Source organism: Citrobacter sp. Cb004 (assembly GCF_030337065.1).
Lineage (GTDB): Bacteria > Pseudomonadota > Gammaproteobacteria > Enterobacterales > Enterobacteriaceae > Citrobacter > Citrobacter braakii.
In genome coordinates this window covers 1-57,671 of record NZ_JAOWCH010000052.1, presented here as the reverse complement: position 1 = coordinate 57,671, position 57,671 = coordinate 1, and the positions used below count along the sequence as shown (strand labels likewise).

At 49.9% G+C, this 57,671-nt stretch carries 45 protein-coding genes, 1 rRNA gene, 1 other RNA gene and 1 other annotated feature (1 of these 48 running past the window's edge); of the genes, 24 read left to right on the top strand and 23 right to left on the bottom strand.

Annotated elements, in window-relative coordinates; all coding sequences use genetic code 11:
• Positions 1-122: the 5' portion of an alkene reductase gene (locus OGV65_RS09710; RefSeq protein ID WP_003863473.1), read on the bottom strand. 988 nt of this gene lie to the left of the window's left edge; only the first 122 of its 1,110 coding nucleotides appear in the window; its start codon is at positions 120-122; its stop codon lies beyond the left edge, outside the window.
• Between the two features lie 214 nt (positions 123-336).
• On the opposite strand from OGV65_RS09710, the gene OGV65_RS09705 reads away from it, so the two are divergent.
• The 5 genes from OGV65_RS09705 (at position 337) to OGV65_RS09685 (ending at position 3,281) form a co-directional block, all read left to right on the top strand.
• Complete coding sequence (locus OGV65_RS09705; protein WP_163467499.1) at positions 337-678, top strand: thioredoxin family protein; 342 nt, start codon at positions 337-339, stop codon at positions 676-678.
• A 156-nt stretch (positions 679-834) separates the two neighbouring features.
• Positions 835-1,629, top strand: a complete 795-nt coding sequence (locus tag OGV65_RS09700; RefSeq protein ID WP_032445063.1) for an SDR family NAD(P)-dependent oxidoreductase — start codon at positions 835-837, stop codon at positions 1,627-1,629.
• Between the two features lie 26 nt (positions 1,630-1,655).
• Complete coding sequence (locus tag OGV65_RS09695) at positions 1,656-1,991, top strand: carboxymuconolactone decarboxylase family protein (RefSeq protein WP_003863470.1); 336 nt, start codon at positions 1,656-1,658, stop codon at positions 1,989-1,991.
• Between the two features lie 90 nt (positions 1,992-2,081).
• A complete protein-coding gene (locus tag OGV65_RS09690; protein WP_032445064.1) occupies positions 2,082-2,633 on the top strand; it encodes an OsmC family protein in 552 nt (183 codons plus the stop codon).
• Between the two features lie 87 nt (positions 2,634-2,720).
• Positions 2,721-3,281, top strand: a complete 561-nt coding sequence (locus OGV65_RS09685) for a TetR/AcrR family transcriptional regulator (protein WP_003863468.1) — start codon at positions 2,721-2,723, stop codon at positions 3,279-3,281.
• Positions 3,282-4,369: 1,088 nt separating this feature from the next.
• On the opposite strand, the gene OGV65_RS09680 is transcribed toward OGV65_RS09685, so the two are convergent.
• Together OGV65_RS09680 and OGV65_RS09675 are read right to left on the bottom strand one after the other, a co-directional pair.
• Positions 4,370-5,608: an ankyrin repeat domain-containing protein gene (locus OGV65_RS09680; RefSeq protein ID WP_080847613.1), complete on the bottom strand. Its 1,239-nt coding sequence runs from the start codon at positions 5,606-5,608 to the stop codon at positions 4,370-4,372.
• A 1,183-nt stretch (positions 5,609-6,791) separates the two neighbouring features.
• Entirely contained in the window at positions 6,792-7,748 is a 957-nt protein-coding gene (locus tag OGV65_RS09675; RefSeq protein WP_080787234.1) for a hypothetical protein, read from the bottom strand.
• A gap of 334 nt (positions 7,749-8,082) precedes the next feature.
• Between OGV65_RS09675 and hxsD the strand changes: the two genes are divergently transcribed.
• From hxsD to OGV65_RS09650, 5 genes are read left to right on the top strand one after another with little or no spacing between them, the layout of a single operon-like run.
• On the top strand, positions 8,083-8,355 hold the full coding sequence (gene hxsD / locus OGV65_RS09670; RefSeq protein WP_080787232.1) for a His-Xaa-Ser system protein HxsD: 273 nt from the start codon (positions 8,083-8,085) through the stop codon (positions 8,353-8,355).
• Positions 8,355-9,743 (top strand): His-Xaa-Ser system radical SAM maturase HxsB, encoded by a 1,389-nt coding sequence (gene hxsB / locus OGV65_RS09665; protein ID WP_080787230.1) that lies wholly within the window; start codon positions 8,355-8,357, stop codon positions 9,741-9,743. The genes hxsD and hxsB overlap by 1 nt, the downstream gene beginning before the upstream one ends.
• On the top strand, positions 9,736-10,848 hold the full coding sequence (gene hxsC, locus OGV65_RS09660; protein WP_080787228.1) for a His-Xaa-Ser system radical SAM maturase HxsC: 1,113 nt from the start codon (positions 9,736-9,738) through the stop codon (positions 10,846-10,848). The genes hxsB and hxsC overlap by 8 nt, the downstream gene beginning before the upstream one ends.
• Positions 10,845-11,480 (top strand): His-Xaa-Ser repeat protein HxsA, encoded by a 636-nt coding sequence (gene hxsA, locus OGV65_RS09655; RefSeq protein ID WP_080787226.1) that lies wholly within the window; start codon positions 10,845-10,847, stop codon positions 11,478-11,480. The genes hxsC and hxsA overlap by 4 nt, the downstream gene beginning before the upstream one ends.
• Positions 11,481-11,498: 18 nt before the next feature.
• On the top strand, positions 11,499-13,106 hold the full coding sequence (locus OGV65_RS09650; RefSeq protein WP_080787224.1) for a TIGR04141 family sporadically distributed protein: 1,608 nt from the start codon (positions 11,499-11,501) through the stop codon (positions 13,104-13,106).
• A 156-nt stretch (positions 13,107-13,262) separates the two neighbouring features.
• On the opposite strand, the gene OGV65_RS09645 is transcribed toward OGV65_RS09650, so the two are convergent.
• The 7 genes from OGV65_RS09645 to smpB all read right to left on the bottom strand — a co-directional run bounded on the left by OGV65_RS09645 (position 13,263) and on the right by smpB (position 32,285).
• A complete protein-coding gene (locus OGV65_RS09645) occupies positions 13,263-14,492 on the bottom strand; it encodes an integrase domain-containing protein (protein ID WP_101971984.1) in 1,230 nt (409 codons plus the stop codon).
• Positions 14,493-14,656: 164 nt separating this feature from the next.
• Positions 14,657-15,020, bottom strand: a transfer-messenger RNA (tmRNA) gene (gene ssrA / locus OGV65_RS09640).
• A gap of 72 nt (positions 15,021-15,092) precedes the next feature.
• On the bottom strand, positions 15,093-16,256 hold the full coding sequence (locus OGV65_RS09635) for a beta-barrel domain-containing protein (protein ID WP_085951071.1): 1,164 nt from the start codon (positions 16,254-16,256) through the stop codon (positions 15,093-15,095).
• 7 nt (positions 16,257-16,263) lie between these two features.
• Positions 16,264-18,450, bottom strand: coding sequence for a type I secretion system permease/ATPase (locus OGV65_RS09630; RefSeq protein WP_235117316.1), 2,187 nt, complete (start codon positions 18,448-18,450; stop codon positions 16,264-16,266).
• A complete protein-coding gene (locus tag OGV65_RS09625) occupies positions 18,447-19,856 on the bottom strand; it encodes a TolC family outer membrane protein (protein ID WP_046275995.1) in 1,410 nt (469 codons plus the stop codon). Before OGV65_RS09625 ends, OGV65_RS09630 begins: the two co-directional genes overlap by 4 nt.
• Before the next feature lie 100 nt (positions 19,857-19,956).
• Complete coding sequence (locus OGV65_RS09620) at positions 19,957-31,221, bottom strand: BapA/Bap/LapF family large adhesin (protein WP_286454890.1); 11,265 nt, start codon at positions 31,219-31,221, stop codon at positions 19,957-19,959.
• Between the two features lie 581 nt (positions 31,222-31,802).
• The gene (gene smpB, locus OGV65_RS09615; RefSeq protein ID WP_003031211.1) at positions 31,803-32,285 is read right to left on the bottom strand and encodes an SsrA-binding protein SmpB; all 483 of its coding nucleotides are present in this window, start codon (positions 32,283-32,285) and stop codon (positions 31,803-31,805) included.
• Between the two features lie 154 nt (positions 32,286-32,439).
• Between smpB and ratA the strand changes: the two genes are divergently transcribed.
• The gene (gene ratA / locus OGV65_RS09610; RefSeq protein ID WP_003031213.1) at positions 32,440-32,883 is read left to right on the top strand and encodes a type II toxin-antitoxin system toxin RatA; all 444 of its coding nucleotides are present in this window, start codon (positions 32,440-32,442) and stop codon (positions 32,881-32,883) included.
• Complete coding sequence (locus tag OGV65_RS09605; RefSeq protein ID WP_003839823.1) at positions 32,867-33,163, top strand: RnfH family protein; 297 nt, start codon at positions 32,867-32,869, stop codon at positions 33,161-33,163. Before ratA ends, OGV65_RS09605 begins: the two co-directional genes overlap by 17 nt.
• A gap of 50 nt (positions 33,164-33,213) precedes the next feature.
• Here the strand turns inward: OGV65_RS09605 and bamE are convergent, their stop codons facing one another.
• The 3 genes from bamE to nadK form a co-directional block, all read right to left on the bottom strand.
• Positions 33,214-33,558 carry an outer membrane protein assembly factor BamE gene (bamE, locus tag OGV65_RS09600; RefSeq protein ID WP_003826401.1) on the bottom strand — a complete coding sequence of 115 codons (345 nt, stop codon included), beginning with the start codon at positions 33,556-33,558 and terminating at the stop codon, positions 33,214-33,216.
• 149 nt (positions 33,559-33,707) lie between these two features.
• A complete protein-coding gene (recN, locus tag OGV65_RS09595) occupies positions 33,708-35,369 on the bottom strand; it encodes a DNA repair protein RecN (RefSeq protein ID WP_019077416.1) in 1,662 nt (553 codons plus the stop codon).
• 85 nt (positions 35,370-35,454) lie between these two features.
• Positions 35,455-36,333 carry an NAD(+) kinase gene (nadK, locus tag OGV65_RS09590; RefSeq protein WP_016154073.1) on the bottom strand — a complete coding sequence of 293 codons (879 nt, stop codon included), beginning with the start codon at positions 36,331-36,333 and terminating at the stop codon, positions 35,455-35,457.
• Positions 36,334-36,455: 122 nt separating this feature from the next.
• Here nadK and grpE point away from each other — a divergent pair, with 122 nt between their 5' ends.
• Positions 36,456-37,049, top strand: a complete 594-nt coding sequence (gene grpE / locus OGV65_RS09585; protein WP_003031221.1) for a nucleotide exchange factor GrpE — start codon at positions 36,456-36,458, stop codon at positions 37,047-37,049.
• A 50-nt stretch (positions 37,050-37,099) separates the two neighbouring features.
• Here the strand turns inward: grpE and OGV65_RS09580 are convergent, their stop codons facing one another.
• Both OGV65_RS09580 and OGV65_RS09575 read right to left on the bottom strand, forming a co-directional pair.
• Entirely contained in the window at positions 37,100-38,389 is a 1,290-nt protein-coding gene (locus tag OGV65_RS09580) for an HlyC/CorC family transporter (protein ID WP_008324538.1), read from the bottom strand.
• An 18-nt stretch (positions 38,390-38,407) separates the two neighbouring features.
• On the bottom strand, positions 38,408-39,199 hold the full coding sequence (locus OGV65_RS09575) for a cytochrome C assembly family protein (protein ID WP_003031224.1): 792 nt from the start codon (positions 39,197-39,199) through the stop codon (positions 38,408-38,410).
• A gap of 165 nt (positions 39,200-39,364) precedes the next feature.
• Here OGV65_RS09575 and ffh point away from each other — a divergent pair, with 165 nt between their 5' ends.
• From ffh to rplS, 5 genes are all read left to right on the top strand, one after another.
• A complete protein-coding gene (gene ffh / locus OGV65_RS09570; RefSeq protein WP_003031226.1) occupies positions 39,365-40,726 on the top strand; it encodes a signal recognition particle protein in 1,362 nt (453 codons plus the stop codon).
• A gap of 253 nt (positions 40,727-40,979) precedes the next feature.
• Positions 40,980-41,228, top strand: coding sequence for a 30S ribosomal protein S16 (gene rpsP / locus OGV65_RS09565; protein ID WP_003031228.1), 249 nt, complete (start codon positions 40,980-40,982; stop codon positions 41,226-41,228).
• An 18-nt stretch (positions 41,229-41,246) separates the two neighbouring features.
• The gene (gene rimM / locus OGV65_RS09560; protein ID WP_003031230.1) at positions 41,247-41,795 is read left to right on the top strand and encodes a ribosome maturation factor RimM; all 549 of its coding nucleotides are present in this window, start codon (positions 41,247-41,249) and stop codon (positions 41,793-41,795) included.
• Positions 41,796-41,839: 44 nt separating this feature from the next.
• A complete protein-coding gene (gene trmD, locus OGV65_RS09555; protein ID WP_286454889.1) occupies positions 41,840-42,577 on the top strand; it encodes a tRNA (guanosine(37)-N1)-methyltransferase TrmD in 738 nt (245 codons plus the stop codon).
• Between the two features lie 71 nt (positions 42,578-42,648).
• Entirely contained in the window at positions 42,649-42,996 is a 348-nt protein-coding gene (gene rplS / locus OGV65_RS09550; protein ID WP_002914145.1) for a 50S ribosomal protein L19, read from the top strand.
• A 127-nt stretch (positions 42,997-43,123) separates the two neighbouring features.
• On the opposite strand, the gene OGV65_RS09545 is transcribed toward rplS, so the two are convergent.
• The 4 genes from OGV65_RS09545 to OGV65_RS09530 form a co-directional block, all read right to left on the bottom strand.
• A complete protein-coding gene (locus OGV65_RS09545; RefSeq protein ID WP_016154071.1) occupies positions 43,124-43,606 on the bottom strand; it encodes an OmpA family protein in 483 nt (160 codons plus the stop codon).
• 10 nt (positions 43,607-43,616) lie between these two features.
• The gene (dgcN, locus tag OGV65_RS09540; protein ID WP_141875541.1) at positions 43,617-44,843 is read right to left on the bottom strand and encodes a diguanylate cyclase DgcN/YfiN; all 1,227 of its coding nucleotides are present in this window, start codon (positions 44,841-44,843) and stop codon (positions 43,617-43,619) included.
• Positions 44,836-45,354, bottom strand: coding sequence for a regulatory sequestration protein YfiR (yfiR, locus tag OGV65_RS09535; RefSeq protein ID WP_016157185.1), 519 nt, complete (start codon positions 45,352-45,354; stop codon positions 44,836-44,838). Before yfiR ends, dgcN begins: the two co-directional genes overlap by 8 nt.
• A gap of 158 nt (positions 45,355-45,512) precedes the next feature.
• On the bottom strand, positions 45,513-45,887 hold the full coding sequence (locus OGV65_RS09530) for a DUF2799 domain-containing protein (RefSeq protein ID WP_016154068.1): 375 nt from the start codon (positions 45,885-45,887) through the stop codon (positions 45,513-45,515).
• Positions 45,888-46,102: 215 nt separating this feature from the next.
• Between OGV65_RS09530 and aroF the strand changes: the two genes are divergently transcribed.
• Positions 46,103-47,173, top strand: a complete 1,071-nt coding sequence (gene aroF / locus OGV65_RS09525) for a 3-deoxy-7-phosphoheptulonate synthase AroF (RefSeq protein WP_016154067.1) — start codon at positions 46,103-46,105, stop codon at positions 47,171-47,173.
• A gap of 10 nt (positions 47,174-47,183) precedes the next feature.
• Positions 47,184-48,305 (top strand): bifunctional chorismate mutase/prephenate dehydrogenase, encoded by a 1,122-nt coding sequence (tyrA, locus tag OGV65_RS09520; RefSeq protein ID WP_016154066.1) that lies wholly within the window; start codon positions 47,184-47,186, stop codon positions 48,303-48,305.
• A 99-nt stretch (positions 48,306-48,404) separates the two neighbouring features.
• Here tyrA and pheA read toward each other — a convergent pair whose 3' ends face one another.
• The 4 genes from pheA to bamD all read right to left on the bottom strand — a co-directional run bounded on the left by pheA (position 48,405) and on the right by bamD (position 51,160).
• Positions 48,405-49,565 carry a bifunctional chorismate mutase/prephenate dehydratase gene (gene pheA / locus OGV65_RS09515; protein ID WP_016154065.1) on the bottom strand — a complete coding sequence of 387 codons (1,161 nt, stop codon included), beginning with the start codon at positions 49,563-49,565 and terminating at the stop codon, positions 48,405-48,407.
• Between the two features lie 22 nt (positions 49,566-49,587).
• Positions 49,588-49,713, bottom strand: a sequence feature (Phe leader region).
• On the bottom strand, positions 49,665-49,712 hold the full coding sequence (pheL, locus tag OGV65_RS09510; RefSeq protein WP_100250063.1) for a pheA operon leader peptide PheL: 48 nt from the start codon (positions 49,710-49,712) through the stop codon (positions 49,665-49,667). It overlaps the preceding feature by 48 nt.
• Before the next feature lie 102 nt (positions 49,714-49,815).
• Positions 49,816-50,154 carry a ribosome-associated translation inhibitor RaiA gene (gene raiA, locus OGV65_RS09505; RefSeq protein ID WP_003031244.1) on the bottom strand — a complete coding sequence of 113 codons (339 nt, stop codon included), beginning with the start codon at positions 50,152-50,154 and terminating at the stop codon, positions 49,816-49,818.
• Positions 50,155-50,422: 268 nt separating this feature from the next.
• Complete coding sequence (bamD, locus tag OGV65_RS09500; RefSeq protein WP_016154064.1) at positions 50,423-51,160, bottom strand: outer membrane protein assembly factor BamD; 738 nt, start codon at positions 51,158-51,160, stop codon at positions 50,423-50,425.
• A 131-nt stretch (positions 51,161-51,291) separates the two neighbouring features.
• Between bamD and rluD the strand changes: the two genes are divergently transcribed.
• The 4 genes from rluD (at position 51,292) to OGV65_RS09480 (ending at position 57,661) form a co-directional block, all read left to right on the top strand.
• Positions 51,292-52,272 (top strand): 23S rRNA pseudouridine(1911/1915/1917) synthase RluD, encoded by a 981-nt coding sequence (rluD, locus tag OGV65_RS09495; protein ID WP_016154063.1) that lies wholly within the window; start codon positions 51,292-51,294, stop codon positions 52,270-52,272.
• Positions 52,269-53,000: a purine nucleoside phosphorylase YfiH gene (yfiH, locus tag OGV65_RS09490; RefSeq protein ID WP_016154062.1), complete on the top strand. Its 732-nt coding sequence runs from the start codon at positions 52,269-52,271 to the stop codon at positions 52,998-53,000. Before rluD ends, yfiH begins: the two co-directional genes overlap by 4 nt.
• Before the next feature lie 129 nt (positions 53,001-53,129).
• Positions 53,130-55,703, top strand: coding sequence for an ATP-dependent chaperone ClpB (gene clpB / locus OGV65_RS09485; RefSeq protein WP_047499529.1), 2,574 nt, complete (start codon positions 53,130-53,132; stop codon positions 55,701-55,703).
• Positions 55,704-56,119: 416 nt separating this feature from the next.
• Positions 56,120-57,661, top strand: a 16S ribosomal RNA gene (locus OGV65_RS09480).
• Positions 57,662-57,671: the final 10 nt, after the last annotated feature.

Below are 57,671 nucleotides of genomic sequence, written 5' to 3'. Positions count from 1 at the left end.
TACAAGGCAACTACGTCATCAGCGATGTCATTCAACGTGCGAGTACGTGTCATAGGTGCCATAACCACGCGATTTTTCAGCTCAACGCCACCGAGGTTGTAAGGGGTAAATAACGTCTTCATTGCATTCCTCATCTTAAGAGTCACGAAATTTCTGGCCACAACGACCGTTCTGGTCACTCCGTCAAAAATCACCCGCAGCATTAATCATGGATGTCGGGTCAATCTTGTCAGCGAGTGAAAGTGTGCGTACCATATCAACCTACTACTAGGTAGGCAAGTGAAAATCTGTTTTTTCGTGCCGTAATGACTGATACGTACAACGCCGGAGATAACGATGACAAATGTACGCACCTACAATGAAGACAACTTTCATGATATCGCATGGGGTGAGGGACTGGCCGTAATCAGGTTCTTTGCACCGTGGTGTCCACCCTGTCGTGAGAGTGAAGCGGAATATTTGCAATTCGCAAGAAAACTGGGGCCACATGTCAAAGTTGGTGTGGTGAATGTTGATAAATCACCTGTTTTATCAACTCGGTATGAGGTTTTTGGGCTTCCTTCTGTTCTGGTGTTCAGAAATGGTCAGCTGATGAAACGTATTACAGGACAGAAAACTGCAGAGCAATACGCAGCTATTTTTTCATCAATTACCGAACACGAAGCAGATGTTTACTGACGATACCATCCGTTGGGTTTTGACGATGTTTTAGATGTCAGAACCCGACATCGGTCAGTAAAAAAATAAAACGTAAACTTGACAAAGAAAATACTCTCGCCCAGACTACCTACCAGTTGATAGGCAGCTACAGAAACTTACCTCACCGGAGGCATTATGCAAGATACACAGTTTACGAATCATAAAGTCCTGATCATTGGTGGCACCAGTGGGATCGGTCTTGAAACAGCAAAGATGGTTTTAGAGCAGGGCGGAAAGGCTGTCATTGTAGGTAGCCGTGCTGAAAAAGCAGAAGCCGCACGCCAGGAACTCGTGGCTATTTCGGGTGAGGAGAATGCATTCGCTCTGACTGCTGACTTATCCAGTATGGAAAGTGTTGCAAAGCTTATCGCTGCCCTGAAAAAGGATCACAGCGATATTGATATGCTGGTCAATTCCGCCGGCATTTACTATCCAAAAAGTTTCCTTGAGCATTCAGTCGTGGATTACAACAACTTCCTCGATCTGAACCGGGCATTCTTCTTTATTACACAGCATGTTGCTGCATCACTTGTAGATCAGAAGAAAGCTGGATCTATTGTGAATGTTACTGCAGTCGCTGCACGCCAGGCAGTAGAAACCATCACCGCTTCAGCTTACTCCATGGCCAAAACGGGTCTGGATACTCTGACACGCCACGCCGCAGCAGAGCTGGCTGAGCACGGTATCCGTGTCAATGCAGTAAGCCCTGGTATTGTTGAAACCCGAATTTTCGAACGTTTTATTCCGGGTGAACAACTGGATGGTGCGCTGGCCAGTTTCAATAACTTCCATCCGCTGGGGCGGAACGGTACACCGCGTGATGTTGCGGAAACTATTGTTTTCCTGCTTTCAGATAAAGCTTCGTGGGTAACCGGGGCAGTCTGGGATGTGGATGGCGGTGTAATGGCAGCCCGGAAACTCGGCAATTAATTTTTTACTAATCTGAGGAAATCATCATGTCTGCAGAATGGGGCAATCGTCTCTCCGCGCTGATCAAAAGCGTCGGTAATCTGGCCAAAACAAATAAACCTGTTGCTAACGCGTTTCATGGCCTTGAAACCGCTACGCGCGAAAACAGTGTTCTGGATGCCAAAACTCACGAACTGATTGCCATTGCTGTGGCAGTGACTACTCGTTGTGACGGTTGTATTTCCGCACACGTGGCCGCCGCCAAAAAAGCTGGTGCAACGAAAGATGAAATCGGTGCTGCAGTAGGGACTGCGATTGCGCTTAACGCCGGTGCTGCTTTTGTCTATTCAGCACGCGTAATGGACGCCTACGACGAGCTGTAATTCCGGCTCGGTTAGTTACAGACAGACTCAAATCCGGGCGTCTTCTGCAATCCGGCTGCCCGGTAAATCTCAATGAACAGGAATATCAAGATGACAGAGAAAGTGAACGGTATTGATGTTGCTGCATTCCAGCAATTCGCCGAAAAAGTGACCCAAAACACGGAAAAAGCAAAAGCCAGGTTTAACGTAGAGACCCGCTGGGCAGGACAGACCCGTTCAGTTTCTACCATGAAGTCATATGAACTCTTTGGTGACAGCATCGAGCGTACCTTCCATGTCGCCGCTGATGAACCATCAGAAATACTTGGAAGCGATACTGCACCTAACCCACAGGAACTGCTCATGGCTGCGCTGAATGCCTGTCTGACCGTAGCGTATGTGGCGGTAGCTGCCAGCAAGGGCATTAAGGTTAATTCCCTGAAAATCGAAACGTCAGGCGAACTGGATCTGCGTGGTTTCCTTGGGCTGGATGAAAATGTTAACCCCGGATACGATTCAGTCCAGTACACCGCGTTTATTGATGCTGACGCTCAGCCGGCAGAAATTGAAGAAATTCATCAGGCCGTACTGAAGACGTCACCAAACTATGCGAATTTCTCGCGTTCCATTAAGATGGAGCCGAAACTCGTCATTGCACAATAACCTAAGTTGCATGATGGCAGACGCCCTGATTTGAAACAGGAGCAAGCGTCTGCCCTTGCTTCGTCATTTTTCAAACAGGTCGATTTTATGTCTATGGATACCCGACAATCATTAATCAATTCTGCAGAGTTTATGCTGCGTTCCAGAGGTTATGCTGCCTTCAGTTACGCTGATCTGGAAAAAATGGTCGGTATCAGAAAGGCCAGTATTCACCATTATTTCCCAAAAAAAGAAGATCTTGGTGTGGAAATTGTTGAAACCTACATCAATCGTTCGGCTGTGGATTTCGAAAAAATCGATCATGACTTTCCAAATGCTTTTGGTCGGCTCTGTGCTTTCGCTGCATTGTTTCGGGCTGCAATGGCTGATGGTATGTTACCGCTATGCGGGGCACTGGCAGCTGAAATGGCAGCCCTGCCGGAGACCATGCAAAGCCTTACGCGGAAATACTTTACCCTGCAACTGCAGTGGCTTGAGAAAACCATAGAGGAAGGTACTGCGGCTGGTGAATTCGCGGCAACAGGCACACCCCGGCAGAAAGCGTTTCAGATTTTAAGTCTCCTTGAAGGCAGCAGCTTTGTCCGCTGGGCAATGAATGACGGCACAGATCTGGAGCCGGCTGCTATTGGTGCTATTGTTTTCCATTAATCTGAAAGCCTGCGGCCCGATTTACAATACCATTATCATTGTAAAATCGGGCGCCAAAAGAGCCTTCACTTCCTTCGGTAGTAACCTGCATATTATTTTATCCCTTGACCGCTTACCCTGAATGCCTGGTTTAGTTCAGGTCGCCACTATTTGACGTAATGACTTTTATACAGGCCAAAGCTTTTCTTGCCCGAACATTCAAGCGTCATCAACCGACGTCATCCTGATCAATATGTTTAAATCCGCAACCCTTGGACAACTTATATGTTTGCGTGTCTGGTACTGAAAGACTGGGTTAAATGAAGAAGAGTTACGTTAAGGTAACGAACGCCTGCTTTGTGTCAAGAGTGGACGTTACGCACGAACTTTAATGGTTAATGGATGAGGTAGTATCCAAACTTAGAGTATTGTTCCACTCATCCAGAGTCAGAGTGAAAAGCATGCTTGCGGGTTCATTTTTCACATTATGAATATCACGCGCATACCGGAGACCTGCTGTAGTCAGGAGCTTTGGGATGCCAGATGGTTTGGTCTTACTACCGCAGAAATTTCAGCCAGTTTTAAAATACTAATTCCATAGGTGATCGCATATTTAGCTAACTCTGTTGCCAGACCTTTTCCTCATCACTTTATAGAGAAACGATACCCCAAGTTAATTATCTGCGTATCGGTCATAACTGATAACGCTAAGTCCTCCAAAACCGATAATTCTTTCTGGATTTTCCTTCAGTGCAACAGCCCATTTTCCGAAACTATAATTTCCCCAATGGCTAAGCCATCGGGTCAAATCATTACGTGTATGAAAATAAAATTTAGGTTATTTATCCCCCCTCAGTTAATTATCAAAGTAGGATTTAAGTTCATTTAGCGTGTGAGGATGTTTTCCTATACTATGTTGAAAGCGGTATTATTTATTACTGTCAGAGTGCCGGAATCGTCATTCATACAACCTTTACTATGACGTAGTCAATCAGGGAGACGCTGATAGCTATATCACACTATACAGCGCCCATATTTATTGACGTACACATAATTTTTTTACTGTAAGTATCGAGAGTGCATCAAAACTGGATATGAGAATAAAATCCTCACAGCCTTCTTTTACAGGCGGTGCGTTTTATATCCGGTTTAATTACGGTTTTAAGCGTTTTATGTTCCCTTAGTGCAAGGTAGGCAAGAATTTCAGTGAGAATGTCCTGATCTTCAATGTCATTAATATTTACATTTACATTGTTTCTTATGAACCATTTAATGATCTCCTTGTTTTTTACGCTGACCAGCGGGGTGTCATACCATGAGCAAAGGGTGATATTGCTGAGATCAATAACTTTCTGCGCTTCAGTAATAAAATTTTTAATATCTTTGTTGGCGTATCTAACAACGCAACGGTCATTAATTTTGTAATCGATATTCTGGCTTTGCAAAAATTTAATTAGCTCAATGCAGCCATAAGTAAGGCGATTGAAAATTAATGGTCTTGCTTTAATAAGGTTAATGTAAGGTGTAAGCACGCTGAGACACTGGTCAAGTTGATAGTTGCTGAACAACATGGTCTGTATGTATTCAAAGACGGTTTCTCCATTATTATTAACACGGTTTATATCGCAGCCATTGTTGATTAAAATGTCTGTAATTGGTTTTTTATAAGGGTGAAAAATTAAGCTGTTCCCATTTCGATCCTGTATGTCAGGATCAAGGCCCGCAGCGAAATAAACATCCAGTAAGTTAGCATCTATGCCGGTAATGTTAATGGAATTATGACCATATATATCCCTTTGGTTAACATTGATACCTTTCTTAATCAGCAGACGCTTAACGTCAGCCTCACAGACGTAGAAAAGCGCATTTCTTCCATAGCTGTCAGTGTGGTTAATATCAATACCACTGTCGATGAGTTCTCTGGCTGAGCTTTCGTTGATCGCAAAGAAAAGCGCATTTTTATCTTCAAGTTCAGGGTGGTTTATGCTGATACCATTTTTTACCAGTAACTGAACTGATTCAGCGTCACTGGTGTAGAAAAGCGCATTCCTGCCCAGCGTGTCCGTATGGTTGATATCAATCCCGTTTTCAGTCAACACACACAGGGTTTCTGGACAAGTTGCATAGAAAAGCGCATTCCTGCTAAACATGTCAGTATGATTAATATTTATTCCGGCATTAATCATTGCTTCCATAAGCTCAGGGTATCTGCAACCGAACAGCGCATTCTGGTTCGATGAATTTAGCGTGTTTATGTCAATTCCTGTCTTTAATAATTTTATGAGTTCTGCTGGTGATTTTATTTTAAAAAGTTTCAGGTTATTATCGATTAAAGATTGTTGGTTCATATTTTATCTCCTTGGTTATAATGTAAAACAACAATAATCAATGGATTTTTGTTTTTCAAATTTATTTTTAATTATTTTTAATGCGAGTGTGTAATGCCATTTAAATTAATATAAGGATTAGCTGTCTGGTGTAAATAAAAATAGAATAATACCTGCAAGGTAGTATCTCAATTAATCACGAGTTAGTATCCGAACTAATCATGATTTTGCATGTATTCTCTGATAGTGGTTTGATATGCGAAATAATGTCGGGAAGCTTTGGTGGTGAATCCACACCGCCAACTGAATAGCGCGCACAGTAGAAACGTATCAGTAGAATGAACAGCATTACAGGTAGTGCTTTTCTTTTCTGACCGAAGGGAAGAAAAGCAAGGGCAATCCGGAGAAGCAAGCGCAGCGGCTTCGCAGGGTTAGCCCTTGCTTTCTGCTCTGATGTGAGCATCCAAATATTGATATATAAGATATAAATTATATCTATGTATTAAAACGTTAAAGGAAATTCTATGAGTAACAAATTGTGGTTGGTCTTAATTTCAATTTTTTGAATATCTTTGCTATAACAATTTATTTATATTTTTATGATGAAATCTTCCTGCGAAGATTTAAAGAGTTTGTATGGGGTGTAGACATCCTATCCATACCATTCATTGTTGCGTTCTTTATAATTAAGCAGTAGTCTTTGGCTTTCCTTTGATGTCTGTTGCACTCATAAATGCTTTTGTAAATGAGCAAACTATCAAAATGAACCTTAATGCAAATGGGACTATATTGCTTTCAAGGGATGACACGTTTATATCCTCAAGAGGGGATACGATATAAAGCATTTTCATGGAAGCAAAGGCGGCAGCAAGAAAGAGAATTGTATCATTAAGGGTTTTTATTAACTCGCCTTTTTTTCTATATTGTTTTGTGAGTAATATAGTACAAGAAATACATATCAAGTAAAATCCTATATATGCAGGAATTTGAATCCCTTTACAGTCATTAACTATTAATAACAAGTATGTAAAGTATAATGTGTATAGTGATATATTTAGAAACCATAGTGAATTATCATCTAACTTTTTATATATTTTCTTTATTATGAAATATTTTATTTTTTTGCATTTTCTTTAAATCCTTCCAAAGGATATCGTTTAGTCTACCCCAAGAAATTAAAAGGGATAGACTTTTTTTAAAAGAATCAAATCCCAGTAGCCAGGGAATGAAACTCTTTTTTTAACTCATCTTTATCTATAGATGGATTATTGAGTATATATTTGTCATTCATATCATAGCAGCCTATTCTAATAGGTAGGCAGGTTGCATATTCATCCGAATCTAATAGGAAAACGTCTTCATATTGGTAGAATACTCCAAATACTTTCGAATCAAGGTTAAACTGTACATATGTATTTTTAGCTTTATGATAATAATATTCAATTTTTTGATTTACATAGCCTTGTACTATTTTTTTAAAGTTTTTATTGTGAGGTATTTGTGATTGTGCATCTTCAATGCTTACTCCGAGATTTTTATATTGTTCGAGAAATTCAATGAATATCGAATCAATAAAATCTTGTATCTCTTTTTTTGATACCAAATGAGATATGTCAATGGAAATGAATCCCCTTTTAGCTAAACCATCTTCAATTCTTGTTATTATTTGATTGTTTGCTTTCCTGATATTTTGTTCGAACCCTGATTCGCCATGTAAAAATTTACATTCAATTGCGATATCATCATCAATAATAACGTCGCACTCACTTGTAATATTTATATTTTTTTGTTCTTTGCATAATAAATATCTTAAAGCCATATCAAACTCAAAGTAAAAATCATTGTGTTCTTCTTCTAAGTTAGAGAATGAATGACTTCCACTTACTAATTTTAATAAATTGTGCTTTAAAAAATCCATATCGCCTGAAAAAATAGGCATTAACCTTCCGTATTTATTAATGACAGCTAATAACTTACTTTGGCTTACTAAATCAAGTTTACTGAAATCGCTAAGTTGCTTTTGGTAAAACCAAAACTTGCTTTTTTTAAATTTATTCTCTCCAATTACTGAGCAGAGAAATTCAGTGAATTTAAGATACTCAGCCTTTACAAGATCGAGTTCTTTGTTATTTATATAACTACCTTCCTGAGGATGACTCATTTGATTAAATCCTTTTTAAGAAAAAATCATGCAATCATTCTTATAACATAAGGTCATGAAATGTAGAATATAATAATTTGCTAACTCAAAGAAATTAAAATAGTTCCTAGGTAGGTTGGTTTTTTTGTTACTAATCAATGTGTTAAGCGATTGCAGTTTATACTGCAACACCATGGAGTTGTGACACTAATCAATCTCTGTACAGGATTCGAACTCATAACCTTGACATACTCAGTAACATTTTTGTTAAATGGCCGTATAAAGTTGCTTATAAGAATAATCTTCAAATCCAATATGTTTCTTTTCGTTATTATTACTTGGGAAGGTAATGGCGATGTGGGAAAAGGTATTACAAAAAAATATTTATTCTGAATGGGTTATCCGAAACACTCTCTACTGGATGACTCCTGTAAGCCCATGGATACTAGAAGAAAACACATCCTCTTGGATTATCTTCTTTGAGATAGGTGGTCCTGAATGTGAGTTTGAATTCGGAAGGCTGTTAAACGATTTTACCCTCCGTGAGAAACTTCACCATCAAACTGGTCAGTTGCGTGATGCCATTATCAGCAAGGTTCTCCGAAGCATAGATGACAGGCTTGCATAATGAAACTCATGCCTTTTAACTTCGACAGGATGCCTGACGGCCGGGTATTCATCAGTAACCTCGCTGGCTTTCATCATTTTGTAGGTGAGCAGGAATTTCTCGATCTGGTAAACGGTCATATCAGTCAAGAACAGTCCTCATCGCTTGAAAGCAAACTTTTCATTTGCGGAGATGAATCCTCCTCCGTTACCCCTTATGCACTAAGTTCGGCTTTTGCCAAACGACTCATGAATGAACTGGCGGTCAGGCCAATCTTCATGATTGTACCTACTCTTCGTTGCGATCATACTTGTAAATATTGCCAAGTCAGCAGGGCATCGGTCACTGCTGATGGATATGATCTCAACCCTAAACTGATACCGCAAATTGTCAGCACCATAAAGAAACTAGGTACACCTCCCTACAAGATAGAAGTACAGGGCGGTGAACCACTTCTTAGGTTCGATCTTGTTCAGTCAATCTATCACGAGTGTGATATTTCATTGGGTAGTGATGCTTTCGAAATGGTGATTGCTACAAGTCTGTCATTGCTCGATGAAAACATCCTCTCATGGGTTAAAGAGCGGAATATCACCTTCTCGGTCTCGCTTGATGGGAATGAAGCTATCCATAACAAGAATCGCATCCTTACTGACTTTCAAGCTCATAACAAAGCAGTAACTGGTATTCGGAAAATCACAGAAGAACTTGGCGCAAACCGGGTAGCTACGGTTACCACAGTTACTAAGGAGCTGACTAAAGAGCCAGCCTCCATAGTAGATGCTCATTTGTCTCTGGGTCTTACAGACATGTTTATCAGGCCTGTTAGTCCTTATGGGTTTGCTCAGAATCAGAGCTTCACTTTTTCAATGCCAGAGTATTTTGCTTTTTATAAAGAGTTGATGCAGGAAGTGTTGATTCAGAATGAAAAGGGAATACCTGTCATTGAGCACTCGGCTGCTATCCATCTCAAAAGAATTTTCAATCCGGGATTCAGTGGTTATGCAGATCTAAAATCGCCAAGCGGAGTCGTGCTGAACTGCATCCTGTTCAATTATGACGGTAAAGTCTACGGTAGTGATGAAAGTCGTATGCTTCAGAAAGTAAACCCGGAAGCAGATTTCAGTGCAGGAGAGTTTGCCTCACTCTCATTCAGTAGCAACGAATACTACCGTTCCGCTCTTTCATCCTCATTCAATTTTGCTATGCCGGGATGCGATACCTGTGCTTATCAGCCTTTCTGTGGGGCAGATCCTTGCCAAAACATTAGTGTTCATGGCGAACCTGTTGGTGACAAGAGTCGGTCTACTTTCTGCCAGTATCACAAAGGCATGTTCCGCTTCCTTCTGAATGAAATTTCTCAGGATGGGCCGATGGCAAAGATGCTTAAAGGGTGGACTTATGTCTGAGGTGCTGAGAAACGACATTTTCAGGTTTACGGCAGATCTGCCAGTTCAGCAAGGTTTCTATCGCCTGTGCAAATTTAAGCCCGAAAATCCTCAATTCTATCTGCCAAATTTACTGGTCAGTGAAACTCAACTTGATTCCAGACTTCCTGCATATTTTGCAGACTTCGTTGTGAGCACTGATCTTTTCAATTCCATAGAAGATGGTGATATAGGGATTGTTAACAATGGCAACATGATTAGGGTGATTTTGTCACGGAGAGCAAACCATAACACTGTTCTGGTAACTGAAAGGTGCAACAACCGTTGCCTTTTTTGTTCTCAGCCTCCTAAGACAGGAAACGATGACTGGCTTCTTAACCAGTCAGCACTTGCCATCGCCTCTTTCTCCCTGAATGGTGTAGTAGGAGTGAGTGGTGGAGAACCTCTACTGTATGGCGAAGATTTCTTGCAATTTCTGGACTTCATAATCGAAAACTCACCTGAGACAGCTTTGCATGTTTTGACCAATGGACGAAAGTTTGCAGATGTCAGTTTTACTCAACAAATGAAAGAGCGAAGCGAAAAGCTCAAAATAACTTTCGGTATTCCGCTTTATTCTTCAAGGTCGTCAGTCCATGACAATCTGGTTGGAAGCGAAGGGGCATTTGATGAGACAGTTATGGGGCTTATCAATGCCGGTAACTCAGGGATCAACATTGAGTTAAGAATCATTCCGACACTGGCTAACTATATGGAACTGGACAAAATCATAGAGTTCGCTGGTCGCGTGTTTTCCAATATCAACCAGATTTCTCTTATGGGGTTAGAATCTATCGGCTGGGCACGTAAAAACTGGTCATCAATCTTCATTGAGCATGATAGCTATAGTGAGAAAATTCTCTCTGCCATAGGAACAGCACAAAGGGCAGGCATCACCCTAACAATCTTCAATTACCCATTGTGCCATCTTCCTGAAAGAGCTTGGAGATTTGCTACTCAGTCAATTTCTGACTGGAAAAATTACTACCCCAAAGAATGTGATGAATGTACTCAGAAGTCTTCCTGTGCTGGTTATTTCAGTTCATCAAAAGGCCGTTTTCATGAACCACCGAGACCAATTTTATGAAAAAATTTAATTTCGCTGCTCTGCTTCCGGGGTTTTTAGCACTCAATAATTCTGTATGGGCAAATGATTCCTCCACTGGTGCAAGTGATTTGCCCGGTATGACTCTTAATGAGCATGATTTAGTTATAGCTCCACTTAACACGGAAGTACCTTTCTACATTGCCGGGCATCGTAGTCATAGCTCCCATCGAAGCCATAGTTCTCATAGATCTTCGTCTGGTGGTGGGTACTATGGTGGAAGCACTCCTTATTATCCCAAGACATACAGTTCACCAAGCTCATCAGGCTCATCCACTTCAGGTACAAATTCGTCATCGTCTTCTTCATCTGTTCGTTCACTTCGTTCTAATGACACCGATGCCTCTACGACCACAAACTCTGCTGGAATGAATGGAACTACTCGTGCAAGTAGTGGGCTGGCTTCTGATACTGAGAAGCGTAAGCGTTTGATCATGCGAGTGCAGTTCGCATTACTGGATAAAGGGTTTTATAACGGCAATATAGACGGAAGTATGGGGCCTGAGACACGAACTGCTATCAAAAATTACAGAGTTGCATATGGGCTTCCTACTCCAGTAAGAGAAACATTAGATGCTCAGTTATTGAACTCTTTGAATATACTGGCTCGTTAAAATATCAGGTAAAATAGAATGAAGATAAAACTCTCTATTTATAAAACAAAAAGGTTTAGCGATGATATTGATCAGGTTTTGAATTTGGACAGGGTCAAAAGACCTGTTGAATTCGATATGGAGGATGCACGAGCATATCTATATGTAAAGGAGTACATGGACCCAAAACCTCCTGAATGGACCACCTTTTTTATGGGCCAAAATCCTGGCATAGAACCTGATTTCTTCGGTATGAATAGTAGCACAGGAGCAGTATTAGTTATTGAAGCTAACAATTCCAGATATCTTATTCCCTTTGGAACCGGTCATCACTTAATCAATGATGGCAGCATTGTCAAAGGATTTGGGCTTAAAACAACTCTTAATAGTATAGAACATAAGAAAATTCGCAGTTTAGATAAAGGCAGTCACAACGAAACGAACCTGTTAACTCGCAGTCAGAGCAGTAAAGAAGTCGATATATACAACCTAAAAATAGATTCTGAGATGGATATTCTCACAACTCTCACAGGCACTTCGACAGAAGATATTTTAGGAAGTAAAATTACTGGCAAAGATGCGTTTGTGATCATGCCGGATATTGAATTGAAGGCTATTCCAGCACTGTTGACCAAAATAGACTCTATTTACTTATTACCTCTTCCTGAAGAATTCGAATGGGTTAACAATATCAAGGAGGCTGATGAACAAGAAGTTGAGATATTGGATTCGCTTTTGATTGATCGGATAAAGGAAAAAGACTTCAATGATTTATGGCTTGGAGAGCCAGAAATAGTAGACTGGGAAAATCAAATAGGCTATTGCTTTGATAAGAGACAAAGGTTCATTCATGAAACCTTATCAATATACCATGTTTGTGATTATTTTGATGGTAAGAAAACTGAAGTAACTGTTGATGAACTCAAAAAAAGTTACCTGCATGTTTTGAATGCCGATTTTGAATCGATAAAAAAATGGTCTTTATATAGGTGCCTTTATGCCGAGATAAAAGAAGGTGATCAGAACTATATTCTTCGAGACTCTATATGGTATGTTGCAGATAGGAATTTTGTATCGACTATTGATGATGAAATGAAAAAAATAATTCATTATGAGGAGTCGGATAAATTCCCTGTATATTCATATAAACGAGAGGAGGATTATAATAAAAAACTTTGCCACGATGATAATTCCTTTACACACATGGATCAGAAATTCATTCATCATGGTGGTGGTAAAAGTAAGATTGAATTTTGTGATCTTATCAGAGGTCAATCAGATTTTATCCATGTAAAATATTATACTGGTTCGCAAAGTATGAGCCATCTTTTTTCACAAGGATTTATAGGTTCTGAACTTTTTATAAGTGACTCTGAATTTCGAGGCAAACTTAATGAGAAACTACCTGCTCATATAAAATTAGCCGATCATATAAATAGACCAGATGCTAAAAAATATAAACTAGTTTTCGCCATAGCTTCTAATAAAAATCTTCCCGAAGATTTACCTTTGTTTTCTAAAATAAACTTGAAAAATTTCCACAAGAGTATTACCAATTTTGGGTATGAGGTTAGGATCTGCAAAATTGCTGTGGACCCAGATATTTATAAAAAGAAGCTATGTAAACCACAAAAGAACAAGCTTTAAATAAATTTTTCAATGCCAGAGACGTTTGCCAGTTCATGCAGAAAATCGCTTTTGTAAGTTACAGCCCATGTATCTTGGTTTAGAACAAAGTGGTGTCAAAAAAGGTTTATGTCTTGGTGGATAAGGGGCTGGGAGATTTAACCCCTTATAGAGTTGTTATGCCGCAATAGCTTTAAATTTTTGAGCAATGACATAATCACTCCACCACTGCATAAGAGCAACTCGTTCTGTTAAGTATTCTGCTCGATTGTAAGCTGCTATTATTTCATCCTTTTTTGAGTGTGCAAGAGCAGCTTCGAGGACATCTGTTCTGAACTTACCAGACTCCTCTGCGGCCGTTCGTGCAATAGATCTCATTCCATGAGCTACAAGCTCACCTCCGAATCCCATTCGGATTATAGCCGCATTAGCTGTTTGTTCATGCATGTGATTGAGTGGAGCTTTGATACTGGGAAAAACCCACTCTCTATGCCCGCTGATGGCTTTCATTGAATCCAAGACTCGCAAAGCTTCTTTGCTCAGTGGAACTTTGTGAGGTTTCTTCATTTTCATAAACTCCGCCGGGATGTTCCACATGCCGGTTTCTAAATCAATATCTGACCATCTTGTGCGAACAGCTTCACCAGGGCGAACCCATGTGAGAAGTTGCCACTCAATCAGTAGCCTTGTTTCTAAACGCACAGAAGCATTGTTTAGAGCAACCAGGAAGCGGGGGAGTTCGGAAGGGGGTAATGCTGGCATATTCTGTTTTTTTGGCTTGCTGAACCGTTGCCCCAGGTTGTCAGCCGGATTGAATTCTATGAGTTCTTCTGTTGTTGCATAGCGGAAAATTTCATTCAGGCGGGATATGATGCGGCGTAGTGTTTCAAGGACACCTCGTTTTTCTATGGGTTCTAAATGCTGTTTAAGCATTTTAGGGCGAATCTCCTTAATGGGGGTATCACCCAACGTTGGAAAGATATTTCTCTCTAGGCTTCGCCAGATGTCGTTAGCATGATCCTGGGAGATGCCTGACGTTTTGACTTTCTCATCAAGCCACTTCTTGGCTACTGCTTGAAATGTATGTTCCGTGGCATCCTTAAGGGCATTGGCTTTGTGGGTGTTATGAACTTGTGGGTCTATACCATTTGCAAGCAACGACAAGTACTCATCACGTAAAGCTCGTGCCTTCGCAAGTGTAAGGTGAGGATAGGTTCCTAAGCTCACCTTAGTTCGCTTTTTGGTCACAGGCACTGCATATCTGAAATACCAATTTTTCTTTCCTCCCTTCGCCAAGGGGGCGATTCGCAGGAGCAAACCATCGCCGTCAAAAAGGTTAACCTCTTTCTCGGCAGGTTTGGTGCTTTTGATTTCAGTGTCGGTGAGTTTCTTCGCAATCTTTGCCATTTTGGGACCCTCGATTTTGGACCCTTTGTCTTGGGTCCCATTCAGGGTGCCATAACTCGTGGTTCTCAGCAATTCTCACTAGACGACAATGGACGTAAAAAAGCCCGCAGAGCTTGTGCTATGCGGGCTTAGTAGACTTTACTGAACTTCAGTACATCAATATTTGGTGGAGCTGGCGGGAGTTGAACCCGCGTCCGAAATTCCTACATCCTCGGTACTACATGCTTAGTCAGTCTTTACATTCGCCTGGCACCTGCGGACAGACACGCCACTACCAGACTAGCCTGATTAGATTTAACGCTTCAACCCCAGGCAGGGCCTCCACGCGATCTCTTTTGGGTTTGACCTCTCTTTGATCCCCGTCTTAAGAGCGGAAGCTAGGGAGAGAGGGCTCAGAGCAGGTTATTAAGCTGCTAAAGCGTAGTTTTCGTCGTTTGCGACTATTTTTTTGCGGCTTTTTACGAGGCCAACCGCCCCTCGGCATGCACCTTGGGTTTCGCGAATCCCGTCGAATCCAGAATCAGCCCCAATGTGTTAGAGCAAGTATAACAGACTTGTGACACGCGTGACCAGCCCCCGCAACCCCTAATCCTCAAGGATTTACCGCTCGCGCAGCGCTTCTTTTGCGCGATTAAACGGTTTGATTAAATAGTCGACGATGGTTTTTTCACCTGTTTTTATATCCACTGTGGCAATCATTCCCGGTACGATGGAGAAATGGCGTCCCAGTTTGTTCTGTAAGAAGTCCTGATGGGTGCGGATAAACACGCGGTAGTAGAATATTTCCGGTTTCACTTTGTCTTGAATAGTGTCCGGGGAAATAGTTTCGACTACGCCTTCCAGACCGCCGTAAATCGCGTAGTCATAAGCGGTTATCTTCACCAGCGCCCGTTGGCCGGGGTGGATGAACGCGATATCGCGCGGAGACAGGCGGGTTTCTATCAGCAGATGATCGTCCAGCGGTACAATCTCCATCATCTCGCCATTGGGCGGGATAACGCCGCCAATGGTAGTGACCTGGATGTTTTTCACAATACCGCGCATCGGCGCGCGCACGGTCAGGCGGGTGACGGAATCCTCGCGTCCTTTCAAAATAGCCGCCAGCATATCCACTTCGGCATTGGCTTTTGACAGCGCTTCCCGCGCCTGCACGAAGTATTGTGAGCGCAGATCGGTGATTTTTAATCCTAAATCGCTTTTTTGTCGTTGCAGACGTAGCACTTCAACGTGGCTGGCGGCACCACTTTTTTCCAGCCGTTGGGTTATGGCCAGCTCTTTATTTACCGAGACCAGCGCATCCTGCAGTTCTGCCATAGAATCAGCGAGCTGCGCGCGGCGACTTTTATACAAGCGCGTTTCGGAGGCGATGAGATCCGGCCAGGCGCGTAGTGAAGCGGGAAACACGAGCGGCAGATCGTTAACTTCGGCATTGAGCCTTGCGCTGGAAGCCAGTGAGGCGCGATAGCGGGCGGCGCTCTCCCCAACGTTGGACTCAGAGCGAGTGGGGTCGAGGCGCGCGACAATCTGATTAGCCTGTACTTTATCTCCTTCGCGTACCGTGAGCTCGGCGAGAATGCCGCCATCCAACGACTGCAATACCTGCTCGCGCGAGCTGGGGATTACCTTCCCGCTGCCGGTCGAGACTTCATCCAGCTTGCCGAAATACGCCCAGATACCCAGGACGGCAAACAGCAGCGTGCTGAGCAGAATAATGCGGCTGGCCCCGGAGAAACGGTGCTCGCGGCGGATATCGAGGTCGTCCATGGCAGCGTCATGCGGATTGGTTTTCATTTTTCCACTCCCGACCGTGAGTAGGGGCTGGTGCCCGGCTCGCATTCAGCGCCTGCGCTTTCGGGGCATCCATGACCAGTTGACCTTCTTTTAACACCACTACGCGCTCGACCAGCTCCAGAACCGGTACACGATGGGTGGCGACAATCAATGTTCGGTTGCCCAGCCACTGGTTCAGGCGCTGAATAAACTCTCGTTCGGTATGTTCATCCAGCGAGGCGCTGGGTTCGTCGAGCAGCACGATATTGGGCGATCGCAGCAGCATTCTTGCCAGCAGGATCGACTGCCGTTGTCCACCGGACAGACCGTTGCCGCCCTCCATAATGGGGTGTGCCAGCCCTTTGGCGAGTTGTTTAACGAAAGCCGCCGCGCCGCTGACCTCCAGCGCTTCGAAGATCTGCGCGTCGCTGGCATGCGGTGCGCCGAGGGTCAGATTTTCGCGCAGGGTACCGAAAAACAGCCGCGCATTCTGACTGAGAAAACCGATATTGCGGCGTAAATCGGCCATATCGATCTGCGCCAGGCTAAGGTTATCGAGTCGGACATCGCCCTGGATAATCTCCACACCGCCAGCCATGGCCTGTAGCAGCGTTGATTTCCCGGCGCCGTTACGCCCGAGGATCGCCACCCGTTCACCGGGCATGACCTCCAGACGTGAGATGCGCAGCGGAACGCGTTGATCGTCGCTGTGGTAGCGAAAGTGCGCGTTTTCAAACAGATAATGGCCGTGAAAAATCTCCTGATGCACCCGGTCTTCATCGTACTGCATTTCGGTGGGAAGCTGCATGATGCTGTCTAACCCCATCTTCGCCGCCTTGACCTGCTGCCAGCGGGCCAGCACGCCGCACAGGTTCGCCATCGGGGCAATCATTCTGGAACCGAGCATCGACGCGGCCACCACCGCCCCGGTGGTCATTGTGCCTTCAATGACCATCGGCGCGCCGAACATAATGATGGCGGCGTAGACCAGGCTTTGTACCGACATGCCCCAGCCAATCAGCCCCTGAGTCAGCTTGCGCGTGCGCAGTCCGGACTCTCCGGTAATACGGATGTAGCTGTTCCACTGTTGTAAAAAGCGGTTTTCCGCCTGCATCAGCTTGATATCTTCCAGCCCCTGAACGCTCTCAACCAGCACCGCGTTGCGCAGGGTGGATTCATGCGCTGCCTGGTTGGCGAGTACCGCCAGTTTCTTCTGTAACAGCAAACCAGGCAGGATCATCAGCAGGGCCGCGACGGGGGCTATCCACGCCAAGGGCGGGGCGATAAAGGCCAGCACCACGATAAACAAAAAGAAAAACGGTAGATCGACAATCGTCGACAGGGTCGAGGAGGTGATCATCTCGCGAACCTGTTCCAGCTCGCGCAGTTGAGAAATAAAGCTCCCCGTCGAGCGGGGAACAGCGCTGTTGCGCAGCCGCAATGCGTGGCTGAACACGCGATCGGAAATGCGCATATCAGCGCGTTTGCCGAGCAGGTCCATTATGTGGGTACGCGCTTCGCGCAGCAAAAAGCCAAACAGCACCGCCACCAGAACGCCGGTGGAGAGAACATACAGCGTTGGATAAGACTGGGCGGGGATCACCCGATCATAGACCTGCATCGAAAAGATAATCCCGGCAAGCGACAGGACGTTAATCAGAAAGGCGGCAACCATGACCGGCAGGTAAGGGCGGATGTCCTGTAACACCAGTTCGCGCATCCAGTCGGGCCTGAAGCGCGAAATATAGCGGTCTACCCGACTGTCCTTCAGCGCTGACAGCGGGCGCAGCGCAGTAATGCTCACGATCTCCGGCAGAAGTTCTGCAACTGTGAGTCGGTTACGCTGGCCCTCTTCGGCGATGATAAAAACATCCAACGCATCTTCACCGTTGAAATGTTCTACCACCATCAGTTGGCCGTCGCGCAGTTCCGCCACCACCGGCAGACGCCACTGGCCGAATGCCTGCGTGGCGGTATCCAGCGCATGAAATGACAGCCCTGCCTGACGCGCCAGCTGCGACAGGGCCATAGCTCGGCTTTTTCCCGCAAACCACGGGGCGTTGGCCTGGATTGCGCCGGGCGAACAGGCAACGCGATAGTGGCTGGCAATATGCGTCATCGCCAGCGCCCACTGGCTCAGGGCGTGTTCGCCAATCGCATCTTCCGCATGTGTATCGACGTCGCTCATAGCTTTATCTCCACCGATTGAATACTGCGGTTATTTAAGGCGAACGCCTGGCGAAGCGAGCCGGTGTTATAGAGGCAGTTCAACTGGAGCTGGCGCAGCTGGTTTTGAGTCTGGAGTTCAGCAAAACGGGCCTGATATACCTCCTGCTCGGCGTTAAGCACGTCGAGCAGTGGGCGTGACCCGAGGTCCAGATACTGCTGTTGATAAAGCTCGCGCGTTTGTTCACTCAGCCGTTGCTGGCGACGCAGGATCTGCAGGGCAGTGGCGAGGCTCATCGCCTGGCTGCGGGATTCCAGTAATTTCTGCCGTACTTCAAGTCGGGTACGCTGGATGGAGTACTGTGCAGACTCTACCGCGTGACTGGCGGCGTTGCGTCTGGCGGTAAGTCCGCCCCCCTGATACAGCGGCATCTCGACTTTTACCCACGTGGAGTACTGGGTTTTATCGAGCACCTCATGGCTGGGGTATTTGTCGTTGAGATAGTGCTGAACCGACGGCTCGAGGGAGATAGTGGGCGTCATCTGCGCGTTGGCGTAATCGAGATTTGCCTGGGCCACATTCGCCTGCGCCCATGCCGCCAGCACCGCGGGAACCAGCTTATCGTCCGGTTTGACCACATCACAACTGCTGTCCAGTTTGACCGGAAATTCGTTGCTGATGCCGTTAAGCGAGTTCCAGCCGAGGAAGCTCATCAGCGTTGCCTTGCTGCTGTCGAGATTGGCCTGATACTGCGCCAACTGAGAACGTGCAGACTCGATACGCGCATCGGTTTGCACCACGTCGGATAGCGAGGTTGCCCCTTCATCATTGCGTTGACGGGTCAGCCGACCAATACCGTTCAAGGCGCTGAGCTGCTCTTCGGCGGCGTCCACCATTTGCTGCCACGTCTGCACCTGGACTATCGCGTTGGCGGTTGCGTGGGCGATGGTATCAATACTGAGTAACACATTCGCCTGCTGTTGTGCGGATCCGGCGGTTTCAGCACGGACCTGGCTTGCCACTTTGCCGAAGTCGTACAGCATTTGCGACACTGAAATAACCAGGGCCGGGCTAAAGCCGTGATCGGTGTAAGTATTGCTGTAACCGTTGTTCATCCCGGCAGAAACCTGCGGGTAATATTTTGATTTCGCCACGTCGATCTGCTCATTTTGTGAGAGCAGTTTGCCGATGGATTCACGAATAGAAGGATGCCAGCTCACGGCGCGACTCACTGCGTCGTTGAGCGTCAGGCTGCCGGGGGCGGCGGCGCTCAGCGGCAGATCGGCAACCGCGCCGTCCAGCGAGGGCAGCATCTGGCTGGTGGCCAGGCCTTCCGGCGTAATAATTTGCGGTTCATCTTCGGCATTCACCCGCAGGGTACAGAGCGTTAATGCCAGCAGTAAGGCAACAGGCGCGACATTTCTCATAGTTTATCCCTTACAAAATACGGCAGCGACGACTGTTATTGCCCCAGACGTCATGGCATCCGGGGCTGTAGTTATGGCACTTTAACGTTATGCGTTAGCTTCAGGGCACAATGTGATTTTGTTGCACCAGCTCATCGAGCGTGGTGTGTACGTTCTCCAGCGTTATGAGATTGGTTGAGTGATAAGTGTTGCCCGTACCGTCGCGGTCGATAGCAATCACCGTGTTGTTACCGCTGGTGGTCACGGTGAGGTAGTTGCCGAGCGTAGCGTTCTGCCCGTTCCAGCCCACCAGCAGGTCGCCGATATCGATTTTGTCGCCCTGGGCCAGCGAGAAGTTGGTCCAGTTGTCGGTAGCGCCATTGCTAATGTTGCCGCCGGTAGCGTCGTTGGCGTTGAGCAGGTGATAAATCAGCGTATCGCCGTAGACCGATCCGGTGATCACCTCATGCTGTGCGGTGCTTACCATCTGCGGATTCATATTGATGGTCAGCGTAGCGGTGTCCGTATGCCCGTTTTGGTCGTTAAGCGTATAGGTAAAGGTCTCTTTGCTGGTGATCGATGCTACGGTTGCACCCGGCTTCAGCGTGTAGATGTATGAGCCATCCAGGTTCATGGTCAGTGATCCATAATGACCCTGAATTATTGCGCTACTGGCGCTGCTGGCCGGATTGAGGGTGGCAGTACTGCCGTTAAAGCCGGTGACGGTGAGCTGGGTATGGACGGTTGAGAGCTGATCGTGCGCGCCGGCGGCATCACTGCCATCAAAAATATTGCCATTCACCGTGGTGGCGTTAACGTCATAGGTATTGAGGTGCCATGTCGTGCCCGTGACGTTTGGCGTAATGCTGACGTTGCCAACTGCCAGTCCTCCCATTGTTCCGGTGAAGCTGATGTTGTAATGGCCTGCGGCCAGCTCGGCATTACCCAGCGAAATGGCAATTGAACTGCCTAACAGGCTGATGGAACTGGCGGGTACAGAGCCAGAAAGCGAGAATCCGTCGGGACCGGTGATTGTCCAGGCAATGCCCAGCGTACCGACGGTGATAAGCGTGCCGATGTTGAAGTTGAGCGTGGCGCTTTTCAGTACGTCATTTGTCGCGATATCAAACGAACCTGTACCGGTTGCTTTGTTCCCAAGCGTCGGAATTGTCGCTGTTCCCAGCGCGCCGCTTCCGTATGCAGCAGAATCCTGAACGGTACTTACCGTCATTGTGCTGCTGACGTCATTTACGGCGTCCAGCGGCTGCGGCGTTGGTTTGATATTCAGCGAGGCGCTGCCGGTATCGCCGTTTGGTGCTCTGACCTTATACACGAAGCTGTCCGGGGTGTTGATACCGTCTGCACCCAGTCCGCTTCTTAGCGTGTAGGTGTAGTTCCCCTTCGCATCGATAGTCAGCGTGCCGTACTGCCCATTAATAGTGGTAGTGCCCGTCCCGTTAACGACGATACCGTTTACTTCGGTGATAACGGTATTGGCCGGAGCCGAGTCGTTGACCAGCAGATTGCCATTGGTTGTCGCACTCAGGCTGTCGACGGCGTAGGTGTGATCCGCCTGAATATTCAGGGTATAGCTGGTCAGCAGCGTTAGGCCGCCGGAAGCGTTAAGCAGGAACAGATAATCGCCACCCGGTAGCGTAATGGTATACGCTGACGAACTTCCGCCCAGTAGGGCAGTGACCCAGTTTGGCTGTACCCGGTACTGCTCATACTGCTGAATTGACTCGTTGAAGCGATAAACATAGAGATCGAAGCCGCCAAGCGTCACGCCGAGAACATTCGCCTGTACGGTCAGCGTGCGGGTTGCGCCATCGTCAACGTTAAACTTAATCGGGTTAGTCAGACCGTTGACCAGACTGACGTCCAGCACATTGCCGAGTCCGACGCTGGCGAGCGTGAAGCCGGTTTGTTGTGAAGGCAAGTGGTCAACCGCGATGACTTGCGTTCCGTAAGTCAGCACTGCTGCATCGTCTGCCGCGGTTACCGTGCTGGTGGTTGGGGCCTGACCGAGCGTTACCACCAGTTTTGCCGAGGAGTGATCGCTGCCATGCGTCAGCGTGTAGGTGAAGCTTTCGGAACGCCCATACACCGAGATTGACGTATTGGTCAGGGTATAGGTGTAGCTACCGTTCTGATTGATATGCAGGATGCCGTATTTCCCCTGCACATCAATGCCGCCCGCCGGGATATTCACGACGTTGCCGTTACCGTCGGTGATGGCGGTGACCAGCGTGCCGGAAGGCGCATTATCCTGCCCGTTGGCGGGATCGGTATCCGTGATGATGTTCCCGGATTCCGTGGTACCGCCGATGATGGTCCCTGCGCTGGCTTTCACCACCGAGACATCAAGGCTGGTGTATGCGCCGGTCGCCAGCAGGTTGGTGTTGTAACTGACCACGCGGTAATCACCGCCTGTCAGTCCGCCGTAATTGAGCGTTACGCCCGAGGCGCCCAGGGTTAGCAGGCTGGCGAAGTCTGGTTTCCCGGTATCCACCACTGTTACCCAGGCATTCAGCCCGGTGTCAAAGCGCTGGATAACGACTTCAAGCGTGTTTAGCAGTGACAGCACCACGCCGGTCGCGGCGGCATTGATCGTAATGGACCCACTGCCGCCAGAAGCGATGCTGAAATTAACGCTTGCCGTATCGTTCCCCAGCACGTTGGCGACATTCCCCAACGCATTAACCAGCAGGAAACCATAATCGCTTTGATGATCGGTGCTGACGATAACATCGGTTTGCAGCGGCAGACTGGTGACGTTGTCTTCAGCCAGCAGTGGCAATACCGGTGCGATAGCGCTTGTCGGCGATGAGGTATTGCCCGCTGCATCGGTCGCCGTGGCGGACAGCGACTGGCCTTCAATCTGGCGAACCGGCAGGTTGACGCTGTAGACACCGCTGCTGTTGGCGATTGCCGTCACGCTGGTGCCGCCGGGCAGGGAGATAGTGACCGTGCTTCCCGCTTCGGCGACGCCGCTGACGGTGCCGCCATCGGCGCTGATCAGTATCGTTGGCGCGGTCGGTGGCGTGGTGTCCACAATCACGCTGAACGAGCTGGACAACCCGCTTGCGCCGTTGGCGTTTGTTGCAGTGGCGGTAAACGCGTGGTTACCTTCGCTGAGCGCCCCGGATGGGGTAAAGCTCCAGATCCCGTTACCGTCTGCGGTCGTGGTGCCCATTAGCACGCCGTTGTTGTACAGGCTGACGACGGCGTTAGCCTGCGCCGTTCCGTTGAGCGTTGGCAGCGTATCATTGGTTGTTTTACCGGGGGCGACGGGCCCCGTGATCGTACCGACGTCATCAAGTACGCTGGCAATAACCGGCGCAGGCGGTACGCCAGTAAACGGTGCCAGAACGTTACCCGCCGTGCCAATGTTGCCTGCGGCATCCTGGGCGCTGACTTGCAGCGTTTGCCCACTGATTTGCGGTGGGTTCAGCGTGAAGGTGAAATTACCGGAGGCGTTGGCGGTTGCCGTGCCGAGCACCGTTCCACCGCTGGAGGTAATAATGACCGTGCTGTTTGGCTCGGCAACGCCGGTGAGCGTGGTACCGTTGGCGTTTACCGCCAGCCCTGTAGGAATGCCCGGGGCGACGGTATCGACCACGATCGCTGCCGCAGATGATATGCCACTGGTATTACCCGAACTGTCCGTTGCGGTGATGGTAAAGGAGTGGGTACCTTGTGCCAGCGCGGTGGTTGGGGTGTAACTCCAGTTACCGCTGCCGTCCGCCGTCACGCTGATGACAAAGCTGCCGTTATCGTAAATATCGACCCGCGCGTTGGCTTCTGTGGTGCCGTTTAACGTTGGGCGTGCGTCGTTGGTTGGCTGATTAGCGCCAATCGCCCCGGTGTTTGGCCCGACGTCGTCAATAATGCTGCTGATTGAAGGCTGCGTCGGCGCTGTGGTGTCGACCACCACGCTAAAGCCTGCCGTCGCACTGCTGGTGTTGCCAGCCGCATCTGTCGCGGTGACGGTGAAGGTGTGCGATCCATTCGTCAGCGGCGTAGTTGGGGTAAACGACCAACTGTTATTACTTTGCACCAGCGCCGTACCCAGCAGGGTGCTTCCATCATAGATGCTGACGGTGCTGCCTGCCTCGGCGGTACCGTTCAGCGTCGGGCGCGCATCGTTGGTCAGTTGTCCGTTGTTGAGCGCCGCATTGAACACGCCGCCTGCGATATCATCCACCACTGAGACCAGCAGCGGGGCGGATGGCGCAATGGTGTCGACATTAATAATAAACCCGCCGGAGGTGGGACTTACGTTTCCGGCCGCATCGGTGGCGATAGCGGTAAACACATGCTGACCGTTACCCAGCGCGGCAGGCAGATATTCCCAGGTGCCGTCTATCGCCGCAGTTACCGTTGCCAGCAGCGTGCCATTATCGTAGATGGCTACTCGGGCACCGGCTTCCGCTGAGCCGTTGAGTACGGGACGGGTGTCGTTGGTAAAGGCCCCGCTCGACAGCGTTCCGGTTCCCGGCAGCACGTCATCAAAAGCCTGGATAATCGTTGGCGCAAGCGGGGCGACGGTATCAACAACGATGTTAAATCCAGCGGACGTGAGGCTGACGTTTCCGGCAGCGTCGGTGGCTGTCACTGTCAGCGCGTGGTTACCGTTGCCAAGCTCGGTTCCTGGCGTGAAGCTCCAGGCGCCCGTGCCATCCGCTGAGGTAAAGCCGATAAACGATCCGTTATCGTAAACTCTTACCGTGGAATTGGCTTCAGCCGTGCCGCTAAGCGTCGGGAGTGGATCGTTCGTGGCCTGACCGTTGTTCAGATTACCGATCAGCGGGCCGACATCATCTGCAACCTGAGTAATCGCTGGCGTACCAGGCAACACGGTATCCACGATAAGCGTGAAGCTATTGGATGGCTGGCTGGTATTACCGGCGCTGTCGGTGGCGGTGACGGTCAGCGTATGCGGGCCGTTACTGAGTGCATCCGTTGGGGTTAAGCTCCAGGTGCCGTTTGCCCCAACGGTGGTGGTGCCGATGGGCTGACCATCGCTCAGGACGGTTATGGTCGCGCCAATTTCACCGGTGCCGCTCAGGGCCGGACGGGATTCATTCGTGGTCTGCCCGTTGGTTATCGGGCCTGTTGTCGGTGCGGTGCTGTCCTGAACTGAGCTGATGACCGGGATTGACGGGGCAACTGAGTCCAGCTCAATAGTAAACGATGATGATACTCCGCCGGAGTTACCTGCCTGATCGGTGGCAACGGTGGTGAATATATGTTGTCCCTGTCCCAGCGGTGCATCCGGTGTGAAGCGCCAGTTGCCTGACTCGTCCACCTGCGCTGTACCGATGGCGACGCCGTTATCACGGATCGTGATGATGGTACCGATCTCGCCTTTGCCGTTCAGCGTAGGCTGCGCATCGTTTGTCAGTTGTCCGTTGGTCAGCGCTGTATTGCCAGGCTGATCGTCAATTACGGAGGTAATGGTCGGTGCCGCTGGCGGCAGCGTGTCGACGACAACCACAAACGGCGGCGTTGCCGGGCTGATATTGCCCGCGCCATCTGTGACAGTGGCAGTCAGCGAGTGGCTGCCTTCACCGAGGGCAGGCGCAGGCGTAAAGCTCCAGTTGCCGTTTTCATCGCTGATGCTTGTGCCGATGACCGCCCCGTTATCGCGGATGGTAACAAGCGAATCCGCCTCGGTAACGCCAGCAAGCGTTGGAGTATTATCGTTGGTCAACTGCCCGGAGGTCAGGGTCTGAATCGCACCAACGTTGTCCGTGACTGTCACAATAGAGGGGGCATTCGGCACCAGGGTATCGACAATGATCTGGAAATCACCGGATGGATCTCCCTGGTTGCCTGCGGCATCTGTTGCGCGAGCGGTAAAGATATGGTCGCCTTCTCCCAGCGGAGCGGTCGGGGTAAAACTCCAGAATCCGTTGCTGTTTACCGTGGTAGTGGCATAAGCGATGCCATTATCGTAAAGGGTGATGGTTGCCCCCGCTTCGCCGGTTCCGTTAAACGTCGGGCGTGAATCGTTGGTAATTTGCCCTTTATCCAACGATCCGGTGCCAGGGGCAATATCGTCAATAATGCTGGTGATAGTTGGCACCTGCGGGGGCGTAGTGTCGATGGTGATTGCGTAGTTGGGCGACAGACCACTTGGGGTACCGTCCACCGTTTGTGAAACCGTGAAGTTATAGGTTATGCCGTTAGTCAGCGCAGTGGGTAGCTGATAACTCCATGCGCCAGACACGGCATCGGCGGTTACCGTGGCGATGGATGCGCCATTTTGATAGATAGTCACCGATGCCCCAGCAGTGGCCGTCCCTTGCAGCAGCGGTAAGGTGTCGTTGGTGGTTTTACCGTTGCCAATCACCCCCATGATGGGCGCGATGTCATCAACGATCTCAAGAGTCGGTGGATGCGGAACGCTGGAGGTAGCGGCGTTAAACGTTGTAGGGTCGCTTTGATTTCCGGCGGGGTCCTGAGCGATGGCATTGAGCGCCTGACCGGTTGTTTGCGCTGGCGAAATGGTGACAGCAAAGTTACCAGAACCGTCTGCCACCCCCTGGCCGAGAATGGTGTTACCGCTGCGAATAATCACGGTGCTGCCTTCTTCGGCCGTACCGCTTACCAGCGTCCCGTTAGGATCTACGCTGGTAACCGTAGGCGTTGCAGGCGGCTGGGTATCGACAATCAACGTCAGCGGGTTATCTGCAGCCAGTGAGTTACCTGCGGCATCCACGGCGCCGAACGTCAGTGTGTGAGTGACGTTCGGCGTGAGGGGAACATCCACACTCCAGGTGCCGTTAGCAGCAACCGTAGCCGTAGCAATTGCGACGGGATTATTGCCATCGAAAATTAACACTGTACTGCCCGGTGTGCCGGTCCCGCTAATGGTCGGGGTGGTATCGTCCGTGACGCTGCCACTGGTTAGCGAACCGGTAAAGATTCCAACGTTATCCTGAATATCCGTTACCTGCGGCAACGTCAGCTTCGTGTTGTTAACCGTAAACGAAATGCTGTTTGAATTGTCGCTGATGTTACCTGCCGGATCGGTTGCGGTGGCGCTTAACGTGTAGCTTCCGTTCGCCAGCGCAGTCCCTGGCGTAATACTCCAGGTTCCGCCAGCCACCGTTGTAGTACCGATTACCGTCCCCCCGTTATACAGGGTGATGGTATCCCCGTCTGTGCCAGTACCGCGAATGGTTGGCGTGGTGTCATCAGTCACGGCATCTGGCGCAAGGTCGCCCGTGGCGTCACCGACATTATCGTTGGCGGCGCTAATCACCGGTGGTGCAGACGGCGTCGTGTCGATGTTCAGTGTTATGGCGTTAGATGGCAGGCTGACGTTGCCTGCTGGATCGGTTGCGGTGAGAGTTACCTGATAACTACCAGGAACAATCGGTGCTGACGGAGTGAAGCTCCAGGTACCGTCTGCACCTACTGTTGCTGTTCCCTGCAATGGGGGAGTACCAGCAAGATAGAGGGTAATCAGATCCCCGACGTTCCCCGTGCCGCTAAAGGTTGGCGTGGTGTCATTGGTGTTGCCATTAGTGACCACACCCGTTACCGGAGCCACATCGTCGGTAATGATTGGCGCGGCTGGTTGTGCGGGAGGCGTATTGTCTACTGTCAGAGTAAAGCTTGCCGACGGGATCCCCGTGTTGCCTGCAAAGTCAGTCGCCGTGGCGGTAAATTTATGCGGCCCGTCGGCGAGTGAGGTTGGGGTAAATGTCCAGGTGCCGTCTGGCTGTACGGTGACGGTGCCAATAGAACCGCCATTATCATAAATCGTAATCTTCGCGCCGGGTTCGCCGGTTCCGGAGAGTTCGGGATTCGAGCTCTTGGTACTGCTGCCGTTACTCAGCGTTTGTAGATTTGTCCCAATAAGACCTTCTGCGGAGCTGATAACCGGGGCAACTGGTGGGGTGGTATCAATCGTCAGCGTAAAGTTCCCGGCATTGCTGGCGTTGCCTGCAGCGTCCGTGGCGATAGCGGATAAATTGTGTGCGCCTTCACTGAGCGGTTGGCTGAGTTGAATACTCCAGGTGCCGGCGGGTAAAACCGTTGTGCTGCCAATTGGCGTGGAACCCTCATAGAGGGTAATTGTAGAACCGGCTATTCCGGTTCCTTTCAGCTCTGGTAAGGTATCGTTTGAACGGCTTCCGGAAGGCAGATCGATCGGCGCATTCCCAACGTCGTCGGTGGCAACCAAAATGACAGGATCGCCTGGCGGTTGAGTATCTACGGTAACGCTGACCACCGTGGGTGAGGTGATGACATTACCGGCGGCATCGGTTGCCGATACCGTAAACTGATGAGTGCGATCGCTGAGCACCTGATTTCCCGGAACGGTATAGCTCCAGGTGCCTGAACTGTCGACAAGAATAACCGTCATCAACAGACTGCCATCGTACAGGCTCACCAGTGAACCTGGTTCACCGGTACCCGAGAGGGTTGGCGTGTTATCGTTGGTGACCCAACCGTTATTTGCAACGTTGCCCGTAATGCTGCCAACATCATCGTTAACCAACGTTATTACTGGAACGGTTGGGGCGATGCTATCGACAATAATTTTCCAACTGGCGGCGCTGCTGGTGTTGTTGGCAGCGTCTGTTGCCGTCACCGTAAATACGTGCGCGCCCTGGCTTAGTGCTGCGGTGGGCGTATAGTTCCAGTTACCGTTGTTATCAGCGTTAACGGTCGCAAGCAGGGTGCCATTATCATAAATTTTGACCCGCGAACCTGCTTCGGCGATGCCTTCAATTTTCGGTTTATCGTCGTTGGTTAACCCATTGTTATTGATGGGGCCAGTGAAATCGTCAACATCATCAGTAACGGCAATAATAACTGGCTGGTTTGGTGCAGTGATATCCGGAGCCAACGCGGAGGTAGGCTGACTCTCGTTATTGCTGCTGTCCGTTGCGGTGACGTTTACCGTTTCGCCGTTCTTTTGCGACGGCCCTATAGACACGGTGAAATTGCCGCCGCTGTCAGCCTGGCCTATGCCAATCTGGTTACCGTTGCTGTCTTTAACGGTAACGGTGCTTCCCGCTTCAGCATGTCCGCTTACAGAACCGCCGTCTCCGGCGACGGTGACGCCGGTTGGCGCATCAGGTGCGGTGGTGTCCGGTGCGGTGACAGAGGCGTTGTCGCCCTTGTTACCTGCGGTGTCGGTCGCATTTGCCGTAAGGGTCTCGCCGTTGGTTTGCGGCGGAACCAGCGTTGCGGTGAAATCCCCATCCGTATCGGCAGTTGCCGTACCAATGATATTGCCATCTGGATCCAGAATATTGACCGTACTGTTGGGTTCGGCCTTGCCGGTGACCTGGTCGCCAGTGCCATTAACTAGCAGGTTTGTTGGGGGCTGTGGCGCGGTAATGTCTGGTGCAAGCGCTGTTTCAGGCAGGCTTGGGTTTCCTGCCGGATCGGTTGCGATGGCTTCAATGGTTTCGCCATTGGTCTGTGGTGGGTTAATGGTGATGGTAAATGAGCCGTCCGTTCCGGCGACGCCGCTGCCGATCTGAGTTCCGCCACTGCCGGTGATAACCACGGTATTGCCTGGTTCGGTCGTTCCGGTGACGACAGTCCCATCCGCAGATACGTTGAGATCATCAGGTGGCGACGGTGGCTGGGTGTCGATGTTGATATTGAACGCTGGTGACGTTCCTCCCGTACCCAGGTGGTTGGTCGCCGTGGCGGTGAAGGCGTATAAGCCGTCCTGCAAATTGGTGTTGGAGGTCCAGGTCCAGTTGCCGCTGGCATCAGCTAGCACGCTTATGACAAACACCCCATTGTTATAAATGTTAACCGTGCTGTTGGCGTCTGCGGTACCTGAGAGCGTAGGCGTTTGGTCGTTGGTGGCCTGATTATTGCTCAATGGTCCGGTTGAGGGTGCAAAATCATCCATTATGCTGACGATAACGGGCACGCCCGGGTAGCCAGAGTTGGTGGCCTTGAAAGAGGTATCTGGCCCGATGTTGCCTGCCTGGTCCTGAATTTTCGCGATCAGCGCTTCACCGTGCGTCTGTGAGGGCGAAATCGCGATGGAGAAATTGCCGGTTTGACCGACCGTTGTTGAACCCAAAACCTGATTATTACTGCCGATGATAATGACCAGGCTTCCCGCCTCAGCGCTACCGGTTACCGTTGTACCTTCCGGATTAACGGAGGAAATGACTGCGGCTGCAGGCGGGGTGGTATCAACGGTGAATGTCGGCACACGCGTTTCCGCGCTCACGTTACCCGCGGCGTCAGTTTGCGTCAGCGTCAGATTGTGAACACCATCGCTGAGCGGAATGTCCGGTGTAAATGTCCAGTTCCCATTGTCATCCACCCGGGCCATGCCGATCAGAATGCCGTTATCAGAAATGCTGATGAAACTACCTACTTCGCCTGTACCAGTGAGCGTCGGCGTGGCATCGTCGGTTACGCCGTTATTGGCGATAAAGCCGGTAATGGAACCGACATTGTCGGTTTCCTGAGTGACCACGGGGGCGTCGGGGGCAAGCGAATCGACAATAATTTCCCAACTGTCCGACATGCCGCTGCTGCCAGCACCGTTTGAAGCGCTGACGGTAAACTGGTGTGTGCCGTCTGCCAGAGGAGAGGATGGCGTAAACGACCAGTTGCCGTTGGCATCGATTGTGACCTGGCCTATTTCGACGCCGTTATCAAAAATATGTAATGTGGCATTCGCGGGGCCGGTGCCCTGGAGTGTCGGCGTATTATCGTTGGTGGATTCCTGCTGATTGACAGGGCCAGTAATCAGCTCCTGGTTATCGATTATGCTGGTGATAACGGGTACGTCAGGCCTGTTAGGGGTTGTCGTTGGCGGTGTGCCGCCGTCACCGTCACCGTCACCGTCACCATTACCGTTACCGTTACCGTTACCTTCGCCGTTGCCGCCGTTGCCGCCGTTGCCATTGCCGTTCCCGTTCCCGGCATTACCGTTCCCAGCGTTATTATCGCTCCCACCGCCGCCACCACCACCACCCGCAGCGAGGCCAATCCCGCCAGCGACAGCGATCCCGCCAAGAACCCACGGCCAGACGGCGCCGCCTTCATGACTGCCTTCGGCCGTCATCAGCGGTGTGAGATCGTCCAGGTGCTGGAAATGGAATGCTCCGTCAGTATCCTGAACCCACCACAGTGCGCCATTACTGTCCTCCAGAACAAGTTGGTTTTGCGCTTCACCTTTTCCGAGGTAGAAATTTTTAATAGTGATGGTTTCACCTGAGCGGAGTGTGACAACCAGATCCTGATTAACGCGCGTGAGTTGACTCACCTCCTCACGCGACACAGACAGTTTCACGATAGAAGGTGAACTGAGCGTAACTTCAGAGGCTTCAACATTTGTGGAAACGCCTGTTAATTTTGATACAACGGCGAGTAGACGCATATGTTCACTCCTGATGGCATGCCGGGAGTATTAATCCGCAACAGCGCGCTGGGAAAATGAGCAGACAGGGGCTCCGTTCATCATAAAGATGAATTTACACATGTAATTTCATTGATTAGGTCACATAGATGTTAGTTTATTGATTAAATACGTCCGGGCCCTTTCGGCTGAATAGTTCTTTCGTATTAGATGATATAGTCAGAAAGAAAGTATTCTGCAACTTATCCATATTAAAAAAGTAATTAGTCATTTGAAAAGGATACTTTCCAGTTTGCTTTTAATGGTTGTTTTTATGGTAAATAATTGTATTTAAATGGGTTTGTTTTTATTGAAATAAACATCAATATAATAAACAACAGTAATAATAGTGTTATTCAATAAATGGAAATATGAATGCTATGGTCTTGAACTTTTATATTATTGGACTATAGACCGCTACGGTAATGACAGGGGGGTTATTTCATATCTGAACGATTCAGCATAAATAAACTATAAACGCGGTGAATGTATTGTGTGAGTTTCGATAACTAAAAAATAAGAACCAGTCTCAGGAGGGGAGACTGGTCACAGGGGAGTAGCGTTTAGCGGCCAGCATTTTTCATGATACGCGCTTTATCTAACTGCCATTCGCGTTCTTTCACATCAGAGCGCTTGTCGTGCTGTTTCTTACCTTTCGCAACGCCAATTTTCACTTTGCACCAGGCATTCTTCCAGTACAACGAAAGCGCAACGACGGTATAACCATCACGATTCATACGACCATACAGGGAGTCGAGTTCACGCTGGTTTAACAACAGTTTACGGGTCCGAGTGGGGTCGCATACCACGTGTGTTGAGGCCACCGCCATTGGCGTGAAGTTGGCGCCAAACAGGAACGCTTCGCCGTCTTTGAGTATGACATAGCTGTCGCCGATGTTGGCTTTACCCGCGCGCAGGGATTTGACTTCCCAACCTTGCAGGGCGAGTCCTGCTTCGAACTCTTCTTCAATAAAGTATTCGTGTCGTGCGCGCTTGTTTAGCGCGATTGTGGCTGAGCCAGGTTTGTGTGCTTTTTTCTTCGTCATAATGCCGCTCAGTATAGGTAATCTGGAATCGAAAAACACCCCATTTCATCCAGCGGGGCGCAAGGCGCTATCTTAGCACGAGTTAGGCTATAGCGTTTTTTTTAGCGGGTGATAAATGGTATTATTTGTGTGATTGATATTGATGGGAATTGTTATGCCTCAGATTAGCCGGACCGCTTTAGTACCCTACAGTGCGGAACAGATGTATCAGCTAGTGAATGATGTTAAGTCCTATCCTCAGTTTTTGCCGGGTTGCACCGGTAGCCGCGTACTGGAGTCGACTCCGGGACAAATGACGGCCGCTGTGGATGTCTCGAAAGCAGGGATCAGCAAAACGTTCACCACGCGCAACCAACTGACCAGTAATCAGAGCATTCTGATGCATCTGGTCGATGGGCCGTTCAAGAAGCTGATTGGCGGCTGGAAGTTTACGCCACTGAGTCATGAAGCGTGTCGTATTGAATTCCACCTTGATTTTGAGTTCACCAATAAGTTAATCGAGCTGGCGTTTGGCCGTATCTTTAAAGAACTGGCTTCAAATATGGTGCAGGCCTTCACGGTTCGCGCGAAAGAGGTTTACAGTGTCAGCGTCGGCTAAAATTGTCGTTGAAGTGGCGTACGCGCTACCCGAGAAACAGTATTTACAGCGCGTAACGCTGCAGCAGGGCGCAACGGTGGAAGAGGCTATCCGCGCTTCCGGGCTGCTGGAATTACGTACCGATATCGATCTCAGTAAAAATAAAGTGGGTATCTACAGCCGTCCGGTAAAGCTTGCTGATGTTCTGCATGACGGCGATCGGGTGGAAATTTACCGGCCACTGATTGCTGACCCAAAAGAGCTGCGCAGACAGCGAGCAGAGAAATCCGCTAAAAAGTAACAAACAATAAAAAAGGTGCTCATTGAGCACCTTTTTTTGATCTCTCAAACCTACTTGTTATCGGTCAAAGCGGGTTTGTTATCAATGTTGGTCAATACGCCGCTGCTGTTAAAGGTCAGCGTCAGCGTTTGCTGGGTTACGCCTTCATGTCCAGGTTGCTGACGGAACACATAAAACCAGGTGTTAGTGCCAAAAGGATCGGACATCATTGGTGTACCCAGAGCATAAGCAACCTGCTGTTGCGTCATACCCGTGCGCACTTTAGCGACATCGGTAGGTGTCAGATAATTTCCCTGGTTGATGTCAGGGCGGTAAACCACTCGCTCCAGAGTGGAACAGCCTGCAGTCAACATCAGTAGTACTGCTGCAGCAGCAGTCAGCGTTTTACAGCGCATAGTGATTTGATTCCTTTTCGGGCCCGAGCAGTACGCGGCTCATATGTAATATGCCGATGATAATAGACCTTTCACCACTTTAAAACCTTTTGCTGTCGGGTCGGTCGGCGATTTTATGTTGAACTCAGACCTTCACAAGGTAAAAAAGTTTATGCCGCCAGCAGTTCTTTTGCATTTGCGAGGGTATTGCGCGTCACTTCGCTACCGCCAAGTAGACGGGCTAATTCCTGCAGGCGAGCGCGTTTATCAAGCGGCTGCATGTGTGTTTCCGTCATCGCGCCATCTGTTTCTTTGCTGACATAGAAATGTTGATGACCACAGCCAGCAACCTGCGGCAGGTGAGTAACACACATTACCTGCGTTGACTCGCCCAACTGTCGCAACATTTTACCCACTACCGCAGCCGTCGGGCCGCTGATACCAACATCCACCTCATCGAAAATTAGCGCAGGCGTTTCCATCTTACGTGCTGTAATGACCTGAATAGCCAGCGCAATACGTGACAGTTCCCCGCCGGAAGCGACTTTCGCAATTGGCTGTAACGGCTGACCTGGGTTAGTGGTCACTTTAAACTCTACGCGATCGGCACCGTCTGCGCTCAGATGGTGCTCCTCAAATTTCACATCAATGCAAAAGACACCGTGCGGCATCGAGAGAGCATGCATGCTCTCTGTAATAAGTTGTCCCAGTTCCTGCGCATAATGCTGACGCTGTTGGTGCAGCATTTTTGCCGTTTCCAGCGCCTGCAGGTGGTGATTGTTCACTGCCAGGGTTAAGGTTTCGAGCGAGTCGGCCTGATCGTCCAGTTGCTGTTGTTCATCCAGCAACGACTGATAGAACTGTGGCAGCACTTCAGGGGCAACATGATGCTTACGCGCCAACGAGATTTGCCTGGAGATACGCTGTTCGAGTTCGAACAAGCGGTTAGGGTCTAAATCCAGACGATCGCAATAGTGGCGCAGCTCGTCGCTGGCTTCGCTGAGCTGGATGGTGGCCTCTTCCAGCATATCCAGAATACCTGAAAGTTTGCCGTCCATGCCTGCCAGTTCAGTGACCAGGTGTTTTGCGGTGTACAGTTGGCTTTGCAGATTGATGTCTTCACCATCAGCCAGGATAGCCAGCGCCTGTTGGCTGGTGGTGAGCAATTGCCCACTGTTAGCCAGGCGCTTGTACTCTTCATCAATTTGCTCAAACTCACCCGGCTGCGGATTGAATTCGTTCAGTTCCTTTAACTGGTATTGCAACAATTCCGCCCGGGCTGCGCGTTCCAGGCTTTGTTGCTGATGATGCGCCAGGTCACGACAACTTTGGTGCCATAGTTGGTAGCGCGCAGCCATTTCCTGGGTCAGAGACGCTTCATTGGCGTAACCATCAAGCAGGGATTTTTGGTGTTCTGATTTTGTCAGGAGCTGATGCGCATGCTGGCCATGGATTTGAATAAGTAACTGGCCCAGCTCGCGCAACTGCGATAACGGAACAGCGGTTCCGTTAATAAACCCACGGGAGCGGCCATCGCTGCTGATAACGCGACGCAGCAAACACTCACGGCCTTCCTCAAGCTGGTTCTCTTCCAGCCAGCGCAGGGCTGCGGGGGTATCTTTTAAGGCAAAACGGGCGCAGAGGTCGGCTCGCATGGCGCCTGCACGCACCATGTCTGCGTCTGCTCGTCCGCCCAGACACAAACCGAGAGCATCAATGGCAATGGACTTACCCGCACCGGTCTCACCGGTGATAACGGTCATTCCGTTCTGGAAATCGATCTCAAGTTCACGAACGATAGCAAAATTGCTGATGGTCAGTTGTGCCAACATAGCTGTTTTCCTGTATGAAAAACCATGACTGTGATTTCATACAGTATAAACTGGTTTTTTATACAGTAAAGAGGTTGGCGTTAAATTAGAATAATTTTTTTGACCAACCAAGCTTAGTGCTTAATGTGTTGAAATAGCTGTAATCTTTTGGATGTATCAGGTTCAGATGATAATCACAGCGGCGAATCAATACGTCTTCACCTTCCTGTATAGGTAGGGCGATTTGGCTGTCACAGCTGATTTCCAGATCGTTACGGCGATGGGAAAAGCGCAGGCGAATGGTGCTGCTACTGTTGATCACCAGCGGTCGCGCGGAAAGTGTATGCGGAAACATGGGTACCAGCGTAATGGCATCCAGAGAAGGCGTCAGAATTGGGCCTCCGGCTGAGAGCGAGTAGGCGGTAGAGCCGGTCGGCGTCGAGATAATCAGCCCATCTGAACGTTGGGAGAAGGCAAAAATTTCATCGATATAGACTTCAAATTCAATCATGTGCGCCACTTTCCCGGGGTGCAGCACAACTTCATTGATGGCAGTGCTAATGCGCTTCTGGCAATCCTGTTGACACACCTGAGCTTCGAGTAAAAAGCGCTTTTCGCTGATGTAGTGGCCTTCCAGCACGTCAGCTAACTGTTGTTGGGCATTGTCTGGGTCAAGGTCGGTCAAAAAACCGAGGTTGCCGCGGTTAATGCCAATTACCTTGATGTCATAACGTGCCAGGGTGCGTGCGGCGCCCAGCATATTGCCGTCGCCGCCGACTACCACGGCGAGGTCTGCCTGTTGGCCAATCTCTGCGAGCGTGCCGGTTTTCACATTTTTCAGCTGCAGTTCGTGGGCGATTTGTTGCTCAACGATAACCTCATAACCTTTGGTGCACAGCCAACGGTAGAGCATTTCATGTGTGGTCAGTGCAGTGGGGTGACGTGGATGCCCCACAATGCCAATACACTTGAAATGTTTGTTCATTTTCTCGAGGTCCTTGTAACGAAGATTAGTGACAATGTGAGTACTTCCCTTGAATCCCTGAATCTGATCCCCATAATAAGCCAAGTTAGCGAGATGAATGCGAAAAAAACGCGGAGAAATTCATGAGTAGTAAAGAACAGAAAACGCCTGAGGGGCAAGCCCCGGAAGAAATTATCATGGATCAGCACGAAGAAGTTGAGGCGGTTGAATCAGACGCTTCTGCTGAGCAGGTGGATCCGCGCGATGAAAAAATTGCGAATCTGGAAGCTCAGCTTGCTGAGGCCGAAACTCGCGAGCGCGACAGCGTGTTGCGTATCAAAGCGGAAATGGAAAACCTGCGTCGTCGTACCGAACTGGACGTAGAAAAAGCGCATAAGTTTGCGCTGGAAAAATTCGTCAACGAACTGCTGCCGGTGCTGGATAGCCTGGACCGCGCGTTGGAAGTGGCGGATAAAGATAATGACGCTATGGCGGCGATGGTTGAAGGTATTGAGCTGACCCGTAAGTCAATGCTGGATGTCGTGGCGAAGTTTGGTGTACAGGTGGTTGCGGATATCGATGTGCCGATGGACCCGAACGTGCACCAGGCAATTGCAATGGTAGAGTCCGACGACGTTGCTGCCGGTAATGTGCTGATGGTAATGCAGAAAGGCTATACCCTGAACGGACGTACCATCCGCGCCGCGATGGTCTCTGTGGCGAAAGCCAAAGGCTAATCAGCCTTCAGGCCGGGTAATGCTCACGCGCTACCCGGCCTGAATTATTCTCACTGGTCCGACACGCTTTCCCGTAGCGGTTTGACCGGCAATACCTGCACCTGTTTAATCATATTGTCCTGCACGTCGAGAATATCGATATCGTACTGTCCAATACGCACACGCGTGCCAGCAACCGGGATCTCTTCCAGTGCTTCAAGAATAATACCATTCACGGTACGTGCATCATCTTCCGGCAGGTGCCAGTTAAACGCCTTATTGATTTCACGAACGTTGGCGCTGCCGTCAATGATCACCGAGCCATCATTCTGCGGCGTTACCTCTTCGGCAAGCGTGGGTGACATTGAGGTGGTGAAGTCGCCGACAATCTCTTCCAGAATATCTTCGACCGTGACCAGCCCCTGAATATCGCCATATTCATTAACAACCAGACCCACTTTCTTCTTGTTTCGCTGAAACTTAATGAGCTGGGTGCTGAGAGGCGTACCTTCCGGGACGTAATAAATTTCGTCGGCGGCACGTAACATGGTCTCTTTGGTGAACTCTTTTTTCTCTGCCATCAATCGCCAGGCTTCACGTACGCGCAGCATACTGATGGCGTCGTCCAGCGAGTCGCGGTACAGCACAATACGGCCGTGTGGAGAGTGCGAAAGCTGACGCACGATTGACTTCCAGTCATCGTTAATATCAATGCCGATGATTTCGTTACGCGGGATCATGATGTCATCGACGCTGACTTTTTCCAGATCCAGCACTGACAGCAGCATATCCTGGTTACGGCGTGAGATTTGCGAGCGCGATTCATTCACCAGCGTTCGCAGTTCATCTTTACTCAGCGAACCGCTCACCACGATATCCGTTTTGATGCCCATCATGCGCATAAGTAGCCGCGTGATGGTGTTGAGTAGCCACACCAACGGCATCATCAGAATCTGCAGTGGAGCCAGCAGTACACTGCTCGGATAGGCGACTTTTTCCGGATACAGCGCGGCAATAGTCTTGGGCAGTACTTCGGCAAAAACCAGCACGACAAACGTCAGTACCCCAGTGGCAATGGCGACACCCGCATCGCCATACAGGCGCATACCGACAATGGTGCCGAGCGCGGAGGCCAGAATATTCACCAGATTATTACCGATGAGCACCAGGCTTATCAGGCGGTCCGGCTTACGAAGTAGCTTTTCAACGCGTTTTGCCTGACGATTTCCCTGCTTGGCCCGATGACGTAGACGATAGCGATTCAGGGTCATCATTCCGGTTTCAGAACCGGAAAAATAGGCGGAAATGACCACCATGATGAGAAGCGTGACAATGAGCGTGGTGGTGGAGATGTGTTCCACGTAGGGTTCCTTAAAGATTTAACTCACGAACTGCTGCAGGATACGACTGCCGAAATAGGCCAGCGTTAGAATGCCTGCGCCTGCGACGTTAAACCATACGACGCGACGTCCGCGCCAGCCTTCATGGTAATGCCCCCACAACAGAACGATATAGACAAACCATGCCACGATAGAGAGAACGGCTTTATCAATGTTCTCGGTACTGAACAGGTTATGCATGTAAAACAGGCCAGTGCACAGGGTGAGCGTCAGCAGAACCACGCCAATTTGGGTGATATGAAACATTTTCCGCTCAATACTCATTAGCGGCGGCATCTCATTGCTGAAGGCCAGTTTTTTGTTTTTCAACTGGTAGTCGATCCATGCCAGTTGCAGCGCATACAGTGCGGCGATAATCAGCGTGGCGTAAGCGAATAGCGATAGCCCGATGTGAATCATCATGCCCGGTGTAGCTTCGAGATGGGTGATGAACTCGTTCGGCATAAACGTGGCGAAGGCCAGGTTGATTAGCGCAAAGGCGTAGACAATGGGCAGCAATAGCCAGCCACGATTGCGGGAAGCGACGATGGTCATTACCGTACAGATCATCAGGCTAACCAGTGAGCCGACGTTCAACAGACTCAGGTTTTGTCCGCTTTCACCGCCGGGCAGAATTCGCGCTTCCAGGGCGATAGCATGACTTACCAGCGCGACGACCGCAGAGAGAATAGCCATACGCCGCCAGCCGCTGTTTTTTTGCAGCAGAGCGGGAATAATCAGCGCGAGGCTGACTGAGTAGGCGACAAGGGCGAGCAGAGCAAAAACGGGCATATAGGTGTCGACAGTTGGCCAGTGATAAAGAAAAGCAGTATAGCGTTACGTGACCGCTGCTCCAACCGTTGCATAACAACAAAGGCGGCTTCATGTTATACTGCGACAAATTTCTGTTGATGTGTCGCTGTCGCGACCGACCGTTTCCACCCCAGGCGAGAGACAATGTTTGATAATTTAACCGATCGTTTGTCGCGCACGCTGCGCAATATCAGTGGCCGTGGACGCCTTACTGAAGACAACGTTAAAGAGACGCTGCGCGAAGTGCGCATGGCGCTGCTGGAGGCTGACGTAGCGCTGCCGGTAGTGCGTGAGTTTATCAATCGCGTAAAAGAGAAAGCGGTTGGTCATGAAGTTAACAAAAGCCTGACGCCGGGTCAGGAGTTCGTCAAGATTGTCCGTAACGAACTGGTTGCGGCAATGGGCGAAGAAAACCAGACCCTGAATCTGGCTGCACAGCCGCCAGCCGTTGTGCTGATGGCTGGTCTGCAGGGGGCGGGTAAAACGACCAGCGTCGGTAAGCTGGGGAAATTCCTGCGTGAGAAGCACAAGAAGAAAGTGCTGGTGGTCTCCGCGGACGTTTATCGCCCGGCGGCGATAAAACAGCTGGAAACGCTGGCCGAGCAGGTCGGTGTGGACTTCTTCCCGTCGGATGTCGGCCAGAAGCCGGTCGATATCGTTAACGCCGCGCTGAAAGAAGCCAAACTCAAATTCTACGACGTGCTGCTGGTGGATACCGCCGGTCGCCTGCACGTTGATGAAGCGATGATGGACGAAATCAAACAGGTCCACGCTTCTATCAAGCCGGTTGAAACGCTGTTTGTGGTCGACGCCATGACCGGTCAGGATGCCGCGAATACCGCAAAAGCCTTCAACGAAGCGCTGCCGTTAACCGGTGTCGTGCTGACCAAAGTTGATGGTGATGCTCGTGGTGGTGCGGCGCTCTCTATTCGTCATATCACCGGCAAGCCGATTAAATTCCTCGGCGTCGGCGAGAAAACCGAAGCGCTGGAGCCGTTCCACCCGGATCGTATTGCTTCGCGTATTCTCGGCATGGGTGACGTGCTGTCGCTGATCGAAGATATCGAAAGCAAGGTTGACCGCGCGCAGGCAGAGAAATTAGCCAGCAAGCTGAAAAAAGGCGACGGCTTCGATCTCAACGATTTCCTTGAGCAGCTCAACCAGATGAAAAACATGGGCGGCATGGCAAGCCTGATGGGCAAGCTTCCGGGCATGGGGCAGATCCCAGACAACGTGAAATCGCAGATGGACGATAAAGTGCTGGTGCGTATGGAAGCCATCATCAACTCGATGACGATGAAAGAACGCGCTAAGCCGGAAATCATCAAAGGTTCCCGTAAACGCCGTATTGCTGCCGGCTGCGGTATGCAGGTACAGGACGTAAACCGCCTTCTGAAACAGTTCGACGACATGCAGCGCATGATGAAGAAAATGAAGAAAGGCGGTATGGCGAAGATGATGCGTGGCATGAAGGGTATGATGCCGCCAGGCTTCCCTGGTAGATAAATATATCGGGCTACCTAATTTGCCTTTTTGACGTCGGGGTGGGCTCGAAATGCTCACGTACTGCATGTACGTTCCGCTTTCTGCGCGCACGCCGACGCCAAACTGGCTGCAATGGTAACGCCCTGGTATAAAGCCTCATCACATGTTGATTGCTTTTTTCCCAGAAATCAGTAAAATTTTCGGGCTTTTAATATGACACCCGGGCTCCGTTCCTCGATGGGGCCTGGGTGTTTTATTCACACAAGAGGATGTTATGGTTACTATTCGTTTAGCTCGTCACGGCGCTAAAAAGCGTCCGTTCTACCAGGTTGTTGTTACCGACAGCCGTAATGCACGCAACGGTCGCTTCATCGAGCGCGTTGGCTTCTTTAACCCAATCGCTAGCGAAAAAGAAGAAGGCACTCGCCTGGATCTGGATCGCATCGCTCACTGGGTTGGCCAGGGCGCGACTATTTCTGATCGCGTAGCTACGCTGATCAAAGCAGCAAACAAAGCAGCTTAATCTGTCACGGTGGTCATGATGAGCAAGCAACTCGCCGCGCAGGCTCCTGTGGAACCCATCGTTTTGGGGAAAATGGGGTCTTCTTACGGTATCCGTGGTTGGCTCAGAGTGTTTTCTTCCACTGAAGACGCCGAAAGCATTTTTGACTATCAGCCCTGGTTTATCCAGAAGGCGGGTCAGTGGCAGCAAGTACAGCTGGAAAGCTGGAAGCACCACAATCAGGATCTGATCATCAAGCTGAAAGGCGTTGACGATCGTGATTCGGCGAATCTACTGACTAATTGCGAAATTGTCGTGGATTCCTCGCAGTTGCCAGCGCTGGAAGATGGTTCCTACTACTGGAAAGACCTTATGGGCTGCCAGGTAGTGACCACTGAAGGTTACGATCTCGGTAAAGTCGTCGATATGATGGAAACCGGTTCGAATGACGTCATTGTCATTAAGGCAAACCTGAAAGATGCGTTTGGTATCAAGGAACGTCTTGTACCGTTCCTCGATGGGCAGGTTATCAAGAAAGTCGATCTCGCTACTCGTACTATCGAAGTAGATTGGGATCCTGGTTTTTAAACCACCGGATAAACGGTAAAAGTCGGCGTTATGGGGATTGGCTTGTGTTTATAGGTATCGTTAGCCTGTTTCCAGAAATGTTCCGCGCAATTACCGATTACGGGGTAACTGGCCGGGCAGTAAAAAATGGCCTGCTGAACATCCAGAGCTGGAGTCCTCGTGACTTTACTCATGACCGGCACCGTACCGTGGACGATCGTCCTTACGGCGGCGGACCGGGGATGTTAATGATGGTGCAACCTTTACGGGACGCCATTCATGCAGCAAAAGCTGCGGCTGGTGAAGGCGCAAAGGTGATTTATCTGTCACCTCAGGGACGCAAGCTTGATCAAGCGGGCGTTAGCGAACTGGCCACGAATCAAAAGCTGATTCTGGTGTGTGGTCGCTATGAAGGAATAGATGAGCGCGTGATTCAAACCGAAATTGACGAAGAATGGTCAATCGGCGATTACGTTCTCAGCGGTGGTGAGTTACCGGCAATGACGCTGATCGACTCCGTTTCTCGGTTTATTCCGGGAGTTCTGGGTCATGAAGCTTCGGCAATCGAAGATTCGTTTGCTGATGGGTTGCTGGATTGCCCGCACTATACCCGACCTGAAGTGTTAGAACAGATGGAAGTACCGGCAGTGTTACTGTCGGGGAACCACGCTGAGATACGTCGCTGGCGTTTAAAACAGTCGCTGGGCCGGACCTGGCTTAGAAGACCTGAACTTCTGGAAAACCTGGCTCTGACTGAAGAGCAAGCAAGGTTGCTGGCGGAGTTCAAAACGGAACACGCATAACAGCAGCATAAACATGATGGGCTGGTCTGAGACCCCCAAATATCAGTTTACCCAGGATAAGAGATTAAATTATGAGCAACATTATTAAGCAACTTGAACAAGAGCAGATGAAGCAGGACGTACCTTCCTTCCGTCCGGGTGATACCGTGGAAGTGAAAGTATGGGTTGTTGAAGGTTCCAAAAAACGTCTGCAGGCATTCGAGGGCGTGGTTATCGCTATTCGTAACCGCGGTCTGCACTCTGCATTCACTGTTCGTAAAATTTCCAACGGCGAAGGCGTTGAGCGTGTCTTCCAGACTCACTCTCCGGTAGTTGACAGCATTGCTGTTAAACGTCGTGGTGCTGTTCGTAAAGCTAAACTGTACTACCTGCGTGAGCGCACTGGTAAGTCTGCTCGTATCAAAGAGCGTCTTAACTAAGATTCGCGCAAGCGACATCCTGTTAGAAAAGGGCTGGCCGAAAGGCTGGCCCTTTTTTTATTCCGACCTTATTCTTTTGTTTTATTGCAATTGGATGGCTGCGCGGCGCGCAGCCAGTTGAGGACTTTTACGGCGTAGCGATCACGACTGCAACCCGGCGGTTTTCAGCACGACCTTTTGACGTCTGATTACTGGCGATCGGGTATTTCTTCCCGAGTCCCTGCGTTGTCAGATTAGTGCGGGGAATGTTGGCGCCCTGTGCCCACGCATCGGCAACCACATTCGCGCGTTTGAGCGACAGCGCTTCGTTGTAGCTGTCTTCGCCGTAGTTATCGGTATGACCATCCATACGCGCATGGTTTAACCCGGTAGCTGCCAGTTTGGATGCCATTTCCTGGATCTGCTTTTCACTTTCAGGGCGGAGCTTATAGTCGTTTTTATCAAACAGGATGTTGTCAGACAGACCAAGAGACCAGTCTCCGGAAGCTTCGGTAAATCCGTACGATTTCATGGCTGCAATTTGCTCCGGGGTAAATTTTCCCTGAGGTGCCTGACAGCCTGCCAAAATCAGTAAAAGCAGAAGAAACGGGGATGATAGACGTTTTAGCATGTGTAAGTCCTTATTTTTTAATAATGCGTTCAGAACGCAAATTTTTGGCCTGATACATATTTTTATCGGCAAGTTCTTGTAATTTCTCGGCAGAGGCATGTTCCCACGTCAGCGCAAAACCAATGCTGAGTGTCATGCTTGCCTGATGACCGTTATGCAGGTCAAAAGGTCGGTTAAACTCGTGTGATAGTGCCGCGCAGATCCGCTGAACTTCGTATTCAGAGTGAACGCTGTACAGCACCATAGCGAACTCATCGCCGCCAAGTCTGTAGGGGTGATGTCGATTACCACCAAACTCGGACAGCCTGTTTGCAACTTCAATCAGGACCCGATCCCCCGCTGCGTGGCCCCAGGTATCATTAATAAATTTAAAATTATCACCATCAAGGAATAACAGTGCGGAGCTGCTGTGGGCGGCATGGTCATTCATCAGGGCGTTAATGCTGCTGCGAAATGCGGCGCGATTCGCCAGGCCGGTCAGCGGATCGTGTAGCGCCGTACGCAAAAGCTGGGCGTTCTTTGCCTGCAGTTTAAGTTGCCACTCCTCCATCTCGTCCAGCAGACTATTAAAGTCCTGGGCAAAAAGGTGAAACTCTTCAATGCGCTCTTCTGAAACGCGCCGTGAAAAGTTACGGTTGGTACGAACATCATGTACCACCTCGGTTATATTTTGCAGGGCTTCCACGACGCCATTATGTAAATAACGAGTGAGCATTAATGCAATGCCAGAGGCCAACAGAATGCACCCGGTAAGGACGGCCAGCGACAAATAGATGAAATGGCTGATAACGCTATCGCGCGCAGTCAATCGTACTTCGCCGATGACGTTGCCATTATGCAAAATAGGTTGAGTGACCGGTTGGGGAAACAGCCAGTGGCTGATAAGTCCGCTGATTTTTTCAGTGGTATCCTGCGCGTTATAGCGCCAGGTGGCGATCACCTTCTGGTTTTTATTACGAACTTCTGCAACGGAAAATTGCCCCTGCTGGCCCAGTGCTGCCAGCGTTTCAGTGGCCGCGAAGCCATCAGAAAAAACTAATGCTGCTTCAAGCGTGCGGGTCATAGTTGCTGCGGTCAGATCCAGGTTCTTTTGCGCATACTGTCTCAATGCCAGCACCGAAGAAATGCTGAGCAGCAGCCAGATCAGCGTCATAGTTACCAGAACGCTGATTATGCTGATACGCCGTAATGTCCGCTTAAACGTCGGGCGTGTTATGGGAGAATGGCCCTTATCCATGCTTCTGATTCCGTGCAAGCATTAATACGTCCGGACTGACCCTTACGCCACTGCGTGAAAGGGAATCCATATTTACGGAAAATCTCACATCTTCATCTTTAATTATGAGGCAAAAGGCGCTGCCAATAACGCATTCGGGGTTCTGTTCGGCAATTAATAGCAATGCCTTAGACGGATATTTATTCTTTAATTCCACCTGATAAGTAGGGGATTCTTTTCCAAAATAAAAGCCATCACACTGCGAAACTAATATTTCTTGTTCCGTACGAATGATGACGGGAAGATAGGGTAATGCTCCGGCACTGGTATCTCCCAGGACACTGGAAAAACGCGATGAAGAGAAAATACACAGTTTGGGGGGCCCGGACAGTGCAGGCCAGCGCGTATAACTGACGATGCCGGAAACCATAGCGCGTACAGATTTTGCTTCTTCCGTAACGCTTTGGGCGTACAGCGGTAATCCGGTCAGGAGCAGTGCCAGTAGAAGTATGAGTCGGTAAGAATAGCTCATGAATAGTTACCTACCAGCGTTTGCCGTAAAACGTCGAAATACATTCAAGATTATTTAGGACAAAATAACATTATTTTACTAAGCCGTCATTATGCCAGGTTGAAAGCTATTAGTAATTTAAGTTAAGTCTTAGTGATTTATAAAATATAAGCTATTGTTTAATTTAATCTTATTGAGGCTGCACCTTCATTTGCTCCTTTTTGCCAGGCACTGTGTAACTGGTCAATATTTTCGACCGTATCACAACTTGGGGGAAAGGTTTTCCCGGTCAAACCTCTGGCGTAAACAAAATCCGGCTGGCAGATTTTACGTTGTCCCTCGGCATAACCCTTAAGATATTCCGTACGATCGACTTCGGGGTCATTGTAGTTGTCGGCAAGAGTTTCATTATCTTTAACGGCATACCCCGAAATGGCATCTTGTATTCCGGCGTCGTACCAGGCGGTTCCCGTCCATGTGGGGGCGTGGGTATAAGGATCTATCTGACATCCGCTAAGAAGTAATAGAAATAGGGTGCTGATGAGTTGCTTCATTGCCTGTACTCCCTCGTTTTTTTAAGCATAGTGGATCTCAATATCGGATGGTGTAAATTTTAATGTACACATTGGAGGGCGTGTTTTGTCATTAAATTGCATACTGTAAATTAAAATTTACGGTTTGTGGATTGAAATCTTTACCTGTTGTGTTATCGTTATCACCTCCTCGCTGAGGATCAACTATCGCAAACGAGCTAAACAGGATCACCATCATGCAAAAAGACGCGCTGAACAACGTACATATTACTGACGAACAGGTTCTGATGACTCCGGAACAGCTGAAAGCTGAATTCCCGCTGAGCCAGGCGCAAGAAGCGCAAATCTCCCAGTCACGCAAAACCATTTCAGATATTATCTCTGGTCGCGATCCGCGCCTGCTGGTGGTATGTGGCCCGTGTTCCATTCACGATCCTGAAATGGCTATTGAGTACGCTCGTCGGTTTAAAGCCCTTGCCGCAGAGGTCAGCGATAGCCTCTACCTGGTGATGCGCGTCTATTTTGAAAAACCCCGTACCACCGTCGGCTGGAAAGGGTTAATTAACGATCCTCATATGGATGGCTCTTTTGATGTTGAAGCCGGCCTGAAAATTGCGCGTCAGCTGCTGCTTGAACTGGTGAATATGGGACTACCGCTGGCAACTGAAGCGCTGGATCCCAATAGCCCGCAATACCTGGGCGATCTGTTTAGCTGGTCTGCAATCGGTGCGCGTACCACGGAATCGCAGACTCACCGCGAAATGGCTTCCGGTCTTTCGATGCCGGTCGGCTTTAAGAACGGTACTGACGGTAGCCTGGCGACCGCCATTAACGCGATGCGCGCGGCGGCACAGTCGCACCGCTTTGTTGGTATTAACCAGGCTGGACAGGTTGCACTGCTGCAAACTCAGGGTAACCCGGACGGTCACGTGATCCTGCGCGGTGGTAAAGCGCCGAACTACAGCCCGGCAGATGTCGCCCAGTGCGAAAAAGAGATGGAGCAGGCGGGACTACGACCTTCTCTGATGGTAGATTGCAGTCATGGTAACTCCAATAAAGATTACCGCCGCCAGCCTGCCGTGGCTGAATCCGTGATTGCACAAATCAAAGATGGCAATCGCTCGATCATTGGCTTGATGATTGAAAGTAATATTCACGAAGGTAACCAGTCTTCTGAACAGCCGCGTAGCGAAATGAAATACGGCGTGTCTGTAACTGATGCCTGCATTAGCTGGGAAATGACGGATGCGCTACTGCGTGAAATTAGCCAGGATTTAAACGGCCAGCTGTCGGCGCGTGTAGCATAAGAGGTTGGTTATGGTTGCTGAATTGACCGCATTACGCGATCAAATTGATGAAGTCGACAAGGCGCTGCTGGGTTTACTGGCACGTCGCCTGGAGCTGGTGGCCGAAGTCGGTGAAGTAAAAAGCCGCTTTGGGCTGCCTATCTACGTGCCGGAACGGGAAGCCTCTATGCTGGCCTCCCGCCGGGCGGAAGCGGAAGCCCTTGGCGTGCCGCCGGACCTGATTGAAGATGTGCTGCGCCGGGTTATGCGCGAGTCTTACTCCAGTGAGAACGACAAAGGATTTAAAACGCTTTGTCCTTCTCTGCGACCGGTGGTGATTGTCGGCGGCGGCGGTCAGATGGGACGTCTGTTCGAAAAAATGCTCACCCTGTCAGGTTATCAGGTACGGATCCTGGAACAGCAGGACTGGGATCGTGCGCCGGAGATCGTCTCTGATGCTGGCATGGTGATCGTCAGTGTGCCGATCCACGTCACTGAGCAGGTGATCGCCAAATTACCGCGTCTGCCGTCCGACTGCATCCTGGTGGATCTGGCTTCGGTGAAAAATGGTCCTTTGCAGGCGATGCTGGCGGCGCACGACGGCCCGGTGGTGGGATTACACCCCATGTTTGGCCCGGACAGCGGCAGTCTGGCAAAGCAGGTTGTCGTCTGGTGTGACGGGCGTCAGCCGGAAGCTTATCAGTGGTTTCTGGAACAGATTCAGGTGTGGGGTGCGCGACTGCATCGGATCAGTGCTGTTGAACACGACCAGAACATGGCATTTATTCAGGCATTGCGTCACTTTGCGACCTTTGCTTACGGTCTGCATTTAGCGGAAGAGAATGTTCAACTGGAGCAGTTACTGGCACTCTCTTCGCCGATTTATCGCCTTGAACTGGCGATGGTCGGACGTCTGTTTGCCCAGGATCCGCAGCTCTATGCCGATATCATTATGTCGTCTGAGAGTAACCTTGCGCTGATCAAACGCTACTACCAACGTTTTGGTGAGGCGATCGGTTTACTGGAGCAGGGCGATAAGCAAGCGTTCATCGACAGCTTCCGTAAGGTGGAGCACTGGTTTGGTGATTATGCGAAACGCTTCCAGAACGAAAGCCGTACTTTGTTGCGCCAGGCTAACGATAGTCGCCAATAAATACGATGCTTGATGGCAACGCTGATGCGTTGTATCAGTCATACAAGGATCGGCTAAAGAATGCCGGATAAGCGTAGCGCCATCCGGCATTGTCAAACGTTAGCTTGGATCGACCGGCACCACATTCTCACTTGGATAGCAGCCAAGTACTTTCATCGAGCGCGTAATCTCACCTAACTCCTTCAATGCTTTTTGCATCTGGGGTGATTCCAGGTTGGCCTGGATATCAAGATAAAACATTTCTTCCCACGGATTGCCGTGAATCGGGCGTGACTCCAGTTTAGTCATAATCAGATTATGGTTGCGCAGTACCAGCAGAGCTTCTACCAGCGCACCGGCTTGTTGTCCTGTCGCCATCAGCAACGTGGTTTTTGCTGGCACCTGATCGGAAACATTGATTGCCTTGCGCGCCAGTACCACGAAGCGGGTGATGTTTTGCGTCTGATTAGCTTCGATATGCTCGAGAACCTGCAAACCGTATAGTACGCCTCCGGCTTCGCTCCCCAGAGCCGCCACGCGCGGTGAGTTAGCCTGCGCAACTTTTTCCATCGCCGCCGAGGTGCTTTCGGTGTACTCAATCTTCCAGTGCGGGTAACGACTCAGGAATTTGCTGCACTGCTGGAATGGCTGCGGATGGCTATATACCGTTTCAATGGTCTCGAGATCTGTCGTGCCGGACACCAGTAGGCAGTGGTCAATCGTGATAGTCATCTCGCCAACGATAGACAGGCTGGTGTGCTGTAGCAGGTCGTAAACGTCGTTAATCCCACCGGAACTGGTGTTTTCAATCGGAACCACTGCATAGTCAGCTTGTCCGGTTTCGACCTGATTAAAGATATCGGCAAATTTCGCGCAGCCGCTTTCTATAAATTGTTCAAAATGGCGGGCAGCATACTGACGTGCGGCAAGATGAGAATATGACCCTTTTGGCCCGAGGAAAGCTACGCGTGCTGAGTGCGGGTTAATTTTGTTCAGATGCTGCTGGAGCAGTGCCTGCTGAGTCAGGACGGAGTCTTCGATTATGAGCTGGAACAGGCGAGTGATGTAGTGAGCATCAAGATGATGTGCTTTGCCAAGCTGAATCAGTCGGTCCAACAGATCGCGCTCACGGTCGATATCACGAACTGGACGATGCGAAAGCAGCTTAGCTTTGCCAACTTCTACGGCCAGTCCACGTCGCTCAGCCAGCAGGGCCAGTAATTTTTCATCCAGCGTGCTGATCTTATCGCGCAGCGCCAGCAATGGGTTTTCCGATGTCATAGTGTTGCCTTTCTTGTTATCAATAAAAAAGGCCCCCCGTTGTGGGAGGCCTTATTGTTCGTCTTCGCATTCTTTATCACACGACGAAACGCCTCCCATTCAGGGGAAGGTAAAAAAGAATGCGAAGAAGAACGGGACAAGTTTCATGTAATTTTCCTTTGGCTACGTCAGTAAAGTACCCGTACTGTTTTCACCCTGTCAACAAAAAACGCGCCCGAAGGCGCGTTGGCGATACACTCAATGTAAGGGACTACTCTTCTTCTGCTTCGACGAAGTTGGCGTCTTTGACTGAAGTTGTTGCACGACGGGCTTCGCCTTTGTGCTGCACTTTATTGAGCTGCCGTTCCAGCTTGTTGATCAAATCGTTAATTGCGGTGTACATATCCTCGTGTTTTGCGCTGGCGACCAGATGTCCGTTCGGTGTATTGATGGTGGCATCAGCAATGAAACCCTGCGGCTCCTTAGACAGAATGATATGTGGATTAATCAGATGAGTTTGCCATTTTTCGAGTTTGGCGAGACGGTCTGCGACATGCTGGCGAATTGCCGGAGTAATTTCCATTTGTTTACTGGTAATGTTCATTGTCATAAATTTTACCTCTTGTCTTTCCCGTCTTGGTGATTCCAGCATACCGTTCCTAATGTCAAAATGTGTGATATTAATCACATTTTTTTGTCGCTTTTTGTCAAGAAAACCTTTTTGTGAGGCACCGCAGGAACAAGCGATTTTTTACTTGAGGAATACCTGAAAGCAGGCCATATTTGATGAGATGTGTTGCAGCTAAACCGCTTCAGTTGTGGTGTTTACGGATAAAAAAACGGCAGCCTTTGGGCTGCCGTTTGCATTCTGAGATAAATCAGGTATTGCTGCTGTTGGCGGCAATGATTTTCGCTACTTTTTCTGCCTGCGCATTCATCTGCATCTGGCGATAAGCATTTTCCATCAACGGCAGGGCATTGCGTGTTGCCTGGGTATCCGGGAAGTCGCGCAGCATGCCTTCCACACGGTTTACCACGGCAACCCATGCACCGCGGGCAGTGTAGTATTCCACAACGGAATATTCATACTTCGCCAGACGGTCTTTCAGGAATACCAGACGTTTGGTGGCGTCAGTGGTGTACTGGCTGTTCGGATAGCCACGTACCAGTTTGGAAAAGTCATTAAACGCAGCTCGGGCATGTTGCGGATCGCGATCGCTGCGATCAACACCAAAGAATCCTTGCAGTGCGCTATCATCCAACGCCATATTGGTCAGGCCACGCATATACATGACATAATCAATGTTAGGGTGTGTCGGGTTAAGACGAATAAAACGATCGATGGCAGCCTGAGCAAGTGGCAGATCGGCGTTTTTGTAGTAGGCGTAGATGAGATCTAATTGCACCTGCTGAGAATACGGTCCAAATGGATAACGGTTATCCAACGCTTCTAATTGCGTTATTGCCTGTTTCCAGTTACCGTCCTGCAGCTTTTGCTGAGCAGTCGCGTAGATTTCATTTGGCGGATTATCGGGCACCTCTTCCTTTGAACCAGAGCAACCCGCCAAAAACAGGCTCAACGTGGCTGCTGCCACCAGATATTTCATGCGCGTCATGACGTTTTGACTTTCCTCAAAATGTTTTACGGGAGATTCTCTGTTCCTGCTCCCGGTTAAGACCAGCTACAATAGCACACTATATTAAACGGCAAAGCCGTAAAACCCAACGTTAAACGAAGAAGCAGTTTATGGCACAACGAGTAGAACTCACCGCAACAGTCTCCGAAAATCAGCTCGGTCAACGCTTAGATCAGGCTTTGGCCGAATTGTTCCCTGATTATTCGCGATCGCGCATAAAAGAATGGATCCTTGACCAGCGCGTACTGGTAAATGGCAATCTTTGCGATAAACCGAAAGAAAAAGTGTTGGGTGGAGAGCGCGTCTCCATCACTGCAGAAATTGATGAAGAGGTTCGTTTTGAACCTCAGGATATCCCACTGGATATCGTTTATGAAGATGACGATATTCTTGTCATCAACAAACCCCGTGACCTCGTAGTGCATCCGGGGGCCGGTAATCCTGATGGCACGGTATTGAATGCATTACTGCATTACTACCCGCCAATCGCGGATGTTCCACGTGCTGGTATCGTGCACCGTCTGGATAAAGACACGACCGGATTAATGGTGGTGGCAAAAACCGTTCCGGCGCAAACGCGTCTGGTGGAGTCGCTGCAACTACGTGAAATTACCCGTGAGTACGAAGCCGTGGCGATTGGTCATATGACGGCAGGCGGAACCGTTGAGGAACCGATTAGCCGCCACCCGACCAAGCGTACGCACATGGCGGTACACCCAATGGGGAAACCGGCGGTGACGCACTATCGCATAATGGAACACTTCCGTGTGCACACGCGTCTGCGGCTGCGTCTGGAAACCGGACGTACGCACCAGATCCGCGTGCACATGGCGCATATCACCCATCCGCTGGTGGGCGATCAGGTCTACGGCGGTCGTCCGCGTCCACCGAAAGGCGCTTCTGACGAATTTATCTCCGTTCTGCGTAAGTTCGATCGTCAGGCGCTGCACGCGACTATGCTGCGTTTATATCACCCAATTTCAGGTATCGAAATGGAATGGCACGCACCTATTCCACAAGATATGGTGCAATTGATTGAAGTGATGCGCGCTGATTTCGAAGAACATAAGGATGATATTGCCTGGCTATGAGTAAGCTAATTGTCCCGCAGTGGCCGATACCGCAAGGTGTTGTGGCGTGTAGTTCTACCCGTATTGGCGGTGTTAGCATGCCGCCTTATGATTCGCTGAATCTGGGCGCCCATTGCGGCGACAACCCGGAGCATGTTGAAGAGAACCGCAAGCGGCTGTTTGCTGCGGGCAATCTGCCGTCAAAGCCAGTCTGGCTGGAGCAGGTCCACGGTAAGGATGTCCTGAAACTGACCGGCGAGCCTTACGCCTCCAAACGTGCGGATGCTTCTTACAGCAATACGCCGGGCACCGTGTGTGCAGTGATGACGGCCGACTGTCTGCCGGTGCTGTTTTGCAATCGCGCTGGAACGGAAGTCGCGGCGGCACATGCGGGTTGGCGCGGATTATGCGCCGGCGTGCTGGAAGAGACGGTGGCGTGTTTTGCCGACAAACCTGAAAACATTATTGCCTGGCTAGGCCCGGCGATTGGCCCGAACGCGTTTGAAGTGGGAGCAGAAGTTCGCGCAGCGTTCATGGCGAAAGATCCGCAAGCGGACCTCGCATTTGTACCGCATGGTGATAAATATCTGGCGAATATTTACCAGCTTGCGCGTCAGCGTCTGGCAAATATCGGAGTAGAGAACATCTACGGTGGCGACCGTTGCACCTTCAGCGAAAGTGAGACGTTCTTCTCTTATCGTCGCGACAATACCACGGGTCGTATGGCAAGTTTTATTTGGCTGATATAACCTAAAGAATCAAGACGATCCGGTGCGTGTAATTTTCTTTTCACATAATTCAGGTCATTCACCTTGAATAATTGAGGGATGACCTCATTTAATCTCCAGTAGCAATTTTGACCTGTTATGGGAGGAGTTATGCGTCTGGATCGTCTTACTAATAAATTCCAGCTTGCTCTTGCCGATGCCCAGTCACTCGCATTGGGGCACGACAATCAATTCATCGAACCACTTCATCTAATGAGCGCCTTGCTGAATCAGGAAGGGGGATCGGTACGTCCTTTATTAACGTCTGCTGGCATTAATGCTGGCCAGTTACGTACAGCCATTGACCAGGCGTTGAGCCGGTTGCCGCAGGTAGAAGGTACCGGCGGTGATGTGCAGCCTTCTCAGGATCTGGTGCGTGTACTGAATCTTTGCGACAAGCTGGCGCAAAAACGTGGGGACAACTTTATTTCGTCAGAACTGTTCGTACTGGCGGCGCTTGAGTCACGCGGTACGCTGACCGATTTACTAAAATCAGCAGGTGCGACGACCGCGAATATCACTCAGGCAATTGAACAAATGCGTGGAGGTGAAAGCGTGAATGACCAGGGGGCTGAAGACCAACGTCAGGCCTTGAAAAAATATACCGTCGACCTGACCGAACGTGCCGAGCAGGGCAAACTCGATCCGGTTATCGGGCGTGATGAAGAAATTCGCCGTACCATTCAGGTACTGCAGCGGCGTACTAAAAATAACCCGGTGTTAATCGGCGAACCAGGTGTTGGTAAAACGGCCATCGTTGAAGGGCTGGCCCAACGAATTATCAATGGTGAAGTGCCGGAAGGCTTAAAAGGTCGCCGTGTGCTGGCGCTGGATATGGGCGCGCTGGTGGCTGGGGCCAAATATCGTGGTGAGTTTGAAGAACGCTTAAAAGGCGTGCTGAACGATCTCTCGAAACAGGAAGGCAATGTCATCCTGTTTATTGATGAGTTGCATACCATGGTTGGGGCGGGTAAAGCCGATGGCGCAATGGACGCCGGGAACATGCTGAAACCTGCGCTGGCACGCGGGGAACTGCACTGTGTAGGCGCAACAACGCTTGATGAATATCGCCAGTACATCGAAAAAGATGCGGCACTGGAACGTCGTTTCCAGAAAGTATTTGTAGCCGAACCTTCAGTAGAAGACACCATCGCGATTCTGCGTGGCCTGAAAGAACGTTATGAGCTGCACCACCATGTGCAGATCACTGACCCGGCGATTGTTGCGGCAGCTACGCTGTCTCATCGCTATATTGCCGATCGTCAGTTGCCGGACAAAGCTATCGACCTTATCGATGAGGCGGCATCCAGCATTCGTATGCAGATTGACTCCAAGCCGGAGGAACTCGACAGACTCGACCGCCGGATTATCCAGCTCAAACTGGAACAGCAGGCATTAATGAAAGAGTCTGATGAGGCGAGTAAAAAACGTCTCGAGATGCTCAACGAAGAGCTGGACGATAAAGAGCGCCAGTATTCTGAATTAGAAGAAGAGTGGAAAGCTGAAAAAGCATCCCTTTCGGGAACGCAAACTATCAAGGCTGAGCTGGAGCAGGCGAAAATCGCCATCGAACAGGCGCGTCGTGTCGGCGACCTGGCGCGGATGTCTGAACTGCAGTACGGCAAAATTCCTGAACTGGAAAAACAGCTGGAAGCAGCCACCCAGTCTGAAGGCAAAACCATGCGTCTGCTGCGTAATAAAGTCACGGATGCAGAAATTGCAGAAGTGCTGGCGCGCTGGACCGGGATCCCGGTTGCTCGCATGCTGGAAGGCGAACGGGAAAAACTGTTGCGTATGGAGCAGCAGTTGCACAGCCGCGTGATTGGCCAGAACGAAGCGGTGGAAGCCGTTTCTAACGCCATCCGTCGTAGCCGTGCTGGCTTGTCCGATCCAAATCGCCCGATTGGTTCGTTCTTGTTCCTCGGCCCAACCGGTGTCGGTAAAACTGAACTGTGCAAAGCGCTGGCAAACTTTATGTTCGACAGTGATGATGCCATGGTGCGTATCGATATGTCCGAGTTTATGGAGAAACACTCGGTGTCTCGTCTGGTCGGGGCGCCTCCGGGATATGTCGGCTATGAGGAAGGTGGATATCTGACAGAAGCGGTACGTCGTCGTCCTTACTCTGTCATTCTGCTGGATGAAGTGGAGAAAGCGCACCCGGATGTGTTCAATATTCTGTTGCAGGTGCTTGACGATGGTCGTCTGACTGACGGGCAGGGGAGAACGGTCGACTTCCGTAATACGGTTGTCATCATGACCTCGAACCTGGGGTCCGATCTGATTCAGGAACGCTTCGGTGAGCTGGACTACGGCCACATGAAGGATATGGTCCTGGGCGTCGTGAGCCATAATTTCCGCCCGGAATTCATCAACCGTATAGATGAAGTTGTTGTATTCCATCCGTTGGGTGAGCAGCACATTGCTTCTATTGCACAGATCCAACTGCAACGTCTGTATAAACGTCTGGAAGAGCGTGGCTATGAAATCCATATCTCTGACGAGGCGCTTAAACTGCTGAGTGCGAATGGTTACGATCCGGTGTATGGCGCACGTCCACTCAAACGTGCTATCCAGCAACAGATCGAAAACCCGCTGGCGCAGCAAATTCTGTCTGGTGAGCTGATTCCTGGCAAAACGATTCGGCTGGAAGTGAATGACGATCGCATTGTGGCAGTGCAGTAAGTCACAAAATGACAATAAACGAGCCCTGCGGGGCTCGTTTTTGTTTAAAAACAAAGCGAAAAGCAATGTAACGGTTGAAAAGTAGCCGCTTGATAAGTTTTTTGTATTTTTAACTTGTCAGCCTGAAATAACTCCCTATAATGCGCCTCCACTGACACGGAACAACGGATTACAAACCGCCGGGTCAGCGGAGAAAAGCGAAAATAAACGCTTGACTCTGTAGCGGGATGGCGTAATATGCACACCCCGCGCCGCTGAGAAAAAGCGAAGCGGCACTGCTCTTTAACAATTTATCAGACAATCTGTGTGGGCACTCGAAGATACGGATTCTTAACGTCGCAAGACGAAAAATGAATACCAAGTCTCTGAGTGAACACGTAATTCATTACGAAGTTTAATTCACGAGCATCAAACTTAAATTGAAGAGTTTGATCATGGCTCAGATTGAACGCTGGCGGCAGGCCTAACACATGCAAGTCGAACGGTAGCACAGAGGAGCTTGCTCCTTGGGTGACGAGTGGCGGACGGGTGAGTAATGTCTGGGAAACTGCCCGATGGAGGGGGATAACTACTGGAAACGGTAGCTAATACCGCATAACGTCGCAAGACCAAAGAGGGGGACCTTCGGGCCTCTTGCCATCGGATGTGCCCAGATGGGATTAGCTAGTAGGTGGGGTAACGGCTCACCTAGGCGACGATCCCTAGCTGGTCTGAGAGGATGACCAGCCACACTGGAACTGAGACACGGTCCAGACTCCTACGGGAGGCAGCAGTGGGGAATATTGCACAATGGGCGCAAGCCTGATGCAGCCATGCCGCGTGTATGAAGAAGGCCTTCGGGTTGTAAAGTACTTTCAGCGAGGAGGAAGGTGTTGTGGTTAATAACCACAGCAATTGACGTTACTCGCAGAAGAAGCACCGGCTAACTCCGTGCCAGCAGCCGCGGTAATACGGAGGGTGCAAGCGTTAATCGGAATTACTGGGCGTAAAGCGCACGCAGGCGGTCTGTCAAGTCGGATGTGAAATCCCCGGGCTCAACCTGGGAACTGCATCCGAAACTGGCAGGCTAGAGTCTTGTAGAGGGGGGTAGAATTCCAGGTGTAGCGGTGAAATGCGTAGAGATCTGGAGGAATACCGGTGGCGAAGGCGGCCCCCTGGACAAAGACTGACGCTCAGGTGCGAAAGCGTGGGGAGCAAACAGGATTAGATACCCTGGTAGTCCACGCCGTAAACGATGTCGACTTGGAGGTTGTGCCCTTGAGGCGTGGCTTCCGGAGCTAACGCGTTAAGTCGACCGCCTGGGGAGTACGGCCGCAAGGTTAAAACTCAAATGAATTGACGGGGGCCCGCACAAGCGGTGGAGCATGTGGTTTAATTCGATGCAACGCGAAGAACCTTACCTACTCTTGACATCCAGAGAAGTTTGCAGAGATGCGAACGTGCCTTCGGGAACTCTGAGACAGGTGCTGCATGGCTGTCGTCAGCTCGTGTTGTGAAATGTTGGGTTAAGTCCCGCAACGAGCGCAACCCTTATCCTTTGTTGCCAGCGGTTCGGCCGGGAACTCAAAGGAGACTGCCAGTGATAAACTGGAGGAAGGTGGGGATGACGTCAAGTCATCATGGCCCTTACGAGTAGGGCTACACACGTGCTACAATGGCATATACAAAGAGAAGCGACCTCGCGAGAGCAAGCGGACCTCATAAAGTATGTCGTAGTCCGGATTGGAGTCTGCAACTCGACTCCATGAAGTCGGAATCGCTAGTAATCGTGGATCAGAATGCCACGGTGAATACGTTCCCGGGCCTTGTACACACCGCCCGTCACACCATGGGAGTGGGTTGCAAAAGAAGTAGGTAGCTTAACCTTCGGGAGGGCGCTTACCACTTTGTGATTCATGACTGGGGTGAAGTCGTAACAAGGTAACCGTAGGGGAACCTGCGGTTGGATCACCTCCTTACCTTAAAGAA

Coding starts and splice junctions, on each gene's coding strand:
- OGV65_RS09545 (WP_016154071.1), bottom strand. CDS start 43,606: ATGCTAAAACGTCTATCATCCCCGTTTCTTCTGCTTTTACTGATTTTG.
- yfiH (WP_016154062.1), top strand. CDS start 52,269: ATGAGTAAGCTAATTGTCCCGCAGTGGCCGATACCGCAAGGTGTTGTG.
- OGV65_RS09700 (WP_032445063.1), top strand. CDS start 835: ATGCAAGATACACAGTTTACGAATCATAAAGTCCTGATCATTGGTGGC.
- ffh (WP_003031226.1), top strand. CDS start 39,365: ATGTTTGATAATTTAACCGATCGTTTGTCGCGCACGCTGCGCAATATC.
- OGV65_RS09650 (WP_080787224.1), top strand. CDS start 11,499: ATGAAGATAAAACTCTCTATTTATAAAACAAAAAGGTTTAGCGATGAT.
- ratA (WP_003031213.1), top strand. CDS start 32,440: ATGCCTCAGATTAGCCGGACCGCTTTAGTACCCTACAGTGCGGAACAG.
- OGV65_RS09530 (WP_016154068.1), bottom strand. CDS start 45,887: ATGAAGCAACTCATCAGCACCCTATTTCTATTACTTCTTAGCGGATGT.
- hxsC (WP_080787228.1), top strand. CDS start 9,736: ATGTCTGAGGTGCTGAGAAACGACATTTTCAGGTTTACGGCAGATCTG.
- nadK (WP_016154073.1), bottom strand. CDS start 36,333: ATGAACAAACATTTCAAGTGTATTGGCATTGTGGGGCATCCACGTCAC.
- dgcN (WP_141875541.1), bottom strand. CDS start 44,843: ATGGATAAGGGCCATTCTCCCATAACACGCCCGACGTTTAAGCGGACA.
- OGV65_RS09625 (WP_046275995.1), bottom strand. CDS start 19,856: ATGAGAAATGTCGCGCCTGTTGCCTTACTGCTGGCATTAACGCTCTGT.
- rpsP (WP_003031228.1), top strand. CDS start 40,980: ATGGTTACTATTCGTTTAGCTCGTCACGGCGCTAAAAAGCGTCCGTTC.
- pheA (WP_016154065.1), bottom strand. CDS start 49,565: ATGACATCGGAAAACCCATTGCTGGCGCTGCGCGATAAGATCAGCACG.
- smpB (WP_003031211.1), bottom strand. CDS start 32,285: ATGACGAAGAAAAAAGCACACAAACCTGGCTCAGCCACAATCGCGCTA.
- OGV65_RS09675 (WP_080787234.1), bottom strand. CDS start 7,748: ATGAGTCATCCTCAGGAAGGTAGTTATATAAATAACAAAGAACTCGAT.
- OGV65_RS09705 (WP_163467499.1), top strand. CDS start 337: ATGACAAATGTACGCACCTACAATGAAGACAACTTTCATGATATCGCA.
- hxsA (WP_080787226.1), top strand. CDS start 10,845: ATGAAAAAATTTAATTTCGCTGCTCTGCTTCCGGGGTTTTTAGCACTC.
- rplS (WP_002914145.1), top strand. CDS start 42,649: ATGAGCAACATTATTAAGCAACTTGAACAAGAGCAGATGAAGCAGGAC.
- grpE (WP_003031221.1), top strand. CDS start 36,456: ATGAGTAGTAAAGAACAGAAAACGCCTGAGGGGCAAGCCCCGGAAGAA.
- clpB (WP_047499529.1), top strand. CDS start 53,130: ATGCGTCTGGATCGTCTTACTAATAAATTCCAGCTTGCTCTTGCCGAT.
- tyrA (WP_016154066.1), top strand. CDS start 47,184: ATGGTTGCTGAATTGACCGCATTACGCGATCAAATTGATGAAGTCGAC.
- OGV65_RS09695 (WP_003863470.1), top strand. CDS start 1,656: ATGTCTGCAGAATGGGGCAATCGTCTCTCCGCGCTGATCAAAAGCGTC.
- OGV65_RS09620 (WP_286454890.1), bottom strand. CDS start 31,221: ATGCGTCTACTCGCCGTTGTATCAAAATTAACAGGCGTTTCCACAAAT.
- rimM (WP_003031230.1), top strand. CDS start 41,247: ATGAGCAAGCAACTCGCCGCGCAGGCTCCTGTGGAACCCATCGTTTTG.
- hxsB (WP_080787230.1), top strand. CDS start 8,355: ATGAAACTCATGCCTTTTAACTTCGACAGGATGCCTGACGGCCGGGTA.
- yfiR (WP_016157185.1), bottom strand. CDS start 45,354: ATGAGCTATTCTTACCGACTCATACTTCTACTGGCACTGCTCCTGACC.
- recN (WP_019077416.1), bottom strand. CDS start 35,369: ATGTTGGCACAACTGACCATCAGCAATTTTGCTATCGTTCGTGAACTT.
- aroF (WP_016154067.1), top strand. CDS start 46,103: ATGCAAAAAGACGCGCTGAACAACGTACATATTACTGACGAACAGGTT.
- OGV65_RS09575 (WP_003031224.1), bottom strand. CDS start 39,199: ATGCCCGTTTTTGCTCTGCTCGCCCTTGTCGCCTACTCAGTCAGCCTC.
- bamD (WP_016154064.1), bottom strand. CDS start 51,160: ATGACGCGCATGAAATATCTGGTGGCAGCAGCCACGTTGAGCCTGTTT.
- OGV65_RS09630 (WP_235117316.1), bottom strand. CDS start 18,450: ATGAGCGACGTCGATACACATGCGGAAGATGCGATTGGCGAACACGCC.
- OGV65_RS09645 (WP_101971984.1), bottom strand. CDS start 14,492: ATGGCAAAGATTGCGAAGAAACTCACCGACACTGAAATCAAAAGCACC.
- bamE (WP_003826401.1), bottom strand. CDS start 33,558: ATGCGCTGTAAAACGCTGACTGCTGCTGCAGCAGTACTACTGATGTTG.
- hxsD (WP_080787232.1), top strand. CDS start 8,083: ATGTGGGAAAAGGTATTACAAAAAAATATTTATTCTGAATGGGTTATC.
- raiA (WP_003031244.1), bottom strand. CDS start 50,154: ATGACAATGAACATTACCAGTAAACAAATGGAAATTACTCCGGCAATT.
- OGV65_RS09685 (WP_003863468.1), top strand. CDS start 2,721: ATGTCTATGGATACCCGACAATCATTAATCAATTCTGCAGAGTTTATG.
- OGV65_RS09635 (WP_085951071.1), bottom strand. CDS start 16,256: ATGGACGACCTCGATATCCGCCGCGAGCACCGTTTCTCCGGGGCCAGC.
- rluD (WP_016154063.1), top strand. CDS start 51,292: ATGGCACAACGAGTAGAACTCACCGCAACAGTCTCCGAAAATCAGCTC.
- OGV65_RS09680 (WP_080847613.1), bottom strand. CDS start 5,608: ATGAACCAACAATCTTTAATCGATAATAACCTGAAACTTTTTAAAATA.
- OGV65_RS09690 (WP_032445064.1), top strand. CDS start 2,082: ATGACAGAGAAAGTGAACGGTATTGATGTTGCTGCATTCCAGCAATTC.